Below are 56,618 nucleotides of genomic sequence, written 5' to 3' on the forward strand. Positions count from 1 at the left end.
TCAGGTGAGACAGGCAGGGACGCCTGTCGCAACCGGCCTCAATGCGGTATGGCGGAGAGAGGGGAGTTGGCAAAGCCAACCGTCTGATAGGGCAAAGGCGCGGGTTGCCAGGGGCCGCGCCTTCGGCTCCTGGCTCGGTCGAGGTGCGTGAGCCACATGGGGCATCTCACTTTTATCGACCGAAAATGTCACGAACGCCTGCAGAAAAACGCTAACTGATCAGCATTGGGGTTACCCCGGCCTTTTCGTTACTTCTCCAGCGACACCTGCTTGAAGATGTGTTTGCCGAACGGGTCTATTTCGTAGCCTTTCACTTCCTTGCGCACCGGTTCGAAGATGGTCGAGTGCGCGATCATCAGCGCCGGCATCTGATCGTGCATCATCACCTGCGCCTGCTGGTACATCGCCACCCGCTTGGCATGATCGTTCTCTTCACGCGCCTGCAGGATCAGCTGGTCGAACGGTTTGTAGCACCATTTCGCCGAGTTGGAGCCGCCGAGCGAAGCGCAGGTGAACAGCGGGCCGAAGAAGTTGTCTGGATCGCCGTTGGCGGTGGTCCAGCCCATCAGCGCGGTCTGGTGTTCGCCGTTTTTAATCCGCTGCAAATATTCGCCCCACTCGAAGGTGACGATTTTGGCGCGCACGCCGATTTTAGCCCAGTCGGCCTGGATCATCTCCGCCATACGCTTGGCGTTGGGGTTATAGGGCCGCTGCACCGGCATCGCCCATAGATCGATATCGAAGCCCTGCCCCAACCCGGCCTCCTGCAACAGCTGCTTCGCCCGCTCCGGCGAATACGGGTAGTCTTCAAGCTGCGCGTTGCTGCCCCATTGAGTCGGCGGCAGCAGGTTCTTGGCCGGCTGGCCGGCGCCGTGGAACACCGCGTCGATGATCGCCGGCTTGTTGACCGCCAGCGCCAACGCCTGGCGCACCTTGACGTTATCCAACGGTTTCTTCTGGGTGTTGAACGCCAGGAAGCCGATATTCAAGCCGGATTTTTCCATTACCTGAAGGTTGCCGTCCTGCCGCATGCGCGCCAGATCCGCCGGGTTGGGGAACGGCATCACCTGGCACTCGTTCTTTTGCAGCTTGGCGTAACGCACCGTCGCATCCGGCGTGATCGAAAACACCAGCCGATCGATTTTCGGCTTGCCTTCCCAGTAACGATCGAACGCCTTGTAGAGGATTTTCGCGTCCTTCTGGTACTGCACCAGCTGGAACGGCCCGGTGCCGATCGGATCGTTGTCCACCCGCTGCGGCGTGCCGGCCTTCAGCATCGCGTCGGCATATTCCGCCGATAATAGGGTGGCGAAATACATGCCCAGATCGGCGACGAACGGCGCCTCGGCGCGGGAGAGTTCAAAGCGCACGGTGTGGTCATCCACCTTGACGATCCGGTCAATCAGCGTGCCGAACTCCATCGACTCGAAGTTGGTGTAGGCGCCGTTGGAGACCTTGTGATACGGGTTGTTGGCGTCCTTCTGGCGCATAAACGAGAAGATGACGTCATCGGCGTTGAAATCGCGGGTGGGCGTGAAATATTTATTGCTCTGGAATGCCACGCCCTTGCGCAGATGGAAGGTATAGCGCTTGCCGTCTTCGCTCACCTCCCAGCTTTCCGCCAGGCTGGGTTGCAGCTCGACGGTGCCGGGTTTGAAATCCACCAGCCGGTTGTAGATCGCCGCCGAACTGGCGTCTACCGTGGTGCCGGAGGTGAACAGCTGCGGGTTGAAGCCTTCCGGCGAGCCTTCGGAACAGTAGACCAGCGTATTGGCCCGCGCGCCGCCGGCAATCGCCAACGCCAGCAGCCCGATCGTTATTGCTTTTCTTTTCATTGCGCTATCCCCAGTGGTGAAAAAACAGCCCAACGGATAGCAATAAATCATGCAGTTAGCGATGTAAAGGATAAATTCCGCGCATAAAAACGGGCAGGCGCGCAAGCGGCCTGCCCCGGTGAAACGGCGCGAGGATGATGAAATTAAATCATCTGGCTAAAGTTCATCTGCGCCATCAGCTTATAGTTATCGGCGTAGTCGACCGGAATGGCCACCACCACCGGTCCCTGGATCGCCATCGCCTTGCGCAGCATCGGCCGCAGATCTTCCACCGACTGCACGGCGAAACCGACCGCGCCGCAGGATTCCGCATAGGCCTTGAAGTCAATCGGCCCAAACTCCACGCCGGATTTGCGCTGGTATTTGTTCACTTCCTGCATTTCCACCATGTTGTAAGCGTTATCGACCCAGATCACGTGCACGATGTTGTTTTTCAGCCGCACCGCGGTCTCCAGCTCCATGCTCGACTGCATGAAGCCGCCGTCGCCGGAGATTGACACCACCTTGTCGCCGGGGCGCACCAGCGCCGCGCCGATGGCCCACGGCAATGCCACCCCCATGGTTTGCTGGCCGTTGGAGATCAACAGCTGGCGGGCACGGAAGCTGTAAAGATAGCGGGCGATCCAGATGTGGAAACTGCCCATGTCCACGCACAGGGTTACGTCGTCGCTGACGATGTCCTGCAGCTCCTTGACGATGCGCAGCGGGTGGATCGGCATGCCGCCGCGGCGGGCGGCGCGCTCCGCCAGCTCAGTGCGCTGGCGGCCGAGATCGGAGAGGATCAGCTCCACCTCCGGCGGCACACAGACCGCCTCATTGAATGCTTCGGTCATCATGTTCAGCGTGGCGCTGATATTGCCCACCAGCTCGACGTCCGGCCGATAGCAGGTATCGATATCCGCCGGCAGCACGTCGAGATGCACCAGCTTCAGCCGCCCGTGGCTGTTCCACATGCAGGGATCGTATTCGATCGGATCATAGCCGACGCTCACCACCAGATCGGCCTTCTGCAGCAGCTGATCGGCCGGCTGGTTGTTGAACAGGCCGACACGGCCGGCGAAACGGGCGAAGTGGTTGACGTCGATCACCCCCGCCGCCTGATAGGTGCCGACCACCGGCATATGGGTGCGGTACAGCAGATGGCGCACCGCCTCGCTGTTCTCCGGCCGGCTGGCCTGCAGGCCGAGCAGCAAGACCGGGCATTTAGCCTGGCGGATCAGTTTCACCGCCGCCTGAATGTCGTCTGCCGCGGCGGCTCCCATGCGTGGCAAGCGGCAGCCGGCCAGCACCGGCGCGCTGACCGGTTCATTGACGATATCCATCGGCAGGCTGACGAACGACGCCCCCGGCCGGCCGAACTCGGCGCGGCGAAAGGCGTTGGCGATCACCTCGGAAATCGCCGAACCGGCATGCACTTCGGCGCAATACTTGGTCACCGGCCGGAACATGCTGACGGTATCCATGCTCTGGTGCGTCTGCTTCAGGCTGTCGGCGCGCTTCACCGCCCCGCCGAAGGCCACTACCGCGTCCCCTTCCGAGGTGGCGGTAGCCAGCCCGGTGATCAGGTTGGAGCTGCCCGGCCCGGAGGTGACCAGCGCCACCCCGGCCTTGCCGGTCAGGCGGCCGACCGCCGCCGCCATAAAGGCCGCGTTGGCCTCATGCCGCACCACCACCGTTTCGATCGATGGCGCGTCCTCCAGCGAGTCGAACACCCGGTCGATCTTGGCGCCCGGAATGCCGAAAACGTGTTTGACGCCCTGCGCTTCCAGGTTTTTCACCACCAAATCGGCGCCGCATTGCCAGTCATTGCCTGTTTTTTCCTGTGCCATGGTTCCACCTCCTAAGAAAACAATCGCCGGGGTTAGCCCTCGGCGGAACGAATCGCGCGGTCCAAATCCTCTGGGCAGAGGTTGGCGCGCAAGAAATCCGCATCGTGCGGCAACTGAAGATTGAGACGCGTGATGACGCCGAACTGCAAATGGCCATGATCGAGCTGGTAGTCCAGTACGTGGCCGCCGCCGCTGCGGTCGTCAGTAACGAAGTGTTCGTGATAGCCGGCCACGCCGATGCCCTGCATGTAATCCGGCGAGCGGAAGCCGACCAGCGTGCCGCGCCGCTGGTGGAACGAGAAGGTCGGCTGCTCTTCTATCGCTTCCAGCATCGGGCGGTAGGGCCGCTCCTGGCGCGGCACGGTGCGGGTTTCCACATGGCTGAACTCGCCGTCAACCCGTACCGCGCAAAACAGGTTCGGCGAGGCGACCTGTTCGTCGATGCACTGGTGCAGCTGTGCCTTGGTGATCGGCCGGTCGAATTGCTGGCTGACGCTGGGCTGGAAAAAGGTGACGACGGCAAAGGGGGTTTTCTGTTGCAGGCCGGCCGGCCGGGCGCTGCCGTCGGCGCGCAGCTGGTGTATTTCCTGGTCGAAAGCGATCAGTTCACCGTCCAGATGATTGAAGGTGCCGAGGCCGAAGTTGCCGTGTTTGAGCAACTCGGCAATGGTGGTTTCGCCCTCGTAGACCCCGTCGATGAGCGCGCTCATCAGCGAGATTTGATAGATTTCGCCCTCCCCGGCGTTGATCGACTGCCTGGCAAAACCCTGCGCCAAATGGCGCGCACAGGAACACCCGTGTTTTTCGTTCATGACTAACTCCTCCACCAGCGCGGGATCGCGATTCCGCGCGTTCAAAAGACCCACCGACAGCGGGCCAAGATGCCCCCCAAGGCACGTTCATCAGTTGGAACGATTCAGCCTGAGGCGACAAAAAAACCGGCACGGCTGGCCGGCCGATATCCAGAGTCAACAGCATGATGAGTTAAAGTAAAGGCTCACTAATCATTAATGCTGGGTCGGATATCAAATTGAACGGTTAATCTGGTGTTGGAGCGACAATCAACTCCGCAGGCGGCTCGCGCAGCCTGGGAAAAACATCTGTTATTTAGTGCTAAGCGCCGCGAGGTTTATGCGTTTTCTCTCTATACGGCCGGGATAAGGCGGCGTTGAAGCCCGTCGTCAACCCGCAGCCAGAGTAGCCGCCGCGCCGTCGGCAGAGAAGCGGGTATTCATAAGAAACGCTTTTGCATATAATGCAAAAATGAATGACGCCCGCTATGTAGAACATCTGCCAATTTTTCTCGACGTGGCCCGCCTGGGCAGCTTTTCCGCCGCCGCGCGCCGGCTGGGCATGGTGCCCTCCTCGCTGGTGCGCCACATCGACGCCCTGGAAAGCGCGCTCGGCGCCGCACTGTTCGTGCGCTCCACCCGTGGCCTGCTGCTGACCGACGCCGGCGAGCTGCTGCTGACGCGCGCCACCGCGCTGATGACGGACATTACCGGCCTTCGCGCCGAGCTGAGCGCGCTGAACGAAACGCCGCAGGGCACGCTGCGCATCAGCTGCCTGCCAACGTTCGGCAAAACCTATGTGCTGCCGCTGCTGCCGACGCTGGCGGAACGCTATCCGCAGCTGTGGGTCGACCTCGATCTGACCGAACGCCTGACCGATCCGACGCAGGAACGGCTCGACGCCGCCATCCGCATCGGCGAGCAGAAGGACAGCGCGCTGTACGCCAGCCGCATCGCCACCCAACGCTGGGTAATGTGCGCCAGCCCCGCCTACGTCGCCCGCTATGGCCTGCCGGCCGATCTGGAAGCGCTGCCACAGCATCGGCTGATCGCCCGCTACCACAAGCAGCAGCCGGCCTGCTGGGCGCAAATCCTCGACGCGGCGCTGATGAGCCGCTGCACCATGGCGCTGCGCTGCGACGACTTCACCGCGCAGCGTCAGGCCGCGCTGCTCGGGCTCGGCATCGCCTTTCTGCCCAACTGGGTGGTGGGGCCGGACGTGCAGCACGGACAGCTAGTGCAGATGCTGGAAGATCCGCGCCATGAGCAGCAAGGCATCTATCTGCTGCGGCCAATGGCGAAGGTGTCCGCCCGGCTGGCGGCCTTCACCGCCCTGCTACAGCAAACCATCGGTCAGCCGCCCAGCTGGGGGTAAAGCGGCGTCACCCGGCCGTGCAGGGCCGGGTTGTCGCTCTCGTCCTTCAGCTCGATGCCGCTCAGCCGCCGCTGGAACGCCTGCTCCAGCAGCCAGGCCAGGCGGAACGCTGCCTGCGGGTAATCCAGCCCCTCGGGCCGCACGTTGGAAATACAGTTGCGCTCGGCGTCCGTTCTGCGCGCGTTCGGTCCCCAGGTCAAATAGACGCCCAGGCTGTCCGGCGACGACAGCCCCGGCCGTTCGCCGATCAGAACTGCCACCGCCCGAGCCTGCAGGCATTCACCGATCTCATCCCCCAGCGCCACCCGCGCCTGATGCGCCAGCACCACCGGTGCCACGGTCAGCCCCAGCGCATCGAGATAGGGCCGCAGCGCCTGCAGCAGCGGCAGCGCCTGGCGGTGCACCGCCTTGGAGGAGAGGCCGTCCGCCACCGCCAGCAGCAGATCGACGCGGCGCGGCGGTAAACCAAGCAGCAGGCTGCGGCTATCCGGCGCCAATCGCCGCCCCAAATCCGGTCGACGCAGGTAGGCGGCGCGGTCGGCGGCCTGGCTGTGTACCGCCAGCGTGGGCCAACCGGCATCGTGCAGATCCGCCGCCAGCCGCTCGCTGTCGAAAGGCTGATGCACCGCGTCGCGCGCCTGGGCGTGAGCCAGGCCGAAGCGCAGCAGCTCGTCGGTCGGCAGGCTGGCGCCGGTGCGCCCCAGCGCGATGCGCGCATCGGTAAAGGCGCGCAGCGCGTCCCAGCTGTTGACGTGAACCGATTTGCTCATGCGCGTTCTCCCTGCAGCGCCAGCAACAGCGGATGATTGGCGGCAGCGTCGCGCAGCCGCCCGCGTTCGTCGGTAATGTTCATCGCCGCCAGCCAGGCGGCGAACTCCGGCGCATGCTTCAGCCCCAGCAGCTCGCGGATATAGAGCGCGTCATGGAACGAGGTGCTTTGGTAGTTGAGCATGATGTCGTCCGCGCCCGGCACGCCGATCAGGAACGTCAACCCGGCGGCGGCCAATAGCGTCAGCAGCGTGTCCATGTCGTCCTGATCGGCTTCGGCATGGTTGGTGTAGCAGACGTCGCAACCCAGCGGCAGGCCGAGCAGCTTGCCGCAGAAGTGGTCCTCCAGCCCGGCGCGGATAATTTGTTTGCCGTCATACAGGTATTCGGGGCCGATAAACCCCACCACGGTGTTGATCAGCAGCGGTGAGAAATGGCGCGCCACCGCATAGGCACGCGCCTCACAGGTCTGCTGATCGACGCCGTGATGCGCGTTAGCCGAAAGGCAACTGCCCTGCCCGGTTTCGAAGTACATCACGTTATCGCCCAACGTGCCGCGCTTGAGGCTCAGCGCCGCCTGCTGCGCCTCCGCCAGCAGCGCCAGACTGATGCCGAAACCGCGATTGGCCGCTTCGGTACCGGCGATCGACTGAAACACCAGATCCACCGGCGCGCCGCGCTCCATCAGCCGCAGCGTGTTGGTCACATGGGTCAGCACGCAGGATTGGGTGGGAATGGCGAAGCGCTGGATCACGTCGTCCAGCATGTAGTTTAGCTTTTCCAGCAGCGGCAGGCTGTCGCTGGCTGGATTGATGCCAACCACCGCATCACCGCTGCCGTACAGCAGGCCGTCCAGCATGCTGGCGGCGATGCCCTGCAGGCTGTCGGTCGGGTGATTGGGCTGCAGCCGCACGCTAAGGTGGCCCGGCAGGCCAATCGTATTGCGAAAGCGCGTCACTACCCGGCACTTCTTCGCCACCAGGATCAGATCCTGATTGCGCATGATCTTGCTCACCGCCGCTGCCATCTCCGGCGTAATGCCGGCGGCCACCTGCGCCAGCATGGCGCTGTCGGCCTGCTCGCTCAGCAGCCAGTCGCGAAAATCGCCGACCGTGAGGTGCGAGATGGGCTCAAAAGCGGCGGCATCGTGATTATCGATAATCAGGCGCGTCACCTCGTCCTGCTCGTACGGCACCAGCGTCTGCTGCAGGAACGCCTTGAGCGGCAAATCCGCCAGCGCGATACGCGCCGCCATACGCTCTTCGGCGCTTTGCGCCGCCACCTCCGCCAGATAATCGCCGGAACGCGCAGGCGAAGCTTTCGCCATCAGCTGACGCAGATCGCCAAAGCGATAGCCGCGTTGGCCCACCGTTGCCTGATACATAACCCCCTCCCTTGCCCCGAGTGACGAGATAACAGCCCTGCACCAAGTGTAGTCAGTGGGAAAAGAAAATTATTTTGCACGCGATCGCCGCCACCACGCGTCCCCCCATTTCACCCGCCGCCGCTTCGGGTTACAGTAGCCGCGAAAACAGGAGGGGTGATGGATCCGCAACGGCAAATTATCGACTGGCTGCAACAAGATAACGCGCGCATGGCCGCCCTGCGCACCGTGCGCCGGCTCGGCCTGAATGACTGGTGCCTCGGCGCCGGCTTCGTACGCAACCTGGTGTGGGATCGGCGCCACGGCTATAGGGAGCCCACGCCGCTCAACGATATCGACGTGATCCACTTCGATGCGCAGCGTGCGGACGCCGAACGCGATCGCATGCTGGAGGCGCGGCTGCAACAGTGGCTGCCGCAGCCGTGGTCGGTCAAGAACCAGGCGCGCATGCACCTGCGCGGCGGCCGGGCGCCCTACCGCAACAGCGAAGAGGCCATCAGCTTCTGGACCGAAGTGGAAACGGCGATCGGCGCGCGCCTGAACGCCGACGATAGCATCACGCTGGTCGCCCCTTTCGGGCTCGCGGCGCTGTTCAACGACACCATTACCTTCAACGTGAAAAATGGCGATCACACGGCCTATGCCCAGCGCGTGGTCGACAAAGGCTGGCTGCTGCGCTGGCCGCGTTTGCAGCAGGTAAAGATTTAGCCGCCGCTGCCGATACCCTGAACAGCGAGATCCAGACTCAGGGAGAGCAACCATGTCGACCACCATCACCATGATCGTACCGATCAAGAATACCGTTCCCGGCGTCAGCAACGTCTTTAGCGCGCCGGGCCATCAGGGCGAATTGCTGATGGCCAAACCGGTCAACAACCAGCCGCAAGGCGGCAAGATGGAGAAAAACGAACGCGCCAACGGCAATGACGAACCGGTTAACCTCAATGAAAGCCGCGCTTCGGCGCGCATCAAGGCGCTGAACCGGCAGATTCAGGCGCTGCAGCAAAAGCTGGTGGAACTGAAGGATTCCGACGCCGATCCCAAAGAGATCGAAAAGCAGAAACAGCTGATCGAAGCGCAGATCAAGATGTTGCAAGCCGAGATCGCGCGCATCCAGAAAGAAGAAATGGAAAAGCAGCAGCAGGAGCAAATGGAAAAAGCCGCGGCGCAATCCGGCGACGGCGTAAACCGCCCAACGCCGCTCAACGCGGTGGACGTCTATATCTGAGTCAATATGCCGCGTTTTCCCGCCGGCGCTGTTGCAGCAGCGCCGCCTGCTGACGCGCCACCTGCCAGATGGCCTCCGCCGCCGGCGTCAGTGAGCGGTTCTTGCGCCGCACCAGCATCAGCGCGCGGTTAATTTCCGGCACCAGCCGCCGCACCCGGAGCCGCCCCCCTTCCGGCAACGGCAGCGCCAACGCCGGGAAAATGCTGATGCCAATCCCCTCCGCCACCATCGGGAACAGCGTGGCCGGATGGCCGATTTCCTGCACCACCTGCGCCTCCACGCCCTGCTGTCTCAGCGCACTGTCGATCAGCGGCCGGCTGCCCGACGCATAATCCTGCAACACCAGGCGGCAACCGTTCAACGCCGACCAACGCACCGCCGGCTGCGCAGCGAACGGATGATCGTCGCGGCACAGCAACAGGAAAGGTTCATGCAGCACCGCTTCGCACTCCAGATCCACCGCCTGTACCGGATCGACCACGATGCCGAAATCCACCTCGGCGTTGCGCACGCTGTGCAGCACCTGCTGCTGCGCCTGATCGCGCAGCATGATGCGGATCTCCGGATATTCACGCTCGCCGGCGGCGATGCACTGCGGCATCAGATGGGCGGAAATGGTTTGGCTCGTCGCCACCCGCACCGTGCCGCTGCGCTGTACGCCAAAGCTGCGCGCATCCAGCAACGCGGCCTGCAGCTCGTCCAGCAGCCGCTCGACCCGGTTGGCCAACCGCAGACCGGCGTCGGTCAACACCACTTCACGCGTGGTGCGATCCAGCAGCCGCACGCCGACCTCCGCTTCCAGCTCTTTCACGCTGTGGCTGACCGCCGATTGCGTCAGGCCGATCGCCTCACCGGCGCGGCTGAAGCTGCCGTGGCGGGCGATGGCGACGAACACCCGCAGCTGTTTGAGTGAGTAATTCATGTGTTTTATTCATGGATGAATTAAATAAATCAATTTTATTATTATATGCCCGCGCGGGAGAATAGCCCCATCGATTTTCTACCCGAGCGCATCGCCATGAGATTCCTGCCCGATCGTTTTACCCTGACGCTGATCGCCACCGTGCTGCTGGCGTCGTTCCTGCCGGCGCGCGGCGAGTTCGTCGGCTGGCTCAACGCCCTGACCATCGCCGCCATCGCCCTGCTGTTTTTCATGCACGGCGCCAAGCTGTCGCGCGAGGCCATCCTGGCCGGCAGCAACAACTGGCGGCTGCATCTGTGGGTGATGTGCAGCACCTTCATCATTTTTCCGGCGCTGGGCGTGCTGTTTGCCTGGTGGGCGCCGATCGACGTCAGCCCCGAGCTGTACGCCGGTTTCATCTACCTGTGCATCCTGCCGGCCACCGTGCAATCGGCCATCGCCTTCACCTCGCTGGCGGGCGGCAACGTCGCGGCGGCGGTATGCAGCGCTTCCGCCTCCAGCCTGCTCGGGATCTTCGTGTCGCCACTGCTGGTCGGCTTGTTGATGAATGTACACGGCGATACCGGCGGCCTGCGGCAGGTCGGTTCGATCGTGCTGCAGCTGCTGGTGCCGTTCGTCGCCGGTCACCTGCTGCGGCCGCTGATCGGCGGCTGGATCGAACGCCATCGGCCACTTATCGGTAAAACCGATCAGACTTCAATTCTGCTGGTGGTGTACGCCGCCTTCAGCGAGGCGGTGACGCACGGCATCTGGCATCAGGTAGGGATGGGCTCACTGGCGTTTATCGTCGGTGGCAGCATCGTGCTGCTGGCGATCGTGCTGGTGGTGAACACTTACATGGCGCGCTGGCTGGGGTTCAGCAAAGCAGACGAGATCACCATCGTATTCTGCGGTTCGAAGAAGAGCCTTGCGAACGGCATTCCGATGGCCAATATCCTGTTCCCGGCGGCGACGGTGGGGATCATGGTGCTGCCGCTGATGGTGTTCCATCAGGTGCAACTGATGACCTGTGCGGTATTGGCGAAAAGGTATCAGCGCAAGCAGCAGGCGCAACAGGCGGTGCCCAACGCGCAGGCGTCGCGCGGGTAAAAAAAAGACGGGCCAAGGCCCGTCAGTTCAGCTTTTCTTCAGCGGCTTGACCAGGTGGTCAAGCCCTTCGATTTTAATCGCCAGCGTCATCTCCATCAGCATGCCGAGCTTGCCTTTGGGGAATTCGCCCTTGCGGGCGAACCACAGCAGGTACTCTTCGGGCAGATCGATCAGCACCCGCCCTTGGTACTTGCCGAACGGCATCACGGTATTGGCGATCTCCAGCAGGTTTTCTTTTTCCATCACTCACCCAGCAAGCGGATCATCTCCGCTTCGTCGATCACGGCGATACCCAGCTCCTGCGCCTTCGCCAGCTTGGAACCGGCCGCCTCACCGGCGATCACCAGATCGGTTTTCTTCGACACGCTGCCGCTGACCTTGGCGCCCAGCGCCGTCAGGCGATCTTTGGCCTCGTCGCGCGACAGCTGGCTCAGCGAGCCGGTCAGCACCACGGTTTTGCCGGCGAACGGGCTGTCTATCTCTTCCGCCGCCACCACCACCGGCGCCGGCCAGTGAATGCCGATCTCGGCGCCCACCAGCTCGTTGATCACCTGCTGATTGAGCGCTTCATCGAGGAAGTTGCGAGTGTGTTTGGCCACCACTTCGCCGACGTCCGGCACCTCTTTCAGCGCCTCGATGTCAGCGGCGAACAACTTCTCGAGCGATCCGAAATGCGCCGCCAGGTTGGCGGCGGTCGCTTCGCCGACCTCGCGAATGCCGAGCGCATACAGGAAGCGGGCGAAGGTGGTCTGTTTAGATTTCTCCAGCGCATTGACCAGGTTCTGCGCCGATTTCGGCCCCATGCGATCCAGACCGGTCAGAATGCCGGCGGACAGCCGGAACAGATCGGCCGGGTTCTTCACGTACTCCTTGTCCACCAGTTGCTCGATGATCTTGTCGCCCATGCCTTCAACGTCCAGCGCGCGGCGGGAAACGAAATGCTTCAACGCCTCTTTGCGCTGCGCGCCGCAGATAAGACCGCCGGTGCAGCGCGCCACGGCTTCGCCTTCCACGCGCTCAACGTCGGAGCCGCACACCGGGCAGTGCAGCGGGAACACCACTTCGCGCGCATCCTGCGGCCGGCGGTCTTCCAGCACCCCCACCACCTGCGGGATCACGTCGCCGGCGCGGCGCACGATCACCGTATCGCCGATGCGCAGCCCCAACCGCTCAATTTCATCGGCATTGTGCAAGGTGGCATTGCTGACGGTCACCCCGGCCACCAACACCGGCTCAAGGCGGGCCACCGGCGTAATCGCGCCGGTGCGGCCAACCTGAAACTCCACTTCGCGCACCACGGTGATCTGCTCCTGGGCCGGGAATTTGAACGCCGTCGCCCAACGCGGTGCTCGCGCCACAAAGCCCAGCGTTTCCTGCAGATCGATGTCGTCAATCTTGATCACCACGCCGTCGATGTCGAAACCGAGCTGTGCGCGTTCCTGCTCGACCTGACGATAAAACGCCAGCACTTCCTCGCTGCCGGTGCGGCGCTGGGCGCGATCGCTAACCGGCAGGCCCCAGGCCTTGAACTGCATCAGGCGCTCAAAGTGGCTGCGCGGCAGCTCGCCGCCTTCCAGCAGGCCGACGCCGTAGCAGAAGAAGGTCAGCGGCCGTTTAGCGGTAATGCGCGGATCGAGCTGGCGCAGCGAACCGGCGGCGGCGTTGCGCGGATTGGCAAACACCTTGCCGTCTTTGCGCCGCGCCTCTTCGTTCATCTGTTCAAAACCGGCCTGCGGCATGAACACTTCGCCGCGCACTTCCAGCCGGCGCGGGATGTTGTCGCCGGTCAGGCGCAGCGGGATGGCGCGAATAGTGCGCACGTTGGTGGTGATGTTCTCCCCGGTGGTGCCATCGCCGCGCGTCGCCGCGCGCACCAGTTCGCCGTCTTCATACAGCAGGCTGACCGCCAGGCCATCCAGCTTCAGTTCGCAGCAGAAGGTCAGCGGATCGCTGCTTTTGAGCCTGTCCTGCACGCGCTTGTAAAACGCCAGGAAACTTTCTTCGTCGAACACGTTGTCCAGCGACAGCATCGGCACTTCGTGACGCACCTGGTCGAACGCCGCAAGCGGCGCCGCGCCCACGCGCTGGGTCGGCGAATCGGCGGTGATCAGCTCCGGATGCGCGCTCTCGAGCTCGCGCAGCTCACGCATCAGGCGGTCATATTCCGCATCCGGCACTTCGGGCGCATCCAGCACATGATACTGGTATTCATGATGGCGCAATGTGGCTCGTAGTTGATTGATTTGTTGGATTATCGATTCCATGGCTCACCATCAAAGATAAAAAACCCCCGGCTAGCGGGGGCTTTGTTGTTACGGATGTTCAGTGCGCGCGGCAACCCGGTCAGGCGTTGTTTTCCAACACTTCACGGATACGCGCTTTGTAGGTTTCCAGCTTCTGCGGCGTCATCATGCGGCGCTCGTCGTCCAGCACCACGCCGCCCACGTCGTCGGCGATGCGCTGCGCCGACTGCAGCATCAGCTTGAAGTTCTGATTGGCGTCGCCGTAAGACGGCACCATCATGAACATCGACACGCCCGGCGTGGAGAAATCGGACATCATGTCAGGATCGAACGACCCCGGCTTGACCATGTTCGCCAGGCTGAACAGTACCGGGCCGCTGCCGGCCGGGCTGATATGGCGGTGGAAGATGCCCATCTCGCCAAACTGGAAGCCCGCCTGCAACACGCTCTGCAGCAGCACTTCGCCGCCGATCACGCCGCCCTGATGGGCCGCGACGTGCAGCACCAGCACGGTCTCTTTCAGCTTAGCCTGAATTGGCGCAGCCGCAGGCTGCGGTGCAGGTTCCGGCGCAGGCTTCACTTCCGGCGCTTGCTGCACAGGAGCCGGTTCGGCGTGGAATGCCGGTTCTGCCCCCTGCGGCGCCTCATGTTCATGCGGCAGATCGTCGACGCGCGGCTCACGGCGCACGGCCGGTTGCGGTTGCTGCGGTTCGGCCTGTTCTTCGTCCGGCGCGTAGTTGTTCAGCAGGATATCATCATATTCCGGCCGCTGAGACAGCGGAGGCGGCGTCTGATGGGCAGCCGGCTGAACGGCGTGGGGCGCTGGCGCAGCCGCCGGAGCGGGCTTCGGCGCGGCCACGGGTTCTTCGCGTGCGGCATCGAAATGGCCGAATGACGGCTCGTCTTGCGGGTGAGCGGCGCGTACGCGCACCTCACCGACGCCTTCTTCGAGATCGTCGATCGGAGTTTGTTCACGTTCCTTTTGGGAACGTTTGGCTGGGCGATCGCGGAAGAGCGCTGACCGTTCTTTGCGACTGGTCCACAGACCGTGCAATAACAGCGCTATTATGGCGATCGCGCCAACAACGATTAATATCAGACGCAAATCCTGCATCATTGCTATCTCTGTTGTTCCAATACATTGCCACCGCGGCAAACATTCACTCTTTAACTCTATTTGCCCGCGCACACAAGTGCAAGTCCGTGCTGAACTTTATGCCAATAAAGATGATTATACTGCCTTTTTCTGCTGGTTTTTCAGCCAACCCTACCCTAGCCAGTGGAAAATCATCCCTATATGATAATGATGCCTGTTCAGACAACGAGATAACTTAAGATATGTCCTATACGCAGCTTCCTTCCCGCTCGACCAGCGGCATTCACTATTTCGCCGAAGGCTGGCGCCTGATTTCGCGCCCGGGGATTAAACGCTATGTGGTCCTGCCGTTGCTGGTCAACGTGCTGCTGATGGGCTCCGCTTTCTGGTGGCTGTTCAGCCGGCTTGGCGATTGGATCCCGGCGATGATGAGCCACGTTCCCGACTGGCTGCAATGGTTGAGCTACCTGCTGTGGCCGCTGGCGGTCATTTCGGTGCTGCTGGTGTTCAGCTATCTATTCAGCACTATCACCAATCTGATCGCCGCGCCGTTCTGCGGCCTGCTGGCCGAGCAGCTCGAAGGCAGCCTGACCGGCAAACCGCTGCCGGACACCGGCCTGCTCGGCATCGCCAAAGATCTGCCGCGCATCATGGCGCGCGAATGGCGCAAGCTAATGTATTACCTGCCGCGCGCGCTGCTGCTGCTGGCGCTGTACTTCGTGCCCGGCATCGGCCAGACGGTGGCGCCGGTGCTGTGGTTCCTGTTCAGCGCCTGGATGCTGGCGATCCAGTATTGCGACTACCCGTTCGACAACCACAAGGTGAGCTTTGCCGACATGCGCCGCGCTTTGCGCCAGCACAAAACCGACAATCTGCAGTTCGGCGCGCTGGTCAGCCTCTTTACCATGATCCCGATCCTCAACCTGGTGATCCTGCCGGTCGCCGTCTGCGGCGCCACCGCGATGTGGGTCGATCGTTATCGCACGCAATTCGTCCGATAATCGCTGTTTTTTACCGCCGACAGCGCGGGAATTTTCGACAGGGCGCGCATTTCGCGCCCTTATCATTGTGCTTAAAACTTATTTCCTAATAACATATAGATATACCAATTCTTTACTTCCCTGCCGGTACTGTTAGCGTATGCTTTCGATGTTCCCCACATTTTCATAGAGTTAAAGGACGGGCTATGAGCAAGATATATGAAGACAACTCATTAACAATCGGCCATACGCCGCTGGTTCGTCTGAACCGTATCGGCAACGGACGCATTCTGGCCAAGGTTGAATCACGCAACCCGAGCTTCAGCGTCAAATGCCGCATCGGTGCCAATATGATTTGGGATGCGGAACAACGCGGCGTGCTGACCGCCGGCAAGGAACTGGTGGAGCCGACCAGCGGCAACACCGGCATCGCGCTGGCCTTCGTCGCCGCTGCGCGCGGTTACAAGCTGACGCTGACCATGCCGGAAACCATGAGCATCGAGCGCCGCAAGCTGCTCAAGGCGCTGGGCGCCAATCTGGTGCTGACCGAAGGGGCGAAAGGCATGAAAGGCGCCATCGCCAAAGCCGAAGAGATCGTCGCGACCGATCCGAACCGCTACCTGATCCTGCAGCAGTTCAGCAACCCGGCCAACCCGGCCATCCATGAAAAAACCACCGGCCCAGAAATCTGGGAAGACACCGATGGGGAAGTCGACGTGTTCATCTCCGGCGTCGGCACCGGCGGCACATTGACCGGCGTCAGCCGCTACATCAAGAACACCAAAGGCAAGGCCATCACCACCGTGGCGGTCGAGCCGACCGACTCGCCGGTCATCAGCCAGGCGCTGGCCGGTGAAGAGCTGAAACCGGGCCCGCACAAGATCCAGGGCATCGGCGCCGGCTTCATTCCGGGCAACCTCGATCTTGACCTGGTGGATCGCGTCGAGAAAGTCTCCAACGACGAAGCCATCAGCATGGCGCGTCGTCTGATGGACGAAGAAGGCATCCTGGCGGGCATCTCCTCCGGCGCAGCGGTCGCGGCGGCGGTGAAACTGGCCGAAGAACCGGCGTTCGCCGACAAGACTATCGTGGTCATCCTGCCCTCTTCCGGCGAACGTTATCTCAGCACCGCGCTGTTCGCCGATCTGTTCACCGAGCAGGAATTGCAGCAGTAATTCCGCAACTGCACAAATCGCTAAAAAAGCACCCTGCGGGGTGCTTTTTTGTGGACTGGATCAAACTTTATAGCAGTCCAAGATTGCTTTTGCCCGTCGCCTTTAGTATTTAACGTTGCATTATTTCGATGCGCAAAATTAATCACTCTCCGAGCACGGTCAAGGCTGAATCGATTTACTCATCTGTCGCCGACGCGGCGAATCGGGCATAATGGGGAGCGGATTGGAACGACGTCTAAAGCCGAGTTTTTTGATCTGAAGTGCCTAACGCGTCGTTTTCTGTTGCATCAACGTTCGCCCCTGTCCATAGTCAGGCGCTATAACCAGACAAGTTAAAGTCAGGCCCCTGGGCTAAACTTTAACTCCACAACATTAATCCAATAAGTTGGGGAAACATCAATGTTCCAGCAAGAAGTTACTATTACCGCTCCGAATGGTCTGCATACTCGCCCTGCCGCTCAGTTCGTTAAAGAAGCCAAAGGCTTCACGTCTGACATCACCGTGACCTCCAACGGCAAAAGCGCCAGCGCTAAAAGCCTGTTCAAACTGCAAACTCTGGGGCTGACTCAAGGGACCGTAGTGACCATCTCAGCTGAAGGTGAAGACGAGCAGAAAGCCGTTGAGCACTTGGTAAAACTGATGGCAGAGCTTGAGTAATCGGCCCGTCTTTTTAGTTAACACCAGTCAAGAGTAAGGTAGGGTTATGATTTCAGGCATTTTAGTATCACCGGGCATCGCTTTTGGTAAGGCTCTCTTGCTGAAAGAAGACGACATCGTCATCAACCGGAAAAAAATCTCTGCTGATCAAGTAGAGCAGGAAGTCTCGCGTTTTCTGGCCGGCCGCGCAAAAGCGTCCGAACAGCTGGAAGCGATCAAGACCAAAGCTGGCGAAACCTTCGGCGAAGAGAAGGAAGCTATCTTCGAAGGCCACATCATGTTGCTGGAAGACGAAGAGCTTGAGCAGGAAATCATAGCCCTAATCAAAGACGATCTGGCCTCCGCAGACGCCGCCGCCTACACCGTGATCGAAGGTCAGGCAAAAGCGTTGGAAGAGCTGGACGACGAATACCTGAAAGAACGCGCCGCCGACGTGCGCGACATCGGCAAACGCCTGCTGCAAAACATTCTGGGCATGCCGATCGTCGATCTGGGCTCCATTCAGGACGAAGTGATCCTGGTGGCCACCGATCTGACCCCGTCCGAGACCGCGCAGCTGAACCTGGACAAAGTGCTGGGCTTCATTACCGATCTCGGCGGCCGCACCTCCCACACCTCTATCATGGCGCGCTCCCTGGAGCTGCCGGCGATCGTCGGTACCAGCGACGTGACCAAGCAGGTGAAAAACGACGACTACCTGATTCTGGATGCGGTTAACAACAAAATTTACGTTAACCCGACCGCTGACGTTATCGATCAGCTGAAAGCCGCCCAGAACCAATACATCACCGAGAAAAACGATCTGGCCAAGCTGAAGGACCTGCCGGCGATTACGCTGGACGGCCATCAGGTTGAAGTCTGCGCCAACATCGGCACCGTGCGCGACGTCGCGGGTGCAGAGCGCAACGGCGCGGAAGGCGTCGGCCTGTATCGTACCGAATTCCTGTTCATGGACCGTGACTCGCTGCCGACCGAAGACGAGCAGTTCCAGGCTTATAAAGCCGTGGCGGAAGCCATGGGCTCGCAGGCCGTGATCGTCCGCACCATGGACATCGGCGGCGACAAAGACCTGCCGTACATGAACCTGCCGAAGGAAGAGAACCCGTTCCTCGGCTGGCGCGCCATCCGCATCGCGATGGACCGCCGTGAAATCCTTCACGCCCAGCTGCGCGCCATCCTGCGCGCCTCGGCGTTCGGCAAACTGCGCATCATGTTCCCGATGATCATCTCCGTGGAAGAAGTGCGCGATCTGAAAGGCGAAATCGAGACGCTGAAGGCGCAGCTGCGCGAAGAAGGCAAGGCGTTTGACGAGAGCATCGAGGTGGGCGTGATGGTGGAAACACCGGCTGCGGCGGTCATCGCTCACCACCTGGCGAAAGAAGTCGACTTCTTTAGTATTGGGACAAACGATCTAACCCAGTATACTCTGGCGGTAGATCGCGGCAACGAGCTGATTTCTCATCTCTATAACCCGATGTCCCCATCAGTACTTAGCCTGATCAAACAGGTTATTGATGCATCTCACGCAGAAGGCAAGTGGACCGGCATGTGCGGCGAACTGGCTGGCGATGAGCGTGCTACACTGTTGTTATTGGGCATGGGGCTGGATGAGTTCAGCATGAGTGCGATTTCAATCCCGCGCATCAAGAAAATTATTCGCAACACGAATTTCGAAGATGTGAAGGCGTTGGCAGCGCAGGCCTTGGCACAGCCAACGGCACAAGACCTGATGAATTGCGTCAATAAATTCATCGAAGAAAAAACGCTCTGCTAAACTTCCACGACACTGGAACGCCGCCCAATTTAATGCTTAGGAGAAGATCATGGGTTTGTTCGATAAACTGAAATCTCTGGTTTCTGATGACAAGAAAGACACGGGCACTATCGAGATCGTCGCTCCCCTTTCTGGCGAAATCGTCAATATCGAAGATGTGCCGGACGTAGTGTTCGCTGAAAAAATCGTTGGCGACGGTATCGCCATCAAACCGGCCGGTAACAAAATGGTTGCTCCGGTTGACGGCACCATCGGTAAGATTTTCGAAACCAACCATGCATTCTCTATCGAATCCGACAGCGGCATTGAGCTGTTCGTCCACTTCGGCATCGATACCGTAGAACTGAAAGGCGAAGGCTTCAAACGCATCGCCGAAGAAGGTCAGCGCGTCAAGAAAGGTGACGTGGTTATCGAGTTCAACCTGCCACTGCTGGAAGAGAAAGCCAAGTCTACCCTGACGCCGGTCGTTATCTCCAACATGGACGAGATCAAAGAGCTGATCAAACTGTCCGGCAGCGTGACCGTTGGCGAAACCCCGATCATCCGCATCAAGAAGTAAGCGCGGATGAGCAAGAAAAACGGCGCCCTCGGCGCCGTTTTTTTATCCCCTTCGTCGTATCCCAATCTCACTACGTTATGACGACCAGCGCGGGATACGCAGGGTAATGACCAGCCCCTCTCTGTCGCCGTTGCGCGCCTCAACCTGGCCGCCGTGCGCCAATACCACCTTGCGGGTAATCGCCAGCCCCAGGCCGTAACCCTTGCCCGACAGGGCCGACTTCACGCGTACGAACGGATCGAAAATGCTCGACAGCTTCGCCTCCTCAACCCCCGGCCCCTGATCGCTGACCGCGATCAGGAACTGGTTATCGACGCGCGTCAATGCCACCGTCACCCGCTGGCCGTGGCTGGAAAAGCGCAGCGCATTGCGCACGATGTTGTCCACCGCTCGCCGCATCAGTTCCGCATTGCCCTTGACGGTGTACTCCACGTCCGACTCGGCCTGCAGCACGATATCCACGCCGGGCACCTGCGCCTCGTAGCGTGCATCACTCACCACCGCATCCACCAGGCCGTACAGATCGAAGTACTCCTCGTCCGGCAGGCTACTGTGTTCGGTACGCGACAACGCCAGCAGCTCGCCGATCATTTTGTCCAGCCGCCCCGACTCGTGTTCGATACGTTTGAGCGAGGCTTCGACGTTACCGGCATTCTGCCGCGCCAGGCCAATCGCCAGCTGCAGGCGCGCCAGCGGTGAACGCAGCTCGTGCGAAACGTCATGAAGTAACTGCTCGCGGGCGCTAACCAGCAGTTCCAGCCGCTCGGCCATGGTGTCGAAATCGCGCGCCACGTCGGACAGCTCGTCATGGCGGCGCCGCATGTTCGGGAACAGCCGCACCGACAGATCGCCCTGCGCCACCCGATCCAGGCCGCCGCGCAGCTGACGCATCGGCCGGGTCAGGTTCCAGGCCAGCACGGCGCTGAACAGCAAACCGCCCAGCCCGCCGACCCACAGCATCGGCGCAGGAATGTTGAAGAAGTGGGAACGCCGCTCCGGCCGATACTCTTCCCGCAGCCCGCGCACGTCATAGCTCAGCCAGTAACCTTGCCCTTCCCCGGTCTGCACCCAGGCGGAAATCGCTTTCGGCATACGACGCCCCTCAAACACCGGTTCTTCCGGCGCGGGCGGCGGCGGTTGGGTCATCGGCGTAACCGACAGCAGATGCCTGTCGTCCTCGGGCCAGTCGCGCATCAGGGCTTCCAGCGCCGGCATACCGCCGCTGCGCAACTGGGTGGCGGCGGAGGTCAGTTGCAGGCCAATGACCCGCCGCGCCATGGCGTTCTCCGGCGGCACATAACGATCGCCATAAAGAGAAAACGCCACCCACAGCGCCTGCGTCATGATGAGGAAGGTCAACCAAAAGCCGAGTAAAATTTTCCAGAACAGTCTTCCGCGCATATCAGGTTACCGGATGCGATAGCCGATGCTGCGTACCGTCTCGATGCTGAGCTTACTGCCGGCCAACGCGCTCAGCTTCTGGCGAATATTGCTGATGTGCACGTCCACGCTGCGGTCATAGGCCTCACGCGGGCGCCCCAGCCCCTTCTCGGACAGCTCGTCCTTCGACACCACGCGATCCGGCGCGCGCAGCAACAGCTCCAACAGATTGAATTCCGAAGCGGTCAGATCAAACGCCTTACCGCGCCATTCGCTGCTGCGGGTTGAAGGGTTCAGCGTCAGCTCGCCGAAGCTGATAGCGGCTTCGTCGTCCGCCTCTTGCGGCCGCTCTTCGAAACGGCGCAGCACCGCGCGCAGACGCGCCACCAATTCGCGCGGGTAGCACGGTTTGGGCATGTAATCGTCGGCGCCCATCTCCAGGCCAATCACCCGATCGATGTTGTCACCTTTGGCGGTCAGCATGATGATCGGCAGCCGGCTCTTTTTACGTACGTCCCGCAGCACGTCAATGCCGCTCATGTCCGGCAGCATGATGTCGAGGATCATCGCGGTATAGTCGCCCGACAGCGCGCCCTCTATCCCCGCCTTGCCCGTCAGCACTAGCGTGGCATCGAAGCCTTCGCCGGTCAGGTATTCGCTCAGCATGGTGCCAAGCTCCAGGTCATCGTCGACCAGTAAAATTTTCATGCCTTGCTCCTTCACCGATTTTCGTTATTTTCCCGCCAATTTCGCCGGCCCGCAGCCGGTTTTACTCAATCCTTACACATCGCTCTTGGCGTCTCTCCACCGTTATTGTGGCCGCTGCCGCGCAATTTCTCTACTTCAGTCATGGCATTGGCGCACGAGCAAGCGGCAGCTACCACGCAAGCGGGGCTGCCGTCTGTCGAAAGGAAAGGGGGAAAGATTCTCCCGACGGAACACACCGCCGGGAAGGAGCGATCAGTCGAACACGCCGGTAGAGAGGTAACGGTCGCCGCGATCGCAAACGATCGCCACCACGACGCTGCCAGGGTGGGCCGCCGCGATGCGCAAGGCGCCGGCTACCGCACCGCCGGAGCTGACGCCGCAGAAAATGCCTTCACGCTGCGCCAACTGGCGCATGGTCTGCTCGGCATCGCCCTGTTCGATATCCAACACCTGATCCACCAGCTCCGGGCGGAAAATCCCCGGCAGGTAAGCAGGCGACCAACGGCGAATGCCGGGGATGCTGCTGCCCTCCGCCGGCTGCAGGCCGACGATCTGCACCTGCGGATTCTGGCTCTTCAGGTAACCGCCCACGCCGGTAATGGTGCCGGTGGTGCCCATGCTGGAAACGAAGTGCGTGATGCGCCCTTCGGTCTGGCGCCAGATCTCCGGGCCAGTGGTGGTGAAGTGGGCATAAGGATTGTCGAGATTGTTAAACTGATCCAGCACCTTGCCCTGCCCCTGGCGCTGCATCTCCAACGCCAGATCGCGCGCCCCTTCCATCCCCTGCTCACGGCTGACCAGGATCAGTTCCGCACCGTAGGCGCGCATCGCCGCCTGCCGTTCCAGGCTCATGTTCTCCGGCATCAGCAGCTTCAGCGTATAGCCTTTCAATGCAGCGATCATCGCCAGTGCAATGCCGGTGTTGCCGCTGGTAGCCTCGATCAGCACGTCGCCGGGCTTGATCTCCCCGCGCAGCTCCGCCTGCTGGATCATCGCCAACGCGGCGCGATCCTTCACCGATCCCGCCGGGTTATTGCCTTCCAGTTTGACCCATACTTCGCTGCCCGCCTGGGCGGCCAGCCGTTGCAGTTTTACCAGCGGGGTATTCCCGATGCATTGTTCGAGCGTTGTCACGATCTTTGCCTGTGTGTTGGTGTGCGTAAAGTAAAAAGGCAACCCTGGGGTTGCCTTGAAAAAAAGGGCTGTTAAAACCTATCAGGCGCTTTTGGCTAACGCAACAGGTTGCAGCAGTTGATCGCCGGCATACAGCCGCGCATTGAGGCTGCCGACGTAATAACGGCCGCCGCGCACCGGCGTGGCGTTGCCTTCCGGCAGCACTATGCTTATCGGTTCCTGATGCCAGCCGATCGGCTGCACCGTCAGCTGCCAGAAATGGCCGCGCGGGCTGACTTCCAGCACCTGAACCGGCAGCGGGCAACGTTCGCTGCTTTCGGTCGCCACTTCCATTTCCCACGGGCGCAGGAACAGATCGACGCTGCCCTGGTGCATCGGCTGGAACGACAGCGGCCACTGATGCGCGCCGACGAACAGCTGGGAGCCGCGAATTTCGCCGTTCAGGCGGTTCACTTCCCCCATGAATTCCAGCACGAAGCGGCTGGCCGGCTCGCGCATAATCTCCTCCGGCGAGCCAACCTGTTCGATATTACCCTGGCTCATCACCACGATGCGGTCGGCCACTTCCATCGCCTCTTCCTGATCGTGGGTGACGAATACGCTGGTGAACTTCAGCTCTTCGTGCAGTTGGCGCAGCCAGCGACGCAGCTCTTTACGCACCTGCGCATCCAGCGCGCCAAACGGCTCGTCCAGCAGCAGAATTTGCGGTTCCACCGCCAGGGCGCGCGCCAGCGCCACGCGCTGTTTCTGGCCGCCGGACAGCTGCGACGGGTAGCGATTGGCCAAATGGCCAAGCTGCACCATGTCCAGCAACTGAGTGACTTTCTGTTTGATCGCCGCGGCGTTCGGCCGCTCGCGGCGTGGCAGCACGGTCAGGCCGAAGGCGATGTTGTCGAACACCGTCATGTGGCGGAACAGCGCATAGTGCTGAAACACGAAACCCACGCGCCTGTCGCGTGCATGCATGTGGCTGACGTCGGTGCCGTGGAAGCCCAGCTTGCCGCCGCTCTGGCTTTCCAGCCCGGCGATGATGCGCAGCAGCGTGGTCTTGCCGGAACCGGACGGCCCGAGCAGCGCCACCATCTCGCCGGAAGCAATATCGAGCGAGATATCGTTCAATACCTTGGTGCGACCGAAGTACTTGTTGATGCCGTTAATCTCAATGCTCATGATTTTCCTCCCGCTCGAGACGCGCGTTTTGACGTTCCAGACGCCACTGCAGCGCACTCTTCAAAAATAGGGTAACGATCGCCATCAGGGTCAACAGCGCGGCAGCGGTAAAGGAACCGACGGTGTTGTAATCCTGCTGCAACAGCTCGACCTGCAGCGGCAGACTGTAGGTTTCTCCGCGAATCGAACCGGACACCACCGACACCGCGCCGAACTCGCCGATGGCGCGTGCGTTGGTCAGCACCACGCCATACAGCAGCGCCCAGCGAATATTGGGCAGCGTCACGCGGCGGAACATCTGCCAGCCGGACGCCCCCAGCAGAATGGCGGCCTCGTCTTCCTGGCTGCCCTGGCTGAGCATCATCGGCACCAGCTCGCGCACCACGAAGGGACAGGTGACGAAAATAGTCACCAACACCATGCCCGGCCAGGAGAACATGATCTGGATGTTATGCGCATCCAGCCAGCCGCCCAGCAGGCCGTTGCTGCCGTAAAACAGCAGGTAAATCAGCCCCGCCACCACCGGTGAAACGGCGAACGGGATATCGATCAGCGTCAGCAGCAGCTGGCGGCCGGGGAAGGTGAAACGCGTCACCAGCCACGCCAGCAACGTGCCGAACACCAGGTTAAACGGCACGGTAATCAGCGCGATCAAGACCGTCAGCCAAATGGCGTGCAGCATGTCCGGATCGAGCAAGTTGCTCCACATCGCGCCGAATCCTTTGGAAAAGGCCTCGGCGAAAATCGACATCATCGGCACCACCAGCAGCAGCACCGAGAACAGCGTTCCGATGGCGATCAGCGTCCACTTGCCCCAGTTAACGCGTGGGCGCTCGGCGCCGTTGAAGGCGGAAACATCAGCCATCAGTGCCCTCCTCCCAAACGTCTGCCGAAGCGGCTTTGCAATACGTTAATGCTGAACAGCAGCAGCAGCGACGCCGCCAGGATCACCGAGGCGATGGCGCTGGCCGCCGGGTAATCGAACTCCTGCAAACGCACAAAAATCATCAGCGAGGTCACTTCCGTCTTCCAGGCGATGTTGCCGGCGATGAAAATCACCGCGCCGAACTCGCCCAGGCTACGGGTAAAGGAGATGGCGGTGCCGGCCAGCAGTGCCGGCGCCACCTCGGGCAGCACCACGCGGCGAAAACTCTGCCAGCGCGTGGCGCCCAGCGTCTCGGCCGCCTCTTCGTATTCCGGCCCCAGCTCTTCCAGCACCGGCTGCACGGTGCGCACCACAAACGGCAGGCTGGTGAACGCCATCGCTACCGCGATCCCGAGCCAGGTAAAGGTAACCTTGATGTCGAAGTGCGCCAGCCACTGACCGTACCAGCCGGTGGTAGAAAACAGCCCCGCCAGCGTCAGGCCGGCCACCGCCGTCGGCAGCGCGAACGGCAGATCGATCAGGCCATCCAGCAGCGAACGGCCGGGAAAACGGTAGCGCGTCAGGATCCAGGCCATCAGCATGCCGAACACCGCATTGAACAGGCTGGCAACGCCGGCCGCCAGCAGCGTCACTTTATACGCCGCCACCACCTGCGGGTTGGCTATCACTTCCCAATATTGCGCCAGGCTCATCTGCGCCAGCTGCATCACCAACGCACTGAGCGGCAGCAGCAGGATCAAACAGGTATAAAACAGGCTGCTGCCGAGGCTGAGGCCAAATCCGGGCAGCACCCGCTTACTGGACGACAACGCCAACATTTACTTGCGCCCTGCCGCTAACAGCTGATCCAGCTCGCCGCCGGTGGCGAAATGGGTTTTCATCACCTGCGGCCAGCCGCCAAATTGATCTTCCACCCGGAACAGTTGGGTGTCCGGGAATTGCCCCTTGGCCGCCGCCATCGCTTTCTGGTCATACACGCGGTAGTAGAAGCTGGTGATCACCTGCTGCGCCGCCGGGCTGTAGAGATAGTTCAGATAGGCTTTGGCCGCCTGTTCGGTGCCGTTGCGCTCGACGTTTTTGTCGACCCAGGCCACCGGGAACTCCGCCAGAATATCGACCGGCGGCACGATCACTTCGTACTTGTCTTCACCGTATTGCTTGCGGATGTTGTTCACTTCGGACTCGAAGCTGATCAGCACGTCGCCCAAACCGCGCTCGACGAAGGTGGTGGTCGCGCCGCGGCCGCCGGTATCGAACACCAGCACGTTCTTCAGGAAACGGGTCATGAAGGCACGGGTCTTGGCCGCATCATTGCCGTCGGCCTGGCTGGCGGCGCCCCAGGCGGCCAGATAGGTGTAACGGCCGTTGCCGGAGGTTTTCGGGTTCGGGAACACCAGTTTCACGTCGTCACGCACCAGATCGTTCCAGGTGTGGATGCCCTTCGGGTTGTCCTTGCGCACCAGAAACGCCATGGTGGAATAGAACGGCGAGCTGTTGTTCGGCAGGCGCGACTGCCAGTCCGCCGGGATCAGCTGCCCGCGATCGTGCAGGATCTGTACGTCGGTGACCTGGTTGTAAGTCACCACGTCAGCACGCAGGCCCTGCAGGATCGCCAGCGCCTGCTTCGACGAGCCGGCGTGCGATTGTTTGATGGTCAGCTTGTCGTTCGGATGCTGTTGATTCCACTGCTGTTCAAAGCCGGGATTCAGCGCGACGAACAATTCACGGGAAACGTCATAAGAGCTGTTCAGCAATTCCGCCGCCGACGCGGCGCCGCTCGCCAACAGCGCAGCCGCCAGCCAACCTTTCAGCACGAGATTTTTAACCCGGTTTTGTTTCATTCTGCACCTTATCACTGAGTCATTCCTTCAGGCTTTCGCCTTATTGACGACCAGTGTATTTATAACTCGGTGCGGAGCTGTAACGCTTTTATATACCGTTTGGTGATTTACAAGCATCAAACGCTATAAGGCAGGGAATGCGAGGCGTTTTCGGGACGGAAAAACGGGCCGAAGCCAGGTGCACCGGCTTCGGCAACGGCGTCAAAGTGACAGCAGGCGCGTTAGCGATGGCGCAAAGTAGTAGCTGCCGGTGACCGCACGGCTGAAACGCAGCATCGCGTCGCGTTTGCCGTCCAGATCGCCGAACATGCTTAGCAGCTGCTGCTCGATATTGTGCAGGCGCGCGCAATAGGCAATGAAGAACAGGCCGTGCTTGCCGCTAGCGGTGCCGTAAGGCAAGCTCTGGCGCAGAATTTTCAGGCCCTTGCCATTCTCTTTCAGATCGACGCGGCTGACATGGGAGGTATCCGGGCGCTGATCCGCAGGCAGTTCTTCGCTGTCGTGCTTGGTGCGGCCGATGATCTGCTCCTGCTGCTCGGTGGTAAAGCGCTGCCACTGGCGCAGGTTGTGCTCGTAACGTTGCACCAGCACGTAGCTGCCGCCTGCGTCCTCTTCGCCTTCGGCGATCGTCGCCACTGCCGGGCGCTGATCGCCCTGCGGGTTTTCGGTGCCGTCGATGAAGCCGCTCAGATCGCGCTCTTCCACCCAACGGAAACCGTGGGTTTCCTCTTCAATCTTGATGACGTTGCCGAACGCCGCCAGCGCGGCCTGCGCCAGCGTGAAGTTGACGTCGTGACGCAGCGACTGGATGTGGATCAGCATATCGCGTTGGGTGGCCGGCGCCAGCCCTTTGCCGAGCGGCGTGAACGGCTTCAGCTCTTTCGCCCCCTGGCCGCTGGAGAGATCGTGCCAAACGTCGTAGCCGAAAGCGATCACCGCGCCAAGGCGCGCATCGGGGAACTGCTGCTGCAGCTCGCTCAGCGTCTGACAAAACTGCTTGCAGCCCTGGCGCAAGTCGGCGAATTCGCCCTGTACGCTGGCTTCCATAAAAATGGCGAAACGGCAGTGCTCCAGCAAAATGCCGCTCTGAACCTGTGTCATGTTGTTATCCTCGATACCAGAATCCGGCAACAGGTAAGGTATGGCGGTTGACGCGCGGGTTCCCTGTTACAAACGCGCGCTATCATACCGCAAGCACGGGCGATTGCCTTGCAGCAGCGCAAAGAAAATAGGGGTAATGGCTTGAAAAGGCAGGCGCCGTGAACCGGCGCCCGTTGAACGCATTACTGCTGCGGCTTGGCGTGCCAGATGATTTTGCTGACCGTCCAACTTTTCAGGGTGTCGTCCGGCGGAATGATATCCTGCGCCCCGGCCCACTTGCCGCTGAAGATGTAGGTGACGTACTTGCTCTGCTCCGCCACGCACTCCACTTTACCGGCGTCTTCGCCGCTGCCCGGTTTACAGGAGCCGAACGCCTTGCTGTACATGTCGCCGAACGGCGTGCCGAGCTTGTTGCCCCACTCCGTCGCCACTTTCGGATCCAGCACGTCCACCCGCTGCAGGCGCCCCTTCGGTTCGCCGGTGATCACCAGCTTCACCTCGTCGCCGGACAGCGCCTGGTAGTAAGAGACGATCTGGCCGTTGTTGGTCGCCATGCCGCCGCGCAGACGGTAGTTGCCGTCCAGCCCGTCGTTGATGGCGCTTTCCGACATCGGCGTGCCGGCGTTGAGCTTGCCGACGCCCTTGGCGCCGACCTCCAGGCTGCTGCCGAACCAGTTGAACGGCGACAGGCTGGACCAGGAGAAATTGGACATGCTCGAACAGCCGGTCAATAACAGCGGAAGCCCTAACAGCAGGGGGCGAATATTCATCTCTAGCTCCTTAAACATCAATGGCACGGGGCGGTAACCCGCCCCTGCCGCACTCGGCGTTTTGCTGCGTGCCAGCCTCTCACAACGGCCCGCACTACGCCAACGGTTGCCAGCTTGGAGTGCGGAAAATGCGAAAAGTGCCGCACTTCTCGGCAATTAGTCGGCGTGCTCCACCGGCGCGAAACAGGCTTTCAGACGCGCATTCAACAGCAGATAGCTCAGCGCGAGCGCATCGAGCAGCGCCAGCGTCAGTTCCAGCCCCGGCGCATCGCCGTCCTGGCGCCACAGGCTGAACAACGCGCCGCAGAGCGACGCCAGCACGGAGATAACCAGCCCCCAGCGCCAGCCGCGCCACAGCCGCGGCCATTGATGGCGACGGCCGCTCAGCAAAAACGCCAGCGCTGCCGGCAAGCCGAGCAACATGCCGTACCAAAAACGTTGGGTATCCGGATAAAACAGCGCCAGCAAGCTTTCGCCCTGTTCACGCGAAACGCCGGCCATCACGAACAGCAGCCAGGTGCGCGCCTGCAGAATCAGCACGGCCCAAAATCCCAGCGGCAGTCGCAGCGCGCCGTGCTGGTCGTAATCGTCCGGGGAAAACCGGGGTGAGAATGGCTTCAACGATCGTTCCTTGCCAACAGAATAAAGACTATGGCTACAGATGGGCGCCGGCGATGGGAATTTCAATATGTCGGCTTAAGAAGCTCTTAAGATCGGCGTGTTTTAATGCTTATCACTAAGCAAGCAACCCGATATCAGCGGGATGTGATTTTCGATAACAATAAGGAAGCGCAACATGAAAAAACTGACTCTGGCCGCTCTGATCGCGCTGTGCAGCGCACCGGTACTGGCGCAACAAGGCGGGTTCCTCGATCCGGCCGCGCCGCAGGCCCAAACGCAAACCACCGCACAAGGTGGTTTCGCCGGCCCCAGCGCAGCGCTGACCACCGTGGACAAGGTGAAATCGCTGAGCGACGACACCTGGGTGATGCTGCAGGGCAACATCGAGCAGCGCATCGGCGACGAAACCTATACTTTCCGCGACGCCACCGGCACCCTGACGGTCGATATCGATCGCAAACGCTGGAACGGCCAAACCGTTACGCCGAAAGACAAGGTGCAGTTGGAAGGCAAAGTGGATAAAGACTGGAACAGCCTCGAAGTGGACGTGAAAACCGTCAAAAAGCTGCCGTAATGCACTGCGTCGGGCGGTGCAACACCGCCGCCCGACGCGCGATCAATATTCCTGATCTTCGATCAGCCGCTTGCCCAGGCTGGTGATGCCCTGGATCTCGTAGCCGAGCTTCTCGTACATCTCGACCACCGTGTCGTTGTCTTCGCGCACCATAATCTGGATCTTCGGGCAGCCACGGGCGATCAGCTTCTTCTCCAGACGATTGATCAACGCATTGGCGATGCCGCGTCCGCGATAGTCGGGATGCACCCCGAGGTAATACGCCGAGCCGCGGTGGCCGTCATAGCCGCCCATCACCGAACCGACCACTTCGCCGCCGACTTCCGCCACCAGGAACAGCTCAGGATCGTGGTTCAGCTTGCGCTCGATGTCCATTTCCGGATCGTTCCAGGGCCGCAGCAGATCGCAGCGCTCCCACAGGGTAATGACTTCTTCAAAGTCGTCTTGTCGAAATACGCGAATTTCCATCGATGTTGGCCGCTGTTAATTAAGGTGTTTATCTGATTATCGCGTGATTATTCACTTACGCAATATCAAACTGCGATTTACCGCGCTATTTACCCGGAAATCGCCGGTAACAGGCGTAATAAATGGAAATAGTTATCGGGTCGATTAATGATTATCAATACGATATAACGTCGCAAAATAGAAACGTCGATGGAGCGTTGCGTAATGAAAAAGCAGGGTAAACAATTCCTCAATTTTAAGCCGCTTGCCGTTTCCCCGACGCGACGCCAACTTTTGCTTTCCGGCCTGGCGGTCGCGCTGTTCGGCGTGAAAAGCCACAGCGCCAAGGCGGAAGGCATGCTGCGCAATCAGCACAGCAAACCGGCGGCGAAACCGGCCGGCGGCAAAAAGCGGGTGATGATCGATCCTGGCCACGGCGGCATTGACTCGGGCGCGGTCGGCCACGAAGGTTCGCAGGAAAAACACATCGTGCTGGAAATCGCCAACCACGTGCGCCGTTTTCTGCATGAGCATGACCACGTCGAGGCGCGCCTGACGCGCGAAGAAGACGAGTTCATTCCGCTGTTCCAGCGGGTGGAGATCGCCCACCAGCACCAGGCCGATCTGTTCATTTCGATTCACGCCGACGGTTTTACCAGCCCGTCGGCCTCCGGCGCTTCGGTGTTCGCCCTCTCCAACCGCGGCGCCAGCAGCGCCATGGCGCGCTACCTGTCCAACCGTGAAAACGCCGCCGACGACGTGGCGGGCGGCAAGTACAAGGATCAGGACAACTACCTGCAGCAGGTGCTGTTCGATCTGGTGCAAACCGACACCATCAACAACAGCCTGACGCTCGGCCGCCACGTGCTCGGCCAAATTCGCCCGGTGCACCATCTGCACAGCGACAGCACCGAACAGGCGGCGTTCGCGGTGTTGAAATCCCCGTCCATTCCCTCGGTGCTGGTGGAAACCTCGTTCATCACCAACCCGAACGAAGAGCGGCTGCTGGGCACCACCGCGTTTCGCGAGAAAATCGCCCGCGCCATCGCGGACGGCATCGTCAACTTCTTCGACTACTTCGACGCCCACCAGCGCAAACCCCGCTGATGCCGCGGGCGGCGAATAAGAGTATACTCAGCGCCTTGTTCAGCCAGACGCTATAAAGACCCCGCATGAGTTTACCTAACATCGCTGAAGTAAAATCCTTCCTGCTGGCGCTGCAGGATCATATCTGCGTGCAGCTCGCCCAGGCCGACGGCGGCGCCGTGTTCACCGAAGACCAATGGACGCGTGAAGAAGGCGGCGGTGGCCGCAGCCGCGTGTTGACCAACGGCGCGGTGTTTGAACAGGCGGGGGTTAACTTCTCGCACGTCTCCGGCGCCACCCTGCCGGCCTCGGCCACCGCGCACCGTCCGGAACTGGCCGGGCGCAGCTTCCAGGCGATGGGCGTCTCGTTGGTTATCCATCCGCTCAGCCCTTACGTGCCCACCAGCCACGCCAACGTGCGTTTCTTCATCGCCGAAAAACCGGGCGAAGCGCCGGTGTGGTGGTTCGGCGGCGGCTTTGATCTGACGCCGTTCTACGGCTTCGAAGAGGATGCCGTGCACTGGCACCGCACCGCGGCCGATCTGTGCGCGCCGTTCGGCGACGAGGTCTACCCGAAATATAAACAGTGGTGCGACGATTACTTCTTCATCAAGCACCGCAACGAAGCACGCGGCATCGGCGGCCTGTTCTACGACGATCTGAACACCCCGGACTTCGACCACTGCTTCGCCTTCACCCGCGCGGTGGGCCAGGGCTTCCTCGACGCCTACCTGCCGATCGTCGAAAAACGTAAGGCCTTGACCTGGGGCGAGCGCGAGCGCCAGTTCCAGCTGTACCGCCGCGGCCGCTACGTGGAGTTCAACCTGGTGTGGGATCGCGGCACGCTGTTCGGGCTGCAAACCGGCGGGCGCACCGAGTCCATTCTGATGTCGATGCCGCCGCTGGTGCGTTGGGAGTATAACTACCAGCCGGAAGGCGACAGCCCGGAAGCGGCGCTGGAGCGCGATTTCCTGCCGGTGCGCGACTGGCTGCAGGAGGCGAAATGATGCAGGTTTGGGTCGATGCAGACGCCTGTCCGAACGTAATCAAAGAGGTACTGTTCCGCGCCGCCGATCGTACCGCCATCACCGTGACGCTGGTGGCGAACCAACCGCTGCGCACGCCGCCGTCGAAGTACATCCGTTCGCTGCAGGTGGCGGCCGGCTTCGACGTGGCCGACAACGAGATCGTGCGCCGCTGCGAAGCGGGCGATCTGGTGATCACCGCCGACATTCCGCTGGCGGCGGAGGTGATAGAGAAAGGCGCGGTGGCGCTGAACCCGCGCGGCGAACGCTATACGCCGGACACCATTCGCGAGCGCCTCAACATGCGCGATTTTATGGATACCCTGCGCGCCAGCGGCATTCAGACCGGCGGCCCGAACGCCCTGAACCAGCGCGACCGCCAGCAGTTCGCCAACGAGCTGGACAAATGGCTACTGCAGGCGAAACGGGCGCAGTGACTGCGCCCTGTTCTGCTGCGGTTTAGAAGCGCACCTCCCCGCCGAAGATATAAGTCCGCCCACGGGCGGTGTTGGTCGGCGTGAAGTCCTGCGACTGCGAAGGCAGCGAGTTCATCTTGTTCAGCGCGTCCGAGTAGTCTTTGTCCATCAGGTTTTGCACGCTGAGCTTCAGCAACAGATTACGATTCACCTGATAGGTGCCGTACAGATCGATAATGGTCGGAATATGCGGCGCCGGCTCCTTCATCAACTGTTCGTTTTCATCGCGAATGGAATCAGGCGACAGGCGCACCGCTTTGCCGGTGTATTTCACCACCCCGCCCAGCGTCAACGTCTCGTCCAGCAGGCGCACCCCGCTGTCAAGCGTGAAGTAGAACTCCGGCAGTTCGCTGACATCGCCCGCGCCGAATTCGTTGCTGGCCTGGTTGGTCGGCTGGGAGGTATGCTCCTTGCTTAACGACAGCTTGGTGAAGGCGAAACCGGCGTCGTACAGCGCTTCAAGCTCCACCCCGCGCATTTTGACCGGTTCGGGGGCGTTGCTGTACATGGTCATGCTGACGTTGACGTCCGCGTCATCCCACTCTTCCTGCGTCGCCTGCGAACGGTTGCACTTCTGGCGATTTTTACACACCAGGTAGGATTGGCTGGAAATGTAGTTTTTGATTCTTGTTTCGAAATAGACCGCTTTCAGCTGGAAACTGTCCTGCTTGAACAACAGATCGTGAGCATTGGCGTTGAACCCGCCCTGCCAGGTCTCCGCTTTTTCGCCCTTCAGGAACGGGTTCATCGACTGGCCGCCGCTGTTGGCGAAGAACACCTCCTGGATATTCGGCCCGCGCATCGACTTGCTGTAGCTGACGAACGGCTGCAGCCACGGCGTCACCTGCGCCGACAGCATGACCGACGGATTGAAACCCTGTTCATTGCGAGTGATATTGCTGGCCCCCTGCGGGAAGCACTCTACACGTTCGTCACAGGCCGGCTTATAGCCGGAGAGGCGATAGGCGGTGTAGTTCAGATCGAAATTCCCCTGCCAGATGCCGTAGTTGGCCTGCAACCCGCTGTACAGGCTGGAGATATCTTGTTTGCCGGCAATGCCCACCGGCATGCTTTCCGCCTGATTGTCATCCGTCACCAAGCCAGAGGCCTTTTTCTTATACTCGTTGCGCACCAGCTTGCCGCCGTAGCTGAAGGCGAAATCGACGTCCTGCAGGCTGAAACGGCTGGTGTTGTTGATATCCAGCGCATCGGAGATGTTTTTCGCTGTGCTGTCGCTGAACCCCGCCATGTTGTCGGACATGAACTTTTGCTCGCCGCGGCTGGTACTGGCGGTCAAGTTGAAATCGATCAGTTCCGAGAACGGCGCGTAGTGGTATTTGAGGTAGAAATCGTCGCTGTCGATGTGCCGGCGGGTGATTTTATTCTGGTAGCTGCGCGCCGACAGTTCGATGCTGTTGAAGGCATCCGGCTTGATGTCCACCTTGAACAGCTGGGATTTCGGGTTCTGGCGGTAGGTTTTATCGACGTTGAACATCTCGCTGTCGAAACCGGCGCCGTTTTTGTAGTTGGAGGTGATGGAACTGCCGCTGATCGCCGCCATCGCCCCCAGGCTGCCGCCGTCGGCAAAGGCGGCGGTTTTGGCGCCCACGGCGATCATGCCGCTGCGGCCGATGCCGTTATTGCCCACCGAGAATTTGGTGCGCACGCCGAACGGGTTGTCGGAAAACACCACATCGTCCACGCCGATGGTGCGGAAATTGGCGCTGCCCGCCAGGGCATTCACCCCAGCGGATCCGGTGGCGTTGCCGCGCGCCACGTCGACGCCGACGATAAAGTTAGGATCGATCAGCGCCCCGAACTGGCTGGTGGGCAATCCCCCATGCGCTGCATCGCTCGGCGAATTGCCGTAGTAGTTTTGCGTGATGCCGTCGACCATGGTGTTGACCCGGCCGAAACCGCTCAGGCCGCGAATATTGACGCTGACCGATCCCTGGCCGGGATCGATCTGGGTATAGGTGCCCGGCATGCTGCGCAGAATGCTGTCCACCGACTCCAGATTTTTGTTTTCATCGCGCGAGCTGAACGCGCCCGGCCGAGCCAACGCCTCTTTTTCGCTGCTCTTGCCGCTGTCGGCGGCCGAGACGTTGAGCGGGCTGAACGCCACACTGCCTTTATTATTTTCCGCCTGTTCCTGCGCGGCCGCAGCCGGCCCGTACAGCGCCAGTCCCGCGCCGATCAGGCTCGCTATCATTTTGATTTTCATATATCCCCAGAAATAGCCAATAAGGTTTGATGGCCGACAATGCCCAGCAAAAAGCCCGCCGAAAGCGCGGTAAAAGGTTGTTATTGTTTTATTGCGCCGCAGCGTGCTGCGGCGCTAAAGGTTATTTCTGCGCCTGCCGGTCCGCCGACAGAATAAAGGCGTACTCCAGCGCGCCGTTTTCCAGCCGCGCCAGGCGGCCCGATTTGCCGCCGTGGCCGGCGGTCATGTCGGTGGAGAGCAGCAGCAGCGAATCGCCCTGCTTGAAACGCCGCAGCTTCGCCACCCATTTGGCCGGCTCCCAATACTGCACCTGCGAGTCGTACAGACCGCTGGTGACCAGCAGGTTCGGGTAATGCTGCCGGCGCACGTTGTCGTACGGGCTGTAGGATTTCATCAGCGCATAGGCGGCCGGCTGGTGCGGGTTGCCCCACTCCTCGTACTCGCCGGTAGTCAGCGGAATGCTGTCGTCCAGCATGGTAGTCACCACGTCGACGAACGGCACCTGCGCCACCACCGCGTTGTACAGCTGCGGCGCCTGATTGATCACCGCCCCCATCAGCAAGCCGCCGGCGCTGCCGCCCATGGCGTAGATGCGCCCCGGTTGGCCGTAGCCGTCTTTGATCAGCGCCTGGGTGGCGTCGATGAAGTCGTTGAAACTGTTCGGTTTGTGCGTCAGCTTACCCTGTTTGTACCAGCTCTGCCCCAGCTCGCCGCCGCCGCGCACGTGGATCAGCGCATAGACGAAGCCGCGATCCAGCAGGCTGATGCGGTTGGCGCTGAACGCCGGATCCATGCTCATGCCGTAAGCGCCATAGCCGTACACCAGCAGCGGGTTATGCCCGTTTTTGAACAGCGATGTGCGGTACACCAGCGAGACAGGCACCTTCACGCCATCGCGCGCCGTGACCCAGATACGCTCGCTGTGATACAGGCTGGGATCGACGCCTTTCACCTCCTGCTGCTTCAGCAGGGTGCGCTCGCCCTTATTCAGATCCCACTCATAGGTGCGGGTCGGCGTGGTCATCGCCGAATAGCCGTAGCGCAAGCGATTGCTGTCCGGCTCCGGGTTATAGCCCAGCCAGGCCATGTAGCTGGCGTCGTCGAACGGGATGGCGCGCTCGGTTTTGCCGTCCCAGCTGATTTGCCGCAGCTGCACCAGCCCGTTGGCGCGCTCCTGCACCACCAGCCAGTCGCGGAACAGGCTGAAGCTTTCCACCTCGTGCTGCGCCTGCGGTGCGATCAGCGTCTGCCACGGTTTGCCCGCCGCCGCCGTGCGGTACAGGCCGAAGTTCGGATCCTGATGGTTGGAACGCAGGTAGAACTCGCCGCGGTAGTGATCGAGGTAATACTCGCGGCCGTTCTGCCGGGCAGCGAACAGCTGCGGCTCGCGCTGCGGCTGGTTGGCGTCGATCAGGCGCACTTCGGAGGTGGTGTTGCCGCTGATGGTCAGAATCAGGTAATCGCGCGAGGACGAGCGGCCGAGGCTGAGGTAGAACGCCGGATCGTTCTCCTGGTACACTAGCTTATCTTCCGCCGTCGGCGTCCCGTACCGATGCCGGTAGACCTGGTACGGCAACAGCGTTTGCGGGTGGTTGCGCACGTAGAACAGGGTTTGGTTGTCGTTGGCCCACACCATATTGCCGGAGGTGTTTTCCAGCGTTTCCGGCGACCAACGCTCACTGTCTATCTCGCGCAGGGAGATGCGGTATTGGCGACGGCCCTGCAGATCTTCGGCTACCGCCAGGCGGCGGTTGTCCAGGCTGACGTCCATCGCCCCCAGGCGGTAATAGGCGTGGCCGGCCGCGCGCTGATTGGCGTCCAGCAAGGTTTGCCACGGCGCGTCGGCGGTGAGCGCCTGGCGATGATACAGTGCGAAATCTTTACCGGCGGCGTAGCTTTCCTGGTAGCGATAGCCGTTGAGCTGATACGGCACCGAACGATCGTCAGGGCTCATGCGGCCCAGCATCTCCTGATACAGCGTGGCGCGCAGCTTCTGGTACGGCGCCATCATCTGCTCGGTATAACGGTTCTCCGCCTTCAGGTAGTCCAGCACCTTCGGTTCTTTTCGGCTGTCGTCGCGCAGCCAGTAGTAATCGTCGGTGCGCGTCTCGCCGTGGGCCGTCAGCGCTTTCGGCGCGCGTTCCGCCAACGGCGGCTGCGGTTGCGCTAACGCACCGCCGGCGACGCCTAAATAAAGCCAAAGCGCGGCCGCGATGCGACGGCGCGAGGTAGATAACAGCGGATTCATAATCCCTCACGAAGTTTGAAGAGGCGCACGACGACGATGCGGCGCCTGCGGGCATTAACGGCGGGCATTCAGCTCCGCCAGATTGAAATCGATCGGCATCGTCACTTTGACGGCTCCCTGCTGCAGCATCTCCGGCGGCGGCGGCGGCAACGGCTGGGCGCGCGACACCACCGCCACCGCTTCCCGATCCAGCGACGCGGTGCCGGAACGCACCTGCAGCACGACGTTCGAGACCCGTCCCTGCGCGTCAACGCTGAAACTGACCTGCGGCATGCCGCTGCGCCGGCGGCTGCGGGCATCCAAAGGGTAATCCTTGATGCGGTTCAGTTTGCCTTTTACCAGGCTCTCCCACGACAGTTTGGCCTGCGCATTGCTGTTGGCGTCGCTGTTGATCGGGGCGGCGGTCTGGTGGGAGATCGTCTGCGCCTGCGGCGCGGCGGCGCTGGACGCGGCGGCATTGCGCGTCTCTTTGGCCTGTTCTTGCGGCTTCGGCTGCGCTTTTTGCGGGGGACGGTGTTCAGCGCGCTTCTTCTGCGCCGTCACGATTTTTGCTTTATCGGCGCGCGCCAGCTTGGGCAGATCCGGCTGTTGCTGCTGCTCCGCGGGCTGCGCCGCGGCGGATTCCGCCTGCTGCACGCCCAGCGGCAGCGGCTTGCTTTCCGGCGCTTCAATCTGCGCCGCCCAGCTCATCATCACCGCCGGCGGCGGCAGTACCACCGGCTCCAGCGCCGTCTGCGGCCAGTAAAACAGCAGCACCAACGCCGCGTGCGCCGCCAGGGCGAGCAGCAGGCCGCGCGCCCAGCGCGGCTGCGGCAGTTCAAAGGCCGGGAGGGAGTAAGACTGACTTAACATAGGGGCATTAGCTTGCTTAATTGCGAATGATTGCAGATCACATTTACTAATGATAATCATTTGCAACTATAATTAACACCCCTTTTCACTCTCTTAACGTATTCATTTCACTGATGGTGTGATCCACAGGTAGTCTGCGGTGTTCGCATCGACCTGTACGCCCGGTTCCGCCAGCATCAGCACCGTCGGCACCGCCGCCGGTTGCAGATCCCGCACGTGCAGCGGCACGCCCACCGATTTGGCGGCGTGATAACCACCGGCGATCAACAACGCGGGCATGGGCGCCGCCAGCAGACGTTCCGCCATGCGCCGATCGCGCTGCTGCTGGATCGCCAGCATCGCGTGCAGCTGATCGGCCTCAATCTGGCCGCCGTGCGAAGTGCGGATGGTCTCTTCCAGCGCCTTGCGCACCGCCGGCTGCGCCGATAGCTGCCCCGCCGGGAACTGCGGCTGCTGATAGAACGCCGTAATCTCGCTGCGATCCAGGTTGGCCGACCACAGCGGGTAAGGCGCGCGCATCGCCGCCATCGTCACCCCGCCATACAGCTCCCACTTCCAGCCCGGCTGCCAGGCGATCAGCTCCGCTACGCGGCCGTCACGCACCGTGGGATCGCTCTGCAGCCACTGTTTGACCTTGTCGACCTGCGCCTGCTGGTTCGGGTTGATCATCTCCATCAGCACGCTGCCCTGCGGCCGCCTTTGCGGCAGCTGCTGCACCAGCCATTGCTCAATCTGATGGTGGTAAGGATTGTCATGCTTTTCCCCCAGGATCACCCGCGGCTGCTGCGCCAATCGCGTCAACAGCTGCTCCGGCGTCAGGGTCGCGCCGCTGTGCAGATCGGTAATGTTACCCAGCTTGTCGATGTTGCCGGCCGACGTTTTCACCGGCGTTTGGCTGCAGGCGCCGAGCGCCAACGCCGCCAATAAAATCAGATATCTCATCATGTTGCCCCATTATCGAAAATGGCGACATTATAGATAATAATTATCATTTGCATATAGATTTGGCTTAACGATTTTTTTACGCGGCGATCGCCGGCTGCGCATTGCGTTGAAAAAGCATTGCGGGTATAACCAATAGCCATTCAGATATTTAGACGTCTATACGGATAGATTATTATGCAACCATCGGCACCCGCCGCAGGACAGTTCAAACGCAGCATGAAGGCCCGGCACCTGGTGATGCTGTCGCTGGGCGGCGTGATCGGCACCGGGCTGTTTTTCAACACCGGCTACATCATCTCCACCACCGGCGCGCTCGGCACGCTGCTGGCCTACCTGATCGGCGCGCTGGTGGTGTATCTGGTGATGCTGTGCCTGGGCGAACTGTCGGTGGCGATGCCGGAAACCGGCGCCTTTCACGTCTATGCTTCGCGCTATCTGGGGCCGGCCACCGGCTATGCCGTCGCCTGGCTGTATTGGCTCACCTGGACGGTGGCGCTCGGCTCCAGCCTCACCGCCGCCGGATTCTGCATGCAGTACTGGTTCCCGCAGTCGCCGGTGTGGCTGTGGTGCCTGATCTTCTGCGCGGCCATTTTCCTGCTTAACGTGGTGACCACCCGCTTTTTCGCCGAAAGCGAATTCTGGTTTTCGCTGATCAAAGTGGTGACCATTCTGGCGTTCATCATACTGGGCGGTGCCGCCATGTTCGGTCTTCTGCCGATGAAAGACGGCACGCCGGCGCCGTTCCTGCATAACCTGACCGCTTCCGGCTGGCTGCCGCACGGCACGCTGCCGATCCTGATGACCATGGTGGCGGTGAACTTCGCTTTCTCCGGCACGGAGCTGATCGGCATTGCCGCCGGTGAAACCGAGAACCCGGAAAAAGTCGTACCGCTGGCGATCCGTACCACGGTGATCCGCCTGATGCTGTTCTTTATCGGCACGGTCTTCGTGCTGGCGGCGTTGATCCCGATGGATCAGGCGGGGATCGTCAAAAGCCCGTTCGTGTTGGTGTTTGAACGCATCGGCGTGCCTTACGCGGCCGATATCTTCAACTTCGTGATCCTGACCGCCATCCTGTCGGCGGCCAACTCCGGCCTGTACGCCTCGGGGCGCATGCTGTGGTCGCTGGCCCACCAGCGCACCCTGCCGGCCTACTTTGCGCGCGTCAATGCGCGTGGCATTCCGATCAACGCCCTGACCTTCAGCATGCTCGGCGGCGTGCTGGCGCTGTTGACCAGCGTGATCGCGCCGGACACGGTGTTTGTTGCCCTGTCGGCGATCTCCGGTTTTGCGGTGGTGGCGGTGTGGCTGAGCATCTGCGCGGCCCACTATGCTTTCCGCCGCGCCTACCTGCGCAGCGGCCAGCCGATAAGCGGCTTGAAATACCGCGCGCCTGGCTACCCGCTGACGCCGATCCTCGGCTTTGCGCTGTGCCTGCTGGCCTGCATCGGGCTGGCGTTCGATCCGGAGCAGCGCATCGCGCTCTACTGCGGGCTGCCGTTCGTCGCCCTGTGCTACCTCACCTATTTCCTGACCCGGCGCGCCGGGCAAAAAAACGCTTTGGGAGAACAACATGTCGGTTAACAACCCTGTCGCCCGCCTGCTGGCCGAACACCCCACGCTGATCCTGGACGGCGCGCTGGCCACCGAGCTGGAAGCGCGCGGCTGCGATCTGACCGATCCGCTGTGGTCGGCCAAGGTGCTGATTGAAAATCCCGAGCTTATCTATCAGATACACCTCGATTATTTCAACGCCGGCGCCCAGTGCGCCATCACCGCCAGCTATCAGGCCACGCCGCAGGGCTTCTTGCGCCGCGGCCTGGATCAGGATCAATCGCTGGCGTTGATCGCCAAAAGCGTGCAGCTGGCGCAACGCGCGCGCCGCGATTATCTGGCCGCGCACCCGCAGGCGGCGCCGCTGCTGATCGCCGGTTCGGTGGGCCCGTACGGCGCCTATCTGGCCGACGGCTCGGAATACCGCGGCGACTACCGGCTGGCGCAGGATGACATGATTGCCTTCCACCGGCCGCGCCTCGCAGCCCTGGCCGCCGCCGGCGTCGATCTGCTGGCCTGCGAAACGCTGCCGTCGTTCACCGAACTGCAGGCGCTGCTGACGCTGCTGCAGGAGTTCCCGACGCTCGGCGCCTGGTTCGCCTTCACCCTTCGCGACAGCCAACATCTCAGCGACGGCACGCCGCTGACGGAGGTCCTGTCCGCGCTGCGCGGCAATCCGCAGGTACTGGCGATCGGCATCAACTGCATCGCGCTGGACAAGGTCGCCCCGGCGCTGCGCCAACTGGGCGCGCTGGCCGACAAACCGCTGCTGGTTTATCCGAACTCCGGCGAGCACTACGATGCGGTGAGCAAAACCTGGCACGCCTGCGGCGGCGAGCACGGCAGCCTGGTCGATCAGGCGGCGGAGTGGCGCGCGCTCGGCGCACAATTGATCGGCGGCTGTTGCCGCACCACCCCGCAGGATATTCGCGCCATCGCCGCGCGCTGCAAGAAATGAGCAGGGGGGTTATTCGGTTAGCCGGCGTAAGTGTTCAGCGGCTTGTTCAACGTTGAGGCGGCCTTGAGCTGCTTCAACCGTAATTTCGACCAGTTCTGCGTCTTCCCGCAGTGCAATGCCATTAATACCGAGAAATAGCGCCATGCTTTGGAAGGCCGTACGTTTGTTGCCATCAAGAAAAATGTGACCGTGGCTGATGGCGATGAGATAGAGCGCGGCCAAGCGGTAAACGTCTGTGACGTTCTCGTAGTGGTAAGCATTGAGCACGCGGTTGGCTACAGCCTCAACTTTGCTGCCTTCCTGGCGGCCGTGAGGCACAATTTCAGCATTGAACTCCGCAATATCCTCTGCGGTCAAAAAGATCATCTATTCGCCAGCGCCTTAATCGTATCCGCGTGTTTAGCCTGAATGCGCGCTTTCACTTTGGCTTTGACCAAAACCTCATAGTCGGCCTTACTGATGATGTAAACCTCATCGTGTCCGCGGCGCGTCACTTCCACCGGCTGTTTTTGCGCTTCCAAAAGCACCTCGGCCAAATTGTTTCTCGCCGCCGTGTAGCTAATCGTAGTCATTTTCTTTACCTGTACATGTACATATTTGACGATTATTTGTACCACGTCCACTGGAAATAAAAAAGCCCCCGGCGCCAACAGCGCAGGGGGCCAGTCACTCAACCCGGGCTTACAGTGGTTCGGTCTGGGCTTCCACTACCGCCAGCGCCACCATGTTGACGATGCGGCGCACCGAGGCGATCGGCGTCAGGATGTGCACCGGCTTGGCGACCCCCATCAGCACCGGTCCGACGGTCACCCCTTCCGAGCAGGAGACGCGCAGCAGGTTGTAGCTGATGCGCGCCGCTTCCATGTTCGGCATGATCAGCAGGTTGGCTGAGCCTTTCAGCGGGCTGTCCGGCATCAAATCGTGACGGATGCTTTCCACCAGCGCGGCGTCGCCGTGCATTTCGCCGTCGATCTCCAGCTCCGGCGCCAGCTCATTCACCAGCTCCAACGTTTTACGCATCTTGCGCGCCGCCGGGCAATCAGACGAACCGAAGCTGGAGTGAGACAGCAGCGCCACCTTAGGTTCGATGCCGAAGCGGCGCACGGTTTCCGCCGCCATCAGGGTGATCTCCGCCAGCTGTTCCGGCGTTGGATCGTCGTTGACGTAGGTGTCGGCGATGAAAGTGTTGCCGCTCGGCAGCAGCAGCGCGTTCATCGCGCCGGCGACGTGCGCGCCTTCACGGAAGCCGAACACGTTCTTCACCACGTCGTAATGCTCGTGGTAGCTGCCGATGGTGCCGCAGATCATCGCATCCGCTTCGCCGCGGTGCAGCATGATGGCGGCGATCAGCGTCGGGTTGCCGATCACCGCGCGGCGCGCCTGTTCCTGCGAAACGCCGCGGCGTTTCATGATCTGGTAGTACTCTCCCCAGTATTCGTTGAAGCGCGGGTCCGACTCGTTGTTCACCACTTCGAAATCTTTACCCGGCGTCAGCTGCAGACCCAGCTTTTTCAGGCGCATCTCGATCACGCTCGGGCGGCCGACCAGGATCGGGAAAGCCAGCCCCTGCGACACCAGCTCTTGCGTGGCGTGCAGCACGCGCTCTTCCTCGCCTTCCGCCAGCACCACCCGCTTCACCTCTTTGCGCGCCTGCGAGAAGATCGGCTTCATGAACAGGTTGGTTTTGTAGACGAACTCCGCCAGCTTCTCGACGTAGGCGTCGAAGTCTTCGATCGGGCGCGTCGCCACGCCGGAATCCATCGCCGCCTTGGCCACCGCCGGCGCGATCTTGACGATCAGGCGCGGATCGAACGGTTTCGGAATGATGTATTCCGGGCCGAAGGAGAGATCCTGGTCATCATAGGCGGAAGCCACCACGTCGCTCTGCTCCGCCAGCGCCAGATCGGCGATGGCATGCACGCAGGCCAGTTTCATCTCTTCGTTGATAGTGGTGGCGCCCACGTCCAGCGCGCCGCGGAAAATGAACGGGAAGCACAGGACGTTGTTCACCTGGTTCGGGTAGTCGGAACGGCCGGTACAGATGATGGCGTCCGGGCGCACCGCTTTGGCCAGCGGCGGCAGAATTTCCGGTTCCGGGTTGGCCAGCGCCATGATCAGCGGATCGCGCGCCATGGTTTTCACCATATCCTGCGTCAGGACGCCCGGGCCGGAGCAGCCGAGGAAGATGTCGGCGTTCGGGATGGCGTCGCCCAGCGTGCGCTGGCCGTTATCCTCGATGGCATAGGCGGCTTTGGTCTGCTCCATGTTGGCGTCGCGGCCTTTATAGATGACGCCTTTGGAATCGCAGACGGTGATGTTCTGTTGACGCAGCCCCAGCGCCACCAGCAGGTTCAGACAGGCGATAGAGGCCGCACCGGCGCCGGACACCACCAGCCGTACGTCGGAGATGTTCTTCTTCACCACGCGCAGGCCGTTGAGCACCGCCGCAGTGGTGATGATCGCCGTGCCGTGCTGGTCGTCGTGGAACACCGGGATCTTCATGCGCTCACGCAGTTTCTGTTCGATGTAGAAACACTCCGGCGCCTTGATGTCTTCCAGGTTGATACCGCCGAAGGTCGGTTCCAGCGCGGCAATAATGTCGATTAATTTGTCAGGGTTATGCTCATCCACTTCGATATCAAATACGTCGATACCGGAAAACTTCTTGAACAAAACGCCCTTGCCCTCCATCACCGGCTTACCGGCCAACGCGCCGATATTGCCCAGACCCAGTACCGCCGTGCCGTTGGAAATCACCGCCACCAGGTTGCCGCGCGCGGTGTATTTGTAGGCCGCCAGCGGATCTTCGGCGATCTCGAGGCAAGGCGCGGCGACGCCCGGCGAATAGGCCAGCGCCAGATCGCGCTGGGTCGCCAACGGTTTGGTAGGGGAAACCTGGATCTTCCCTGGGACAGGAAACTGATGGAAATCAAGGGCACTCTGTTTGAGCTGTTCGTCCATTATGGATTCCTTTGTTTTTTGCTTTTATGTTGAGGTAAGGCTTTGAGGCTGCGCCCTGCCGTGGGCCATGGCGCCCAAGTACAATGACAGGGCACAGCCTTGAAGTATAGTGAGAGAAACATCACAAACTTTGAAGCGCGCCATAACCTTGGTCGAAATTCCGTTTTAAAAGTAAAAAAAAGAAGGTCTGCGGGACGAGCAAAGAAACGCCGCCGTCAGCGCGGCGGCAGCATGGCGCGCCAGGCGTTGAGCGTATCCACCTGGCCGGCGCAAATGTGTAACGAGGTTTGTAACGCCAGGGCATAGCTTACCGCATCGCCCCAGGTCTTCCCCTGCAACTGCGGCTGCTCACAGGGAGCGAATACCGATTCAGGGGGCAACAGCGGCACGGCCTGCGGCGCCGGCGGCCGGGCGCAGGAGCTCAAACACAGCGCCAGGCAGAGGCTGAGCGGCGCAGGGATCGTTTTTAATCGCTTCACGGTATTTCCTCTGATAAGCCTCGTGTTGTTGGCGTAGCTGCTGTTCCTGCCGCTGCTGCGCCGCCATCAGCGCACGGTTTTGCGCATCCTGAGTCTGCAGGGTGGCGATCAGCCCCGCCTGCTGCGCCAGGCTTTTTTGCAGTTCCTCCGCCTGCTGGCGCACAGACGCCAACTGGTGCGACAGCAGCGAGCTGTAGCCGCCGAGGCAGATAGCCGCCAGCAACAGCAGCAGCAACCCGCCCTGCATCAGTTTTTGCAGCCAACCGCTCATGCCGGGTAGTCCCGGAACGTCAGCTGGAAGTGCGGACCATCCTTGAGGGTTTTCCATTCGCCGCCCCATTCGACGATGATGCCGCATTCACGCGCCGCGCGCCGCACCGCCACCGCAATCTGCGCGTAGTAATCCCACTCCCAGGAGACCACACCCGCCGGCATCGCCACCACATCCACCGCGTGACCGGTCAGATGGCGGCTGCGCAGCGTTTGGCTGCTGCCGGCGCGCACCATTTCCCGCTGGCGCGCCATACTGCGCAGCCCCTCGCTGACGGAAAACGGCACCAGGGAATAACGCAGCGCCAGACGAATAACGCGCACCAGATCCGGGTGCACGCCGCGCAGGTTTTCTTCGCTGCGGGCAGTAAAGCGAATCTCTTCGATGTCATTTAACATTTTTAAACCCCGTCTTTTTGCCGATGAATTTTTTAATTAAGGCGTTGATGTAATCCGCCCCCATAAAACCAATCAGTACGCTGGCCAAATTCGCCCACTTTAATTCCAGGCCCATCAACGCCAGCGCATCGCGCACCGTCCAGGCCAATAACGCGCACATCGCCGCATTCAATAAACGGCGCCGAATACCCACGTTGCGATAGGCACCGTGCAATAGCGCCATCACGCCGGCCAGAATGGCGTTCAATACCGGCTGAAGATATTCACATACTCGCTGGACTATTAAGCCAACAGCGTCAGGCTCTATGCTGGACATAGCTCATCTCCTTTTTTATTTTTAATTAAATGCCAATCACGGCCGGTGGGACATCGGATATTCAGAATCTAATTAAGGATGCTATTACAAAGCAAATGAATAAATACAGCCCCTATGGTCGAATTCATTCATGCTGAGCGCTGGCACAACTCATCAGCGCCAATTTGTGCAGCAGTGAATAAAAATTCATTGTCATTGTGATTTATTTCGACTGTTATTTCCGCGAAAAATAAACATTAATGGCAACGGGAAATATTTCCCCATCGAAAAACATCCACTCTGGAGAAATGCCATGTCCACACGTAAAGCGGTTATTGGGTATTATTTTATTCCGACCAACCAAATCAATAATTACACCGAGACCGATACGTCTGTCGTGCCGTTCCCGGTTTCCAACATCACGCCGGCCAAAGCCAAACAGCTGACGCACATCAACTTCTCGTTCCTGGATATCAACAGCAATCTGGAATGCGCCTGGGATCCGGCCACCAACGACGCCAAGGCGCGCGATGTGGTCAATCGTCTGACCGCGCTCAAAGCGCACAACCCCAGCCTGCGCATCATGTTCTCCATCGGCGGCTGGTACTACTCCAACGATTTGGGCGTATCGCACGCCAACTACGTCAACGCGGTGAAGACCCCGGCGTCGCGCACCAAGTTTGCCCAATCCTGCGTGCGCATCATGAAGGATTACGGCTTCGACGGCGTGGACATCGACTGGGAGTATCCGCAGGCGGCGGAAGTAGACGGTTTCATCGCCGCGCTGCAGGAGATCCGCACCCTGCTGAACCAGCAAACCGTCACCGACGGCCGCCAGGCGCTGCCGTATCAATTGACCATCGCCGGCGCCGGCGGCGCTTTCTTCCTGTCGCGCTATTACAGCAAGCTGGCGCAGATCGTCGCGCCGCTCGATTACATTAACCTGATGACCTACGATCTGGCCGGCCCTTGGGAGAAGGTAACCAACCACCAGGCGGCGCTGTTCGGCGACGCGGCCGGGCCGACCTTCTACAACGCGCTGCGCGAAGCCAATCTGGGCTGGAGCTGGGAAGAGCTGACCCGCGCCTTCCCCAGCCCGTTCAGCCTGACGGTCGACGCTGCGGTGCAGCAACACCTGATGATGGAAGGCGTGCCGAGCGCCAAAATCGTGATGGGCGTCCCCTTCTACGGCCGCGCCTTCAAGGGCGTCAGCGGCAGCAACGGCGGCCAGTACAGCAGCCACAGCACGCCGGGTGAAGATCCGTATCCGAATACCGATTACTGGCTGGTGGGTTGCGAAGAGTGCGTACGCGACAAGGATCCGCGTATCGCTTCCTATCGCCAGCTGGAGCAGATGCTGCTGGGCAACTACGGCTATCAGCGGCTGTGGAACGACAAGACCAAAACCCCTTACCTGTATCATGCGCAGAAAGGGCTGTTCGTCACCTATGACGATGCCGAGAGCTTCAAATACAAAGCGAAATACATCAAGCAGCAGCAGCTGGGCGGCGTGATGTTCTGGCATCTGGGGCAAGACAACCGCAACGGCGATCTGCTGGCCGCACTGGATCGCTATTTCAACGCCGCGGACTACGACGACAGCCAGCTAGATATGGGCACCGGGCTGCGCTACACCGGCGTCGGCCCCGGTAACCTGCCGATCATGACCGCGCCGGCCTACGTGCCGGGCACCACTTACGCGCAGGGGGCACTGGTGTCCTATCAGGGTTACGTCTGGCAGACCAAGTGGGGTTACATCACCTCGGCGCCCGGCTCAGACAGCGCCTGGCTGAAGGTGGGCCGCGTGGCGTAAGCCGTAAAAAAACCCCGTAGCCGAATGCTGCGGGGTTTTCATTGAGTTAACCGTTTGATTTTCGCGTCCCTTCGTCTCTATTCCATCAGTTGTGGCACCACGGATAGCCGCCATCCCGTACCACTTCGCGGCCCATCAGGCTGTAGACATCGCTTTTGCGCGTCAGCCGCTCATGCCACCAGTTAAACCCGGCGCCCTTGCTGGCCGGGTGCCACGCCAGCCAAATCATTTCGTCGCCCTTTTGCATTTCCACCGGCACCGTCACCAGTTCGCCGCTAGCCAATTCCTTTTCGATCAAAGCAGGCGGCAGAAAAGCGTGGCCGATGCCGCGTTTGAGCAGCGCCAGGTTGCTTTCCACGTCGCATACCACCAACTGACGCTGCAAGGGCAGCGTGCCGTGATTGCGCTTGGGCAGCTCGTGGCTGCTGTCGGCGATCACCACCACGATGTCGTTCAACCGCTGTTTCTTACACACCGGTTTTCTCTGCGCCGCGAACGGGTGCGAAGGCGACACGCATAGCACAAAGTTGAGCTTGCCGAGCATCAGGGTTTTGGCCTGTACACTGTCGGGAATTTGGCCGATGGCGATGATCAGATCCGCCCGGTTGTTCTTCAGCGCATCCCAGGTACCGTTCAACGCTTCCCGCTGCACCGAGATACTGGCGTTCGGGCAATGCTGAATATAGTCGCGGATATCCTGCGTCAGGGTTTCCAACGGGAAGAAGGTGTCTACCGCCAAGCGGATATTATTGTCCAGCTTGGGGATGTTGCGCACCCGGCTTTCCAGATCCTGCACCGCATTTAATATCCAGCTGCCCTCCTGCAGGAGAAACTCCCCTTCATCCGTCAGGGTAATCATGGGGCCATTGCGATGAAAAAGTTTCACGCAGAGTTTGCTTTCAATATTGGAAACCCGATAAGAAATCGCCGAAGGCGTTTTATGCAGTGCCTCCGCCGCCATAGAGAAAGATCCGGTGCTCTTGATGGTGCTGATTATTTTAATCGCGTCCAGGGATAATCTAGTCATACAAATTCCTCTTTAAAATAAAATAAGAAAAATGACACTAAATTCCCAAGGTGGTGGCGCACAAAAATCGATCAAATCGAACAAGGGTACTCATAGCAACAAGCAATATACTTCATAAATGAGAGCGCTATCTTAAATACTATTCATCACGACCTGATATAAAATTCATCATAGCGCCCTACTTTTACACAGCGACAGTTAAATAAATTCAGCCTAACGATCAAAGATCGTCATCATAATAATTTTCGTTAATAGCCGTTAAAACATTCCGCTCTATCGCATGACCAGAATGATAAAAATAAAACAAGCCGACAAGAAGGGTTATTTCCAATTGCGTTATTACTCTCTCATTTTGTCGGTGAAATACGCTCAACTTACAACATTATTTCAGTCAGGAGTGACTTATGAACAAAACTTCCCGTACCCTGCTCTCTCTGGGCCTGCTGAGCGCGGCCATGTTCGGCGTTTCGCAACAGGCGAATGCTCACGGTTATGTCGAGTCGCCAGCCAGCCGCGCCTACCAGTGCAAACTGCAGCTCAACACGCAGTGCGGCAGCGTGCAGTACGAACCGCAGAGCGTCGAAGGCCTGAAAGGCTTCCCGCAGGCCGGTCCGGCTGACGGCCACATCGCCAGCGCCGACAAGTCCACCTTCTTCGAACTGGATCAGCAAACGCCGACGCGCTGGAACAAGCTCAACCTGAAAACCGGCCCGAACTCCTTTACCTGGAAGCTGACCGCGCGTCACAGCACCACCAGCTGGCGCTATTTCATCACCAAGCCGAACTGGGACGCTTCGCAGCCGCTGACCCGCGCTTCCTTTGACCTGACGCCGTTCTGCCAGTTCAACGACGGCGGTGCCATCCCTGCCGCGCAGGTCACCCACCAGTGCAACATACCGGCAGATCGCAGCGGTTCGCACGTGATCCTTGCCGTGTGGGACATAGCCGACACCGCCAACGCCTTCTATCAGGCGATCGACGTCAACCTGAGCAAATAATCGGTCAAATGAGGAGATCGTTGAGGGTTCAGCCTGGCGCTGAACCCTTTATTTTTGCAGGTGCCGCTATTGCGACATGTTGAGGATAGTGCGCACATTGAGCGCGCTGGTGGCGATAATGTCGATGGCACCGGTACGCAAAGCGCCCAAAATCGCCAACGCCTTGGTATTCTCGGAAGCAATGGCGATCACGCAAGGGATTTTGCGCAGCTCATCGATGCTTAGCCCGATCACTCTGTCATTCATTACCGTGTCGACATGCTGCCCCTGGGCATTGAAAAAGTCATAGCCGGCGATGTCGCCGATCACGCCCTGATTAAGGCTGGCGTCGATAATCTCGTGCGGCGTGAACCATCCCAATTTCACCATATAGCTGTTTTCATTCATGTCGCCAATGCCGACTAACGCCACATCGGCCTTACGCGCGCGATCCAGGGTTTCCTTAATCGTGCCGTTCTGCATGAAGGCGTCTTTCAGCGCGCGATTTTCAACGTAGGCCGGCGCGTAAAGCGTCTCGCTGCTGCCGCCGAACTTCTTCGCCAAGCGCCGGCTGATATGGTCGGCATTGATCGCATCGCCCGGACGGTGAGTACCGCCGATGCCGCAGATGAACTTGCAGTTGCGCTCCGTCACGTTGCCGACGTGATCGGCAATCGCCGCCACGTTGCGTCCCTGGCCAACCGCCAACACCATATCGTCTTTCAGCGACATCGCCAGATAGTTGGACACCAGCGCCGCCACTTGCCGACGCTGTTCCTCTTCGTCCTGATGGTCGAGCGCGATCAGCGCGCGGCTGATGGGAAAACGTTCCATCATCTGCTGTTCCAGCCGGGTGCTGAATACCGGGTGATAACGCACGTTGATCTCGACGATGCCTTCTTCCTTGGCGCGCTTGAGCAAACGACCGACTTTGATCCGTGAAATGCCGAATTTTTTGGCGATCTCTTCCTGCGTGATCTCATCCTGATAATAAGCAACGGCGATTTCGGTCAGCAGTTCGTTATCCTGGGACACAGTTTGTTTTTCCATCCGTTAGACGTTTCCCCACGGCAGGCCGGTTAATCATGGCGGAGGGACGATACACGCCCCTCCGACAATGCTGAATGCCCGCTAGTATAACGCGATCAGGCGGCAACGGTATTCAGTCGTTGCTCCACCTCGTCCGCCAATCGGGTCAAGAGCAGACAGCAAGATACCGCGCCGGCATCCAATACGCCGCGCGAACGCTCGCCCAGACGGCTGGCGCGGCCGATTTTCGCCACCAGCTCGCGCGTGGAATCGCGCCCGCGCGCCGCGGCGCTCCTCATCTGTTCCAGCGCAGCGGCGAAGTCGTCACCGCGCCCCGCCGCCTGCTCAAACGCCGCTACCGCCGGTATCAGCGTATCCATCAGACACTTGTCCCCCACGCCCGCGCTGCTGATGTCCTGCAGTTCGCGCAATCCGCCGTGCAACATCGCCAAAAATGCCTGCTTATCCAGCACGCTGCGCTCGCGCACGCTCTCCGCCATGCCCATGAACAGGCTGCCGTACAACGGCCCCATCGAACCGCCGATGCCCTCCATCAGCGCATCGGAAACCGCATCGAACGCCTGCGCCAGCGTGAGCGTGCGGCCGCGAATGGCATCGCCGCACATCGCGAATCCCTTCGACATGTTAATGCCGTGGTCACCGTCGCCGATGGCGCCGTCTATTTCGCTCAGGTATTCGCGGTTGCTGACAATGGTGTCTATCAGCCCCGTAACGATCTCACTGCCGTACCGGGTTGAAATTTGTTCCGTCATGATTCACTCCACCTGGGTTAAGCCTAAAGATTGCGCCGGCATGTCCAGCAGCGTTTTCAGTTCGTCATCCAGCGTCATCAGCGTCAGCGTCACGCCCATCATTTCCAGCGACGTGAAGTAATTGCCGACGTAGCGCCGATGCACCCGCACGCCTTTCGCCGTCAATCGGCGCTCTATTTCGGCATAATAGATATACAGCTCCATCACCGGCGTGGCGCCAAGCCCGGAGATCAGCAACGCCACCTCCTGCCCCTGTTCCAGCGGCATGTCGTTGAGCACGAAATCGAGCATGGTGCCGGCCATCGCCGACGCCGACTGGATCGGCGACACCTCAATGCCCGGTTCGCCGTGATGGCCAATGCCGATCTCCATCTTGCCGTCTTCGATATGAAAATTGGGTTTGCCGACCGCGGGAATGGTGCAGGAACTGAGGCCGACGCCGATCGAACGACACCGGTCGATGGCTTTTTGCGCCGCGCCGATCACGCCGTCCAGATCGTATCCCTTGGCCGCCGCCGCCGCGCCGACCTTCCACATCAGAATTTCGCCGGCCACGCCGCGCCGTTTATCGATCTCACTGGCCGGCGCCGAGGCGACGTCATCGTTGGCCACCACGGTTTTCACCCGTATGCCGGCCGCCGTGGCCTTCTTGATCGCCATCTTGACGTTCATGTTGTCGCCGGCGTAGTTGCCGTACAGGCAAGCGACGCCCGCACCGCTGTCCGCCGCCTTGAAAGCGTCGAGAAAAGCCCCCGCCGTAGGGGATGAAAAAATCTCGCCAATCGCGACGGCATCCAGCATGTTTTTGCCGACATAGCCCAGGAACGCCGGCTCATGGCCGGAACCGCCGCCGGTGACGATGCCGACTTTGCCGGCGATCGGCGCCGGCGGATATTTCAACACCCGCGCATTGTCGGTGGCGGCGTAATAGTCTGGGTGGGCCAGCCTATAGCCCTGAATGGCGTCTTCCACTACGTGATCGGGATCGTTAATGATTCTGTTCATCGCGGCCTCTCTGTCGCCTGAATAAGAAATTATTGAATGGTGTAACCGCCGTCGACCACCAGGTTGGCGCCGGTGATCATCGCCGCCGCGTCGCCGGCCAAAAACAGGGCGCTGGCGGCGATATCTTGCGGCTCAGCAAAGCGCCGCAGCGGGATTTTCTGCTTCATCTGCTCAGCCACCTCGCCAGACCAGGCCTTACGGCCCAGCTCCGTCAAAACGACGGTGGGTGAAATGGCGTTGACCCGCACGTTGTGCGGCCCCCACTCCAGCGCCAGCACCTGAGTCAACCCGATCACGCCCGCTTTGCTGGCGCAATAGGCCAGGTGATTCGGCAATGCCACCACCCCCGCCTGCGAGGCGAGATTGATGATGCTGCCGCCGCGCTGACTAATGAAACGGCGCCCTACCGCCTGGCAGGTAAGAAACACGCCTTTCAGATTGACCGCCAGGGTTGCATCCCACGCCGTTTCCGGCAGTTCCTCAGCAGGATGCAGCGCGACGATGCCGGCGCTGTTGACCAGCACGTCCAGCCGCCCGAAATGCGCCTCAATCTGCGCCACCGCCCGCTCCACCGACGCGGCATCGGTGACGTCGGCCACGACGCCCAACGCCGCCTCGGCGTCCAGCTGTCGCGCCACTTCCGCAACCTGTGGCGCCCGATCGAGCAGCGCCACGCACGCGCCGTTTTGCAGATAGCGTTCGGCGATAGCGAGGCCGATCCCCGCAGCGCCGCCGGTAATCAGCGCCACCTTGCCCTGCAGCGAGAGCTCGCGCGGCGCCGTAGTTTGATGATTAATCATATATTTCCCCTTAAAACTGTGAACTTCACCCTCGGTCAGGATATTTTCGCCAAACTCGCGCCGCGTTCTTCCGACGCCGTCGCGCTTTCCTTCGGCAGCGTGACAAATTTCATCAGCACGCCGCTGAACAGGTACAAGCCGGTAAAGATCCAGATCACGCCAACGGTGCCGAGACTGCCGATAAACAGCCCCACCACCGCCGGGCCGACAAAGGTGCTCAGGCCGGCGCCCAGATTGAGAATCGACATCGCCGCGCCCTTATTGTCCGGCGCCAGCGACGGCATGATGGCCGACAGCGGCACGAACGCCGCCAGGCAGGCGCCGAACAAACCGGCGGCACAAACGGTCAGCAGGTAGTTGGCGCCAAAGAATTGCGGCACGTAGTAGAACATCAGCGTGGTCAAGGCGCAGCCGACGCAGCCGAACCACATCACCACATTGCGCCAGCCGAGACCGTCGCTGATCACACCGAAAATCAGGTTGAAAATGATGTTGACCGTCCACAGCGCGGCGTACATCTGCAGCCAATGCGTGCGGGTGAACCCCATATCCATCATGTACATGGGCATGAATACGACGAAGCCGTAAGCCGCAGAGGTATTAATGGTGCGCACGATGCCGCCCAGGCCGATCTTCGGGTTTTCAAACGCGATGGTGATGCCTTTCAAGACGTAACCCAGCGACGCTTTTTCCCGGTTGCCGCTCTGTACCGTGCCGTCGTCGCGATTGAGCATCAGCGCAATCACCGCGCCCAGCACGACGAAAATCAGCGCGCTCCACAGCGTGTGGATCTCGCCGAGATAAGGCAGCATGATGCTGGAATACAGCACGCCCAGCACGCTGAGCCCGCCGCTGTAGACGAACCAGAAAATCCCCACCGCCGACCCCAGCCTTTCCGGCGGCGCCTCATACGCCACCCACACCAGAAAACCGTAGGCAAATAGCGGATAGCCCAAGCCGCGCAGCGCATAGGTCGGCACCATGATCGCCAGGTTGTTGCTCGGCAGGCCGAACGTCAAAAAGCACACCGAACCGAACAAGAACAGCAGCAGGCCGGCCAACATCACCCGACGGGCGGTAAAGATTTCCGCCAGCACACCGGAAAACCAGGCGGCGATCGCGGCCGCAAAGCCATAAACGCTGAACAGCAGCGCCGATTCCTGAATGCTCAGCCCTTTGCCAATCAAATAAGGCGACAGCCATCCTTGTTCCAGCCCTTCGCCCATCATGAACACCAACACGCCGGCATAGCCCAGCAGCAGTTTCGGTGACAGACCAATGCGATGAATCAGTCCATGCAACATAGAACACCCCAGCACATGTGATTATGGAGGCGCAGGCTCGCCCGCACCCGAAGAACGATGCAGGTTTCAGAGGTTTGGATTAAGCACCACTTTGATTGAACCGATGCCGCGCTTCATCAGCTCGAAGCCCTCGGCGAACTGTTCCAGCGGCAGCGTATGCGTCACCACGCCTTCGGTCGGCAGATCGCCATTGGCGATGCCTTCGATCACCAGCGGGTAGCAGTAAGGGCCGAGGTGCGAACCGAGCACGTCCAGCTCCTTGCGGTCGCTGATGATGCTCCAGTCGACGGTCACCGGATCCTTGAACACGGAAAATTCGACGAAGGTGCCGAGTTTGCGGATCAGCGTCAGGCCCTGTTCCACGGACTTTTGGGCGCCGGTCGCCTCGATGTAGATGTCGCAGCCGTAGCCGTCGGTCATCGCTTTAACCGCCGCGGGCACGTCGTCACGGGTCGGGTTCAGCGTCACATCCGCGCCGAAGCGCTTCGCCAGCGCCAGACGCTCGTCGGACAGATCCAGCACCACCAGCTTCGAGGGCCCGGACTTTTTGATCGCCCCGATCATGCCCAGCCCCAGGGTGCCGGCGCCGGCCAGCACCACGACATCGCCCAGTTTGATATTGGCGCGTTGCACCGCATGGAAGGAGCAAGCATAGGGTTCGATCAGAATGGCTTTTTCGATCGGCAAGTCGGCCGGCACGTGATAGTTAATCGCCTCTTTGGTGAACTTCATGTACTCGGCCATGCCGCCATTGACGTTTTTCTGGAAACCGTACAGGTCATGCTTTTCGCACATCCAATACTGACCGCGGTTGCAGAAGCGGCATTGCCAGCAGGGAACGATTTGTTCTGATATCACGCGATCGCCGAGATTGAAGCCCTCGACGCCTTCGCCGTATCCCACCACGTGGCCGATAAATTCATGCCCGGGGATCATCGGCGCCTTGATGTATGCCGGTTGTTTTTCATCGCCCCAGAAGCTGGGCGCCCCTTCGAACGCTTTAACATCGCCGGCGCAGATGCCGCAGGCCTCGATCTTCACCAGGATCTCTTTCGGGCCAATCTTCGGTACCGGCACCTGTTCCAGGCGGTAATCTTTCGGGGCGTACGCCACAACCGCCTTCATGATCTCGGGGATACCGGCCGCCATTTTCGCCTCTGTCATGCAGGTCTGACACATAGCACTCTCCTCTGGTAGGGGAACTTATTTTGATCATTAACACACACAAAGAACAAATGAACACTAACGCCACGCGTTCAATTTGCCCACAGTGAACTTATCAAAGTGTGATATCGCTCAAAAACCCGTCTACATGAGGATGAATAACGATTAAAACCTCTTTTTTAGTGACGAAAGTCACCTTTTACAGGCGCAAACAGAAAACACGACAAAAAAACAAAAGAACAAAGATTGAACATTTGATTAAACAGAGATACGGTAATGAACGTGGCGCCATCGAGGATCGCCGCCCTTTTCGTTACCAATCAGGAGACCGCTATGCTGCCTATCGCCATCGGCGCCGACGATGCCGCCATTGAACTGAAGGATCTGATCGTCGCCCACCTGCAACAACGGGACATTCCCGTCATTGACTACACGACGGATCGCACCGCAGAAACGGGGATCTATCCCGATATCGCCTATCGCGTCGCACAGGCGATACGGGAGGAAAAACATCGGCGGGGCATCCTGCTGTGCGGCACCGGCATCGGTATGAGCATCGTGGCCAATAAAGTGCCCGGCATTCGCGCGGCGCAATGTCACGATACCTACTCCGCCCA

At 60.5% G+C, this 56,618-nt stretch carries 56 protein-coding genes (1 of these 56 running past the window's edge); 18 read left to right on the forward strand and 38 right to left on the reverse strand.

What is annotated here, in order from left to right:
- Positions 1–248 precede the first annotated feature (248 nt).
- The 3 genes from BVU99_RS08510 to budA all read right to left on the reverse strand — a co-directional run bounded on the left by BVU99_RS08510 (position 249) and on the right by budA (position 4,476).
- Positions 249–1,835: an ABC transporter substrate-binding protein gene (locus BVU99_RS08510; protein WP_016926798.1), complete on the reverse strand. Its 1,587-nt coding sequence runs from the start codon at positions 1,833–1,835 to the stop codon at positions 249–251.
- 143 nt (positions 1,836–1,978) lie between these two features.
- On the reverse strand, positions 1,979–3,664 hold the full coding sequence (gene alsS / locus BVU99_RS08515; RefSeq protein WP_099816964.1) for an acetolactate synthase AlsS: 1,686 nt from the start codon (positions 3,662–3,664) through the stop codon (positions 1,979–1,981).
- A gap of 32 nt (positions 3,665–3,696) precedes the next feature.
- Positions 3,697–4,476, reverse strand: a complete 780-nt coding sequence (gene budA, locus BVU99_RS08520) for an acetolactate decarboxylase (RefSeq protein ID WP_099816963.1) — start codon at positions 4,474–4,476, stop codon at positions 3,697–3,699.
- 451 nt (positions 4,477–4,927) lie between these two features.
- Here budA and BVU99_RS08525 point away from each other — a divergent pair, with 451 nt between their 5' ends.
- The gene (locus BVU99_RS08525) at positions 4,928–5,830 is read left to right on the forward strand and encodes a LysR family transcriptional regulator (RefSeq protein ID WP_060433800.1); all 903 of its coding nucleotides are present in this window, start codon (positions 4,928–4,930) and stop codon (positions 5,828–5,830) included.
- Here BVU99_RS08525 and eutC read toward each other — a convergent pair.
- Both eutC and BVU99_RS08535 read right to left on the reverse strand, forming a co-directional pair.
- Positions 5,809–6,600, reverse strand: coding sequence for an ethanolamine ammonia-lyase subunit EutC (gene eutC / locus BVU99_RS08530; RefSeq protein WP_099816962.1), 792 nt, complete (start codon positions 6,598–6,600; stop codon positions 5,809–5,811). The two genes, BVU99_RS08525 and eutC, sit on opposite strands and share 22 nt — an antisense overlap.
- On the reverse strand, positions 6,597–7,982 hold the full coding sequence (locus BVU99_RS08535) for an ethanolamine ammonia-lyase subunit EutB (protein WP_099816961.1): 1,386 nt from the start codon (positions 7,980–7,982) through the stop codon (positions 6,597–6,599). Before BVU99_RS08535 ends, eutC begins: the two co-directional genes overlap by 4 nt.
- Before the next feature lie 159 nt (positions 7,983–8,141).
- Here BVU99_RS08535 and BVU99_RS08540 point away from each other — a divergent pair, with 159 nt between their 5' ends.
- Positions 8,142–8,690 carry a nucleotidyltransferase family protein gene (locus BVU99_RS08540; protein ID WP_043140323.1) on the forward strand — a complete coding sequence of 183 codons (549 nt, stop codon included), beginning with the start codon at positions 8,142–8,144 and terminating at the stop codon, positions 8,688–8,690.
- Between the two features lie 52 nt (positions 8,691–8,742).
- Complete coding sequence (locus BVU99_RS08545) at positions 8,743–9,210, forward strand: FlxA-like family protein (RefSeq protein WP_043140327.1); 468 nt, start codon at positions 8,743–8,745, stop codon at positions 9,208–9,210.
- Between the two features lies 1 nt (position 9,211).
- Here BVU99_RS08545 and BVU99_RS08550 read toward each other — a convergent pair whose 3' ends face one another.
- Positions 9,212–10,132, reverse strand: coding sequence for a LysR family transcriptional regulator (locus BVU99_RS08550; RefSeq protein WP_049209340.1), 921 nt, complete (start codon positions 10,130–10,132; stop codon positions 9,212–9,214).
- A gap of 96 nt (positions 10,133–10,228) precedes the next feature.
- Between BVU99_RS08550 and BVU99_RS08555 the strand changes: the two genes are divergently transcribed.
- Positions 10,229–11,221, forward strand: coding sequence for a bile acid:sodium symporter family protein (locus tag BVU99_RS08555; RefSeq protein WP_047574159.1), 993 nt, complete (start codon positions 10,229–10,231; stop codon positions 11,219–11,221).
- Positions 11,222–11,248: 27 nt separating this feature from the next.
- Here BVU99_RS08555 and BVU99_RS08560 read toward each other — a convergent pair whose 3' ends face one another.
- The 3 genes from BVU99_RS08560 to zipA form a co-directional block, all read right to left on the reverse strand.
- Positions 11,249–11,464 carry a DUF3820 family protein gene (locus BVU99_RS08560; RefSeq protein WP_004936441.1) on the reverse strand — a complete coding sequence of 72 codons (216 nt, stop codon included), beginning with the start codon at positions 11,462–11,464 and terminating at the stop codon, positions 11,249–11,251.
- Positions 11,464–13,485, reverse strand: coding sequence for an NAD-dependent DNA ligase LigA (gene ligA, locus BVU99_RS08565; RefSeq protein WP_049209341.1), 2,022 nt, complete (start codon positions 13,483–13,485; stop codon positions 11,464–11,466). Before ligA ends, BVU99_RS08560 begins: the two co-directional genes overlap by 1 nt.
- Before the next feature lie 79 nt (positions 13,486–13,564).
- A complete protein-coding gene (gene zipA / locus BVU99_RS08570) occupies positions 13,565–14,581 on the reverse strand; it encodes a cell division protein ZipA (RefSeq protein WP_043140339.1) in 1,017 nt (338 codons plus the stop codon).
- Positions 14,582–14,802: 221 nt separating this feature from the next.
- Between zipA and cysZ the strand changes: the two genes are divergently transcribed.
- The 5 genes from cysZ (at position 14,803) to crr (ending at position 19,705) form a co-directional block, all read left to right on the forward strand.
- A complete protein-coding gene (cysZ, locus tag BVU99_RS08575; protein ID WP_025303781.1) occupies positions 14,803–15,561 on the forward strand; it encodes a sulfate transporter CysZ in 759 nt (252 codons plus the stop codon).
- Positions 15,562–15,746: 185 nt separating this feature from the next.
- Positions 15,747–16,715, forward strand: a complete 969-nt coding sequence (gene cysK / locus BVU99_RS08580; protein WP_004936453.1) for a cysteine synthase A — start codon at positions 15,747–15,749, stop codon at positions 16,713–16,715.
- A 399-nt stretch (positions 16,716–17,114) separates the two neighbouring features.
- A complete protein-coding gene (gene ptsH / locus BVU99_RS08585; RefSeq protein WP_004936458.1) occupies positions 17,115–17,372 on the forward strand; it encodes a phosphocarrier protein Hpr in 258 nt (85 codons plus the stop codon).
- 46 nt (positions 17,373–17,418) lie between these two features.
- Positions 17,419–19,146, forward strand: coding sequence for a phosphoenolpyruvate-protein phosphotransferase PtsI (gene ptsI / locus BVU99_RS08590; protein WP_025303782.1), 1,728 nt, complete (start codon positions 17,419–17,421; stop codon positions 19,144–19,146).
- 49 nt (positions 19,147–19,195) lie between these two features.
- On the forward strand, positions 19,196–19,705 hold the full coding sequence (crr, locus tag BVU99_RS08595) for a PTS glucose transporter subunit IIA (RefSeq protein ID WP_004936467.1): 510 nt from the start codon (positions 19,196–19,198) through the stop codon (positions 19,703–19,705).
- 75 nt (positions 19,706–19,780) lie between these two features.
- Here crr and BVU99_RS08600 read toward each other — a convergent pair whose 3' ends face one another.
- From BVU99_RS08600 to BVU99_RS08645, 10 genes are all read right to left on the reverse strand, one after another.
- The gene (locus BVU99_RS08600; RefSeq protein ID WP_099816959.1) at positions 19,781–21,106 is read right to left on the reverse strand and encodes an ATP-binding protein; all 1,326 of its coding nucleotides are present in this window, start codon (positions 21,104–21,106) and stop codon (positions 19,781–19,783) included.
- A 6-nt stretch (positions 21,107–21,112) separates the two neighbouring features.
- Complete coding sequence (locus BVU99_RS08605) at positions 21,113–21,793, reverse strand: response regulator transcription factor (RefSeq protein ID WP_049294915.1); 681 nt, start codon at positions 21,791–21,793, stop codon at positions 21,113–21,115.
- 252 nt (positions 21,794–22,045) lie between these two features.
- Positions 22,046–22,927, reverse strand: a complete 882-nt coding sequence (gene cysM, locus BVU99_RS08610; protein ID WP_025303785.1) for a cysteine synthase CysM — start codon at positions 22,925–22,927, stop codon at positions 22,046–22,048.
- Between the two features lie 81 nt (positions 22,928–23,008).
- Complete coding sequence (cysA, locus tag BVU99_RS08615; protein ID WP_025303786.1) at positions 23,009–24,097, reverse strand: sulfate/thiosulfate ABC transporter ATP-binding protein CysA; 1,089 nt, start codon at positions 24,095–24,097, stop codon at positions 23,009–23,011.
- Positions 24,087–24,962 carry a sulfate/thiosulfate ABC transporter permease CysW gene (gene cysW, locus BVU99_RS08620; protein ID WP_025303787.1) on the reverse strand — a complete coding sequence of 292 codons (876 nt, stop codon included), beginning with the start codon at positions 24,960–24,962 and terminating at the stop codon, positions 24,087–24,089. Before cysW ends, cysA begins: the two co-directional genes overlap by 11 nt.
- Positions 24,962–25,801 (reverse strand): sulfate/thiosulfate ABC transporter permease CysT, encoded by an 840-nt coding sequence (gene cysT, locus BVU99_RS08625; protein ID WP_025303788.1) that lies wholly within the window; start codon positions 25,799–25,801, stop codon positions 24,962–24,964. Before cysT ends, cysW begins: the two co-directional genes overlap by 1 nt.
- Positions 25,802–26,824 (reverse strand): sulfate ABC transporter substrate-binding protein, encoded by a 1,023-nt coding sequence (locus BVU99_RS08630; RefSeq protein WP_049205389.1) that lies wholly within the window; start codon positions 26,822–26,824, stop codon positions 25,802–25,804. It lies immediately after the preceding gene.
- Positions 26,825–27,025: 201 nt separating this feature from the next.
- On the reverse strand, positions 27,026–27,925 hold the full coding sequence (locus tag BVU99_RS08635) for a Dyp-type peroxidase (RefSeq protein ID WP_004936493.1): 900 nt from the start codon (positions 27,923–27,925) through the stop codon (positions 27,026–27,028).
- Between the two features lie 182 nt (positions 27,926–28,107).
- The gene (locus BVU99_RS08640; protein ID WP_004936494.1) at positions 28,108–28,695 is read right to left on the reverse strand and encodes an RpoE-regulated lipoprotein; all 588 of its coding nucleotides are present in this window, start codon (positions 28,693–28,695) and stop codon (positions 28,108–28,110) included.
- Between the two features lie 156 nt (positions 28,696–28,851).
- The gene (locus BVU99_RS08645; protein WP_049294916.1) at positions 28,852–29,316 is read right to left on the reverse strand and encodes a DUF2919 domain-containing protein; all 465 of its coding nucleotides are present in this window, start codon (positions 29,314–29,316) and stop codon (positions 28,852–28,854) included.
- A 175-nt stretch (positions 29,317–29,491) separates the two neighbouring features.
- On the opposite strand from BVU99_RS08645, the gene BVU99_RS08650 reads away from it, so the two are divergent.
- Entirely contained in the window at positions 29,492–29,890 is a 399-nt protein-coding gene (locus BVU99_RS08650) for a YgiW/YdeI family stress tolerance OB fold protein (RefSeq protein ID WP_025303791.1), read from the forward strand.
- 42 nt (positions 29,891–29,932) lie between these two features.
- On the opposite strand, the gene BVU99_RS08655 is transcribed toward BVU99_RS08650, so the two are convergent.
- Positions 29,933–30,358, reverse strand: coding sequence for a GNAT family acetyltransferase (locus tag BVU99_RS08655; protein ID WP_004936504.1), 426 nt, complete (start codon positions 30,356–30,358; stop codon positions 29,933–29,935).
- 204 nt (positions 30,359–30,562) lie between these two features.
- Between BVU99_RS08655 and amiA the strand changes: the two genes are divergently transcribed.
- The 3 genes from amiA (at position 30,563) to BVU99_RS08670 (ending at position 32,885) form a co-directional block, all read left to right on the forward strand.
- Positions 30,563–31,444, forward strand: a complete 882-nt coding sequence (gene amiA / locus BVU99_RS08660) for an N-acetylmuramoyl-L-alanine amidase AmiA (protein WP_043140361.1) — start codon at positions 30,563–30,565, stop codon at positions 31,442–31,444.
- A gap of 65 nt (positions 31,445–31,509) precedes the next feature.
- Entirely contained in the window at positions 31,510–32,430 is a 921-nt protein-coding gene (gene hemF, locus BVU99_RS08665; RefSeq protein WP_089181189.1) for an oxygen-dependent coproporphyrinogen oxidase, read from the forward strand.
- Positions 32,430–32,885: a YaiI/YqxD family protein gene (locus BVU99_RS08670; protein ID WP_025303794.1), complete on the forward strand. Its 456-nt coding sequence runs from the start codon at positions 32,430–32,432 to the stop codon at positions 32,883–32,885. Before hemF ends, BVU99_RS08670 begins: the two co-directional genes overlap by 1 nt.
- Before the next feature lie 22 nt (positions 32,886–32,907).
- On the opposite strand, the gene BVU99_RS08675 is transcribed toward BVU99_RS08670, so the two are convergent.
- The 4 genes from BVU99_RS08675 to BVU99_RS08690 all read right to left on the reverse strand — a co-directional run bounded on the left by BVU99_RS08675 (position 32,908) and on the right by BVU99_RS08690 (position 39,190).
- Positions 32,908–35,148, reverse strand: coding sequence for a TonB-dependent receptor (locus tag BVU99_RS08675; RefSeq protein WP_099816958.1), 2,241 nt, complete (start codon positions 35,146–35,148; stop codon positions 32,908–32,910).
- 121 nt (positions 35,149–35,269) lie between these two features.
- Positions 35,270–37,396 carry a S9 family peptidase gene (locus BVU99_RS08680; protein WP_099816957.1) on the reverse strand — a complete coding sequence of 709 codons (2,127 nt, stop codon included), beginning with the start codon at positions 37,394–37,396 and terminating at the stop codon, positions 35,270–35,272.
- Between the two features lie 54 nt (positions 37,397–37,450).
- The gene (locus BVU99_RS08685) at positions 37,451–38,248 is read right to left on the reverse strand and encodes a TonB family protein (RefSeq protein ID WP_060433815.1); all 798 of its coding nucleotides are present in this window, start codon (positions 38,246–38,248) and stop codon (positions 37,451–37,453) included.
- 102 nt (positions 38,249–38,350) lie between these two features.
- Entirely contained in the window at positions 38,351–39,190 is an 840-nt protein-coding gene (locus BVU99_RS08690) for a ChaN family lipoprotein (protein WP_099816956.1), read from the reverse strand.
- A gap of 177 nt (positions 39,191–39,367) precedes the next feature.
- Between BVU99_RS08690 and mmuP the strand changes: the two genes are divergently transcribed.
- A complete protein-coding gene (gene mmuP, locus BVU99_RS08695; protein WP_025303799.1) occupies positions 39,368–40,777 on the forward strand; it encodes an S-methylmethionine permease in 1,410 nt (469 codons plus the stop codon).
- Positions 40,767–41,705, forward strand: a complete 939-nt coding sequence (gene mmuM, locus BVU99_RS08700; protein ID WP_099816955.1) for a homocysteine S-methyltransferase — start codon at positions 40,767–40,769, stop codon at positions 41,703–41,705. Before mmuP ends, mmuM begins: the two co-directional genes overlap by 11 nt.
- Before the next feature lie 9 nt (positions 41,706–41,714).
- Here the strand turns inward: mmuM and BVU99_RS08705 are convergent, their stop codons facing one another.
- From BVU99_RS08705 to BVU99_RS08730, 7 genes are all read right to left on the reverse strand, one after another.
- The gene (locus tag BVU99_RS08705) at positions 41,715–42,071 is read right to left on the reverse strand and encodes a type II toxin-antitoxin system death-on-curing family toxin (RefSeq protein WP_025303801.1); all 357 of its coding nucleotides are present in this window, start codon (positions 42,069–42,071) and stop codon (positions 41,715–41,717) included.
- Positions 42,068–42,379: a type II toxin-antitoxin system Phd/YefM family antitoxin gene (locus BVU99_RS08710; protein ID WP_226905689.1), complete on the reverse strand. Its 312-nt coding sequence runs from the start codon at positions 42,377–42,379 to the stop codon at positions 42,068–42,070. The genes BVU99_RS08705 and BVU99_RS08710 overlap by 4 nt, the downstream gene beginning before the upstream one ends.
- Positions 42,380–42,386: 7 nt before the next feature.
- Complete coding sequence (maeB, locus tag BVU99_RS08715) at positions 42,387–44,666, reverse strand: NADP-dependent oxaloacetate-decarboxylating malate dehydrogenase (RefSeq protein WP_016926766.1); 2,280 nt, start codon at positions 44,664–44,666, stop codon at positions 42,387–42,389.
- Positions 44,667–44,881: 215 nt separating this feature from the next.
- Complete coding sequence (locus tag BVU99_RS25095) at positions 44,882–45,055, reverse strand: hypothetical protein (protein WP_049205380.1); 174 nt, start codon at positions 45,053–45,055, stop codon at positions 44,882–44,884.
- Positions 45,036–45,416 (reverse strand): DUF2570 family protein, encoded by a 381-nt coding sequence (locus BVU99_RS08720; protein WP_043140376.1) that lies wholly within the window; start codon positions 45,414–45,416, stop codon positions 45,036–45,038. Before BVU99_RS08720 ends, BVU99_RS25095 begins: the two co-directional genes overlap by 20 nt.
- Positions 45,413–45,814: a M15 family metallopeptidase gene (locus BVU99_RS08725; protein ID WP_025303803.1), complete on the reverse strand. Its 402-nt coding sequence runs from the start codon at positions 45,812–45,814 to the stop codon at positions 45,413–45,415. The genes BVU99_RS08720 and BVU99_RS08725 overlap by 4 nt, the downstream gene beginning before the upstream one ends.
- On the reverse strand, positions 45,804–46,130 hold the full coding sequence (locus BVU99_RS08730; RefSeq protein ID WP_004936551.1) for a phage holin, lambda family: 327 nt from the start codon (positions 46,128–46,130) through the stop codon (positions 45,804–45,806). The genes BVU99_RS08725 and BVU99_RS08730 overlap by 11 nt, the downstream gene beginning before the upstream one ends.
- A 292-nt stretch (positions 46,131–46,422) precedes the next feature.
- Here BVU99_RS08730 and BVU99_RS08735 point away from each other — a divergent pair, with 292 nt between their 5' ends.
- Entirely contained in the window at positions 46,423–47,922 is a 1,500-nt protein-coding gene (locus BVU99_RS08735; protein WP_025303804.1) for a glycosyl hydrolase family 18 protein, read from the forward strand.
- An 85-nt stretch (positions 47,923–48,007) separates the two neighbouring features.
- On the opposite strand, the gene BVU99_RS08740 is transcribed toward BVU99_RS08735, so the two are convergent.
- Positions 48,008–48,949, reverse strand: a complete 942-nt coding sequence (locus tag BVU99_RS08740) for a LysR family transcriptional regulator (protein WP_025303805.1) — start codon at positions 48,947–48,949, stop codon at positions 48,008–48,010.
- A 404-nt stretch (positions 48,950–49,353) separates the two neighbouring features.
- Here BVU99_RS08740 and BVU99_RS08745 point away from each other — a divergent pair, with 404 nt between their 5' ends.
- The gene (locus BVU99_RS08745; protein ID WP_004936574.1) at positions 49,354–49,947 is read left to right on the forward strand and encodes a lytic polysaccharide monooxygenase; all 594 of its coding nucleotides are present in this window, start codon (positions 49,354–49,356) and stop codon (positions 49,945–49,947) included.
- A 66-nt stretch (positions 49,948–50,013) separates the two neighbouring features.
- On the opposite strand, the gene BVU99_RS08750 is transcribed toward BVU99_RS08745, so the two are convergent.
- The 6 genes from BVU99_RS08750 to BVU99_RS08775 form a co-directional block, all read right to left on the reverse strand.
- Complete coding sequence (locus tag BVU99_RS08750) at positions 50,014–50,976, reverse strand: sugar-binding transcriptional regulator (protein WP_025303807.1); 963 nt, start codon at positions 50,974–50,976, stop codon at positions 50,014–50,016.
- 95 nt (positions 50,977–51,071) lie between these two features.
- On the reverse strand, positions 51,072–51,728 hold the full coding sequence (dhaL, locus tag BVU99_RS08755; protein ID WP_025303808.1) for a dihydroxyacetone kinase subunit DhaL: 657 nt from the start codon (positions 51,726–51,728) through the stop codon (positions 51,072–51,074).
- 3 nt (positions 51,729–51,731) lie between these two features.
- The gene (locus BVU99_RS08760; protein ID WP_015378693.1) at positions 51,732–52,733 is read right to left on the reverse strand and encodes a dihydroxyacetone kinase subunit DhaK; all 1,002 of its coding nucleotides are present in this window, start codon (positions 52,731–52,733) and stop codon (positions 51,732–51,734) included.
- A 29-nt stretch (positions 52,734–52,762) separates the two neighbouring features.
- On the reverse strand, positions 52,763–53,533 hold the full coding sequence (locus BVU99_RS08765) for an SDR family oxidoreductase (protein WP_025303809.1): 771 nt from the start codon (positions 53,531–53,533) through the stop codon (positions 52,763–52,765).
- 35 nt (positions 53,534–53,568) lie between these two features.
- Positions 53,569–54,837 (reverse strand): MFS transporter, encoded by a 1,269-nt coding sequence (locus BVU99_RS08770; protein ID WP_099816954.1) that lies wholly within the window; start codon positions 54,835–54,837, stop codon positions 53,569–53,571.
- A 66-nt stretch (positions 54,838–54,903) separates the two neighbouring features.
- Positions 54,904–56,016, reverse strand: coding sequence for an alcohol dehydrogenase catalytic domain-containing protein (locus BVU99_RS08775; RefSeq protein WP_025303811.1), 1,113 nt, complete (start codon positions 56,014–56,016; stop codon positions 54,904–54,906).
- Positions 56,017–56,334: 318 nt separating this feature from the next.
- Between BVU99_RS08775 and rpiB the strand changes: the two genes are divergently transcribed.
- Positions 56,335–56,618, forward strand: the 5' portion of a protein-coding gene (gene rpiB / locus BVU99_RS08780) for a ribose 5-phosphate isomerase B (protein WP_025303812.1). Its footprint extends 175 nt past the window's final position; 284 of the gene's 459 nt are visible here — the first part of the coding sequence; the start codon lies at positions 56,335–56,337; its stop codon lies off the right edge, out of view.

The sequence above is a fragment of the Serratia sp. OLAL2 genome, from assembly GCF_002752475.1.
Taxonomy (GTDB): Bacteria; Pseudomonadota; Gammaproteobacteria; order Enterobacterales; family Enterobacteriaceae; genus Serratia; species Serratia bockelmannii.

Coding starts and splice junctions, on each gene's coding strand:
- BVU99_RS08510 (WP_016926798.1), bottom strand. CDS start 1,835: ATGAAAAGAAAAGCAATAACGATCGGGCTGCTGGCGTTGGCGATTGCC.
- alsS (WP_099816964.1), bottom strand. CDS start 3,664: ATGGCACAGGAAAAAACAGGCAATGACTGGCAATGCGGCGCCGATTTG.
- budA (WP_099816963.1), bottom strand. CDS start 4,476: ATGAACGAAAAACACGGGTGTTCCTGTGCGCGCCATTTGGCGCAGGGT.
- BVU99_RS08525 (WP_060433800.1), top strand. CDS start 4,928: ATGAATGACGCCCGCTATGTAGAACATCTGCCAATTTTTCTCGACGTG.
- eutC (WP_099816962.1), bottom strand. CDS start 6,600: ATGAGCAAATCGGTTCACGTCAACAGCTGGGACGCGCTGCGCGCCTTT.
- BVU99_RS08535 (WP_099816961.1), bottom strand. CDS start 7,982: ATGTATCAGGCAACGGTGGGCCAACGCGGCTATCGCTTTGGCGATCTG.
- BVU99_RS08540 (WP_043140323.1), top strand. CDS start 8,142: ATGGATCCGCAACGGCAAATTATCGACTGGCTGCAACAAGATAACGCG.
- BVU99_RS08545 (WP_043140327.1), top strand. CDS start 8,743: ATGTCGACCACCATCACCATGATCGTACCGATCAAGAATACCGTTCCC.
- BVU99_RS08550 (WP_049209340.1), bottom strand. CDS start 10,132: ATGAATTACTCACTCAAACAGCTGCGGGTGTTCGTCGCCATCGCCCGC.
- BVU99_RS08555 (WP_047574159.1), top strand. CDS start 10,229: ATGAGATTCCTGCCCGATCGTTTTACCCTGACGCTGATCGCCACCGTG.
- BVU99_RS08560 (WP_004936441.1), bottom strand. CDS start 11,464: ATGGAAAAAGAAAACCTGCTGGAGATCGCCAATACCGTGATGCCGTTC.
- ligA (WP_049209341.1), bottom strand. CDS start 13,485: ATGGAATCGATAATCCAACAAATCAATCAACTACGAGCCACATTGCGC.
- zipA (WP_043140339.1), bottom strand. CDS start 14,581: ATGATGCAGGATTTGCGTCTGATATTAATCGTTGTTGGCGCGATCGCC.
- cysZ (WP_025303781.1), top strand. CDS start 14,803: ATGTCCTATACGCAGCTTCCTTCCCGCTCGACCAGCGGCATTCACTAT.
- cysK (WP_004936453.1), top strand. CDS start 15,747: ATGAGCAAGATATATGAAGACAACTCATTAACAATCGGCCATACGCCG.
- ptsH (WP_004936458.1), top strand. CDS start 17,115: ATGTTCCAGCAAGAAGTTACTATTACCGCTCCGAATGGTCTGCATACT.
- ptsI (WP_025303782.1), top strand. CDS start 17,419: ATGATTTCAGGCATTTTAGTATCACCGGGCATCGCTTTTGGTAAGGCT.
- crr (WP_004936467.1), top strand. CDS start 19,196: ATGGGTTTGTTCGATAAACTGAAATCTCTGGTTTCTGATGACAAGAAA.
- BVU99_RS08600 (WP_099816959.1), bottom strand. CDS start 21,106: ATGCGCGGAAGACTGTTCTGGAAAATTTTACTCGGCTTTTGGTTGACC.
- BVU99_RS08605 (WP_049294915.1), bottom strand. CDS start 21,793: ATGAAAATTTTACTGGTCGACGATGACCTGGAGCTTGGCACCATGCTG.
- cysA (WP_025303786.1), bottom strand. CDS start 24,097: ATGAGCATTGAGATTAACGGCATCAACAAGTACTTCGGTCGCACCAAG.
- cysW (WP_025303787.1), bottom strand. CDS start 24,962: ATGGCTGATGTTTCCGCCTTCAACGGCGCCGAGCGCCCACGCGTTAAC.
- cysT (WP_025303788.1), bottom strand. CDS start 25,801: ATGTTGGCGTTGTCGTCCAGTAAGCGGGTGCTGCCCGGATTTGGCCTC.
- BVU99_RS08630 (WP_049205389.1), bottom strand. CDS start 26,824: ATGAAACAAAACCGGGTTAAAAATCTCGTGCTGAAAGGTTGGCTGGCG.
- BVU99_RS08635 (WP_004936493.1), bottom strand. CDS start 27,925: ATGACACAGGTTCAGAGCGGCATTTTGCTGGAGCACTGCCGTTTCGCC.
- BVU99_RS08640 (WP_004936494.1), bottom strand. CDS start 28,695: ATGAATATTCGCCCCCTGCTGTTAGGGCTTCCGCTGTTATTGACCGGC.
- BVU99_RS08650 (WP_025303791.1), top strand. CDS start 29,492: ATGAAAAAACTGACTCTGGCCGCTCTGATCGCGCTGTGCAGCGCACCG.
- BVU99_RS08655 (WP_004936504.1), bottom strand. CDS start 30,358: ATGGAAATTCGCGTATTTCGACAAGACGACTTTGAAGAAGTCATTACC.
- amiA (WP_043140361.1), top strand. CDS start 30,563: ATGAAAAAGCAGGGTAAACAATTCCTCAATTTTAAGCCGCTTGCCGTT.
- hemF (WP_089181189.1), top strand. CDS start 31,510: ATGAGTTTACCTAACATCGCTGAAGTAAAATCCTTCCTGCTGGCGCTG.
- BVU99_RS08670 (WP_025303794.1), top strand. CDS start 32,430: ATGCAGGTTTGGGTCGATGCAGACGCCTGTCCGAACGTAATCAAAGAG.
- BVU99_RS08675 (WP_099816958.1), bottom strand. CDS start 35,148: ATGAAAATCAAAATGATAGCGAGCCTGATCGGCGCGGGACTGGCGCTG.
- BVU99_RS08680 (WP_099816957.1), bottom strand. CDS start 37,396: ATGAATCCGCTGTTATCTACCTCGCGCCGTCGCATCGCGGCCGCGCTT.
- BVU99_RS08685 (WP_060433815.1), bottom strand. CDS start 38,248: ATGTTAAGTCAGTCTTACTCCCTCCCGGCCTTTGAACTGCCGCAGCCG.
- BVU99_RS08690 (WP_099816956.1), bottom strand. CDS start 39,190: ATGAGATATCTGATTTTATTGGCGGCGTTGGCGCTCGGCGCCTGCAGC.
- mmuP (WP_025303799.1), top strand. CDS start 39,368: ATGCAACCATCGGCACCCGCCGCAGGACAGTTCAAACGCAGCATGAAG.
- mmuM (WP_099816955.1), top strand. CDS start 40,767: ATGTCGGTTAACAACCCTGTCGCCCGCCTGCTGGCCGAACACCCCACG.
- BVU99_RS08705 (WP_025303801.1), bottom strand. CDS start 42,071: ATGATCTTTTTGACCGCAGAGGATATTGCGGAGTTCAATGCTGAAATT.
- maeB (WP_016926766.1), bottom strand. CDS start 44,666: ATGGACGAACAGCTCAAACAGAGTGCCCTTGATTTCCATCAGTTTCCT.
- BVU99_RS08720 (WP_043140376.1), bottom strand. CDS start 45,416: ATGAGCGGTTGGCTGCAAAAACTGATGCAGGGCGGGTTGCTGCTGCTG.
- BVU99_RS08725 (WP_025303803.1), bottom strand. CDS start 45,814: ATGTTAAATGACATCGAAGAGATTCGCTTTACTGCCCGCAGCGAAGAA.
- BVU99_RS08730 (WP_004936551.1), bottom strand. CDS start 46,130: ATGTCCAGCATAGAGCCTGACGCTGTTGGCTTAATAGTCCAGCGAGTA.
- BVU99_RS08735 (WP_025303804.1), top strand. CDS start 46,423: ATGTCCACACGTAAAGCGGTTATTGGGTATTATTTTATTCCGACCAAC.
- BVU99_RS08740 (WP_025303805.1), bottom strand. CDS start 48,949: ATGACTAGATTATCCCTGGACGCGATTAAAATAATCAGCACCATCAAG.
- BVU99_RS08745 (WP_004936574.1), top strand. CDS start 49,354: ATGAACAAAACTTCCCGTACCCTGCTCTCTCTGGGCCTGCTGAGCGCG.
- BVU99_RS08750 (WP_025303807.1), bottom strand. CDS start 50,976: ATGGAAAAACAAACTGTGTCCCAGGATAACGAACTGCTGACCGAAATC.
- dhaL (WP_025303808.1), bottom strand. CDS start 51,728: ATGACGGAACAAATTTCAACCCGGTACGGCAGTGAGATCGTTACGGGG.
- BVU99_RS08760 (WP_015378693.1), bottom strand. CDS start 52,733: ATGAACAGAATCATTAACGATCCCGATCACGTAGTGGAAGACGCCATT.
- BVU99_RS08765 (WP_025303809.1), bottom strand. CDS start 53,533: ATGATTAATCATCAAACTACGGCGCCGCGCGAGCTCTCGCTGCAGGGC.
- BVU99_RS08770 (WP_099816954.1), bottom strand. CDS start 54,837: ATGTTGCATGGACTGATTCATCGCATTGGTCTGTCACCGAAACTGCTG.
- BVU99_RS08775 (WP_025303811.1), bottom strand. CDS start 56,016: ATGTGTCAGACCTGCATGACAGAGGCGAAAATGGCGGCCGGTATCCCC.